A 55,852-nucleotide genomic window follows, 5' to 3' on the forward strand; every position below is an offset into this window, starting at 1 on the left:
CAGGCCGCCGGCCTGTCCCGGCACGACGACGCGGTCGACGTCTTCGCCGAGCTCGCAGCGGGAGTGCCGGCCCGGCAGTAGCGTCGCGGGCGCCCGCATCCGTCAGGACGGGAGGGTGCAGGTGGCGGAGCGGGTCGGGCGGAACGTGAACCGGTGACCGCTGTCGGGGTCGCCGAGATACTGGTAGAGGGTTGCTCCGCCGAAGTCTCCGCCGATGTAGAGCTCGTCGCCGATGCCGACGGTCCGGCGTAGCCCAGCCTGGTAGAGGGTGTTCGCGTCCATATCGACCTTGTCGTCCTCGCTCCGGGTCCAGTGGCCGCGGAGGTCGACGCGGTGGTCCCAATCGGCGACGTCGCCCAGGGCCGCCTGCAGCACCGGATCTGGGACGCCGCAGGCGCGGAAGCTGTGGTCTCGACCCACGACGAGGACGGCCCGGTGACCGTCCGGGTCCGGGTCGCTCTGCCAGGTGCCGGCGAGCAGCCTGTCGGGGACGACGACCGGAGCGCACCCACTGAGCGTCGCGATCACGGCAACGACGACGGCAGCGGCCAGCAGTCGGGAACGAGTGGGGCGCACCATCGCATGGTCCCACATCCGCATACTGCACCTCTCGTCCTGGTCTCTGTGCGCGGCCACGGTCGTCAGATGACCCGGAACGCGAACAGCGCAGCCGGCACCGCGACGATCAGTGCGGCTCCGCCGGCGATGGCGGCGCGGCGCCAGCCGGGTATCCACGGCGGCAGCGCCACCGCCAGGAACATCACGACCCCGGCGGCCGCCACCCACAGGCTGGTGCCGACGACGTCGCCGGGCGCGTAGAGGCAGGTGTTGAAGGCGCACCACCAGAACCGGCCGAACGCGGCACAGCACACGTCGATCGCCAGGGCGAGCGGGATGGACGCGAGCAGCCAGTACCCGTGGCGCGGCCGCGTGGCGGCGCTATCTGCGCTCACCTGTCCTCCCGTCTCCTCGCTGTGAGGAGTCTAGATGCGGACGGGTCCGCGGCGGCCGAGCTCGCGGCGGGTGTGCGCGCCCGGCGGTAGCGTCGCGTCCGTCGCCGCCGACGGCCACAATGGACGCGTGCAGCAGCGCCTCTCCCGGGTCACGACGGCCGACGGCTCCGCGCTCGCCGTGGCCACCGTCGGCGAGGGGCGGCCGGTGGTCTACGTCTCCGGCTGGCTCAGTCACCTGGAGCGCGGGTGGGAGCTGCCGGAAGAGCGCGCGTTCCTGGAGGGCCTCGCCGCGGGGTGCCGCCTGGTCCGGTACGACCGGGCCGGATGCGGTCTCTCGGCCCCGACCTCGCGTGCGCCGTCGCTGGAGTACGAGCTCGAGCAGCTCGCCGCCGTCGTGGCGGAGCTCGGCGACGAACCGTTCGACCTGATCGGCGCCTCCCTCGGCGCGCCGGTGGCCGTGGCATGGGCGGCCGCGCATCCCGGGACGGTCCGGCGGCTGGTGCTGTACGGCGGGTGGGCGTCGGGGCCGCTCATCTCGCCCGCGAGCGCGCGGGAGCACATCCTGGGCCTCGTCGCCTCGCACTGGGGACTGGGCTCCGACGTGCTCACCGACATCTTCGCGCCGGACGCGCCCGCATCCGCCCGCGCGGCGTTCGGGCGGTACCAGCGGGAGTCGTCTAGCGCCGCGACGGCCCGTGCACTGCTGGAGCTGAGCTATGCGCTCGACGTCACCCCGCTCCTGCCCCAGGTCGCGGCGCCGACCCTCGTGGTGCACCGGGCCGACGACCGGGCGGCGCCGCTCGCCCAGGCGGAGGCGCTCCGCGACGGGATCCCGGGCGCCCGGCTCGCCGTCCTGCCCGGGCGGTCGCACCTCCCGTGGGCCGGCGACGCGCCCGCACTGGTCGCGACCATCCGCCGCTTCCTCGGCCTCCGCGTCGCGCGGACGCCGGCCGGGACGCTCACGCCGCGGCAGCAGGAGGTCGCCGCGCTGGTGGGGGAGGGACGCACGAACCGCGAGATCGCCGAACGCCTCGGCATCGACGAGCGGTCGGCCGAGGGACACGTCGAGCGCATCCGCCTGCGGCTCGGCTTCCGCTCGCGGGCGCAGATCGCGGCCTGGTACGCGGAACGGCGCTGACTGGGGTAGTTCCCCGCCTGCCCGCGGGCCGCGCGGCGCGCAGGCTGGCGTCATCGATCCGCGACGACAGGAGCAACCGATGACCGAGACGCCGACACGCACCGAGGCGCCGACACACACCGAGGCGACGCAGGAGTTCCCGCAGCACCGCCTCCGCGGGCGCTTCAACTCCGCGTTCTTCCACGCGATGGGCCCGTACTTGGACTCCGCACTCCACCCGCACAAGGAGCGGGTGTTCGCGGACCTGCCGGGCGAGGTGGTCGAGATCGGCTCCGGAGTCGGGGCGAACCTGCCCTACCTCCCGGCCGGCGCGACGCTCATCGCCCTCGAGCCCAACCGCGCCATGCACGACCGCCTGCGGGCGGCGGCGGCCGGGCACGGCATCCGCCTCGACCTTCGCGAGCGGATGGCGGAGCGGACCGGCCTGCCGGACGGGGGCGCGGACACCGTCATCTCCTCGCTCGTGCTGTGCTCCGTGGCCGACCCGGATGCGGCGCTCGCCGAGGTCCGCCGCATCCTCCGCCCGGGCGGCACGTTCCGCTTCGTGGAGCACGTCGTCGCGCCGCAGGGCACGCCGACGCGAGCGGCCCAGCGGGCGTTCCGCCGCCCGTGGGGGTGGACCTTCGAGGGATGCTCGTGCGAGCGCGACCTTGAGGGCGCCGTGCGCCGGGCGGGATTCGCGGACGTGCAGGTCGAGCACTACCGGCTGCACACCCCGTTCCTGCCGTTCAACACGCAGATCGCGGGGATCGCCCGCGCCTGACGGGGGGCGGGTGCGCGGCTCAGTAGTCCTCGCGGCGGTCCTGCTCGGCGGCGACGACGGGCTCGGCCTCGGCGAGCTCCTGGAGGGTGGTGCGCAACTGGTGCGTCAGCCACTCCTTCGAGACCTCTTCGTCGCCGCCCGAGATCTCGTCGAGCTGGGCGAGCCGTTCGGCGGCGGAACCGTGCAGGTGGTCCATGGTGACCTCCGGGTGAGTGGATGGTGTGGAGCGGACGGCCGCAGCCTACGGGGCGCGGGTCCCCTCCGGGCGCGATTTGCGGAGATATTCGCGGGAGCGGGCGACCTGCTGCTCGAGCGCATCCACCGTCCTCGCCATGTTCTTCACGGCGCCGTCGCGGTAGGTCTCGATGCTGTCCATCGTGGCGAAGACGTTGTCGAACGCTCGCTGGAGCACCTCGACGTCGACGGCGGTGGATGTCTGCTCCTTCTGGATCTGCTCGGTCTGGCGGCGCAGGACGTCACCGGTCCGGTCGATCAGGGAGTTCGTGCTGTCGTGCAGCGCGCCGAGCTGGTCGATGACCATGCGCTGGTTCTCGAGCGCCTGTGCGACCACGACCGCCGTCCGCAGGGCGGAGACCGTCGTCGTCTTGGCGCGCTCGACGCCCTTCACCAGCTCGACGTTGTTCTTCTTGATGACGTCGAGCGCCAGGTAGGCCTGCACCGAGACGGCGATCTGGGCGGTCAGGTCCTGGCGGCGCTGGCGGATGGGGAACAGCGCCTCTTTCTCGAGCCGCGTGGCGCGGTCGGGGTCCGTGACCCGGAGCTCGGAGGCCTTGTCGACGGTCGCCCGGTCGAGCGCACCGGCGAGCACGACGTACTCGTTCAGCCGCTCGGTGGTCTTCCAGAGGGCGGCGCGCTCCTCCTCGATCTCGACGTTGTCGCGGCGCAGCCACTCCTGGCCGTGGTCCAGGGAGGCGACGATCCCGTCGAGCTGCTTCTGGGCGGACTCGAACCGCTGCACGTACTGGCGGAGGCGCCGGCCGCCCGGAACCCGGGACAGCATCCGGTAGCGTCCGGTCAGGTACTCCGGGTCGAAGTCGCTCACCGTCGCGCGCAACTCCTGCAGGGTGCGCAGCACGCCGTACTGCGGATCGGTGCGGACCGCCTTGCCGCGCGCTGCGGCGAGGGAGGCGGCCGGGCGGCTCAGCATCCGGCGGGAGGCGTCCCCCGACTCGCGCATCTCGGCGACGCCCAGGCTCGAGAACCCGGTGATCTTGCGGCGGAACGCGTCGCTGTCGGGGTCGGCGGCGGCGAGCTCGTCGATCCACTCCTTCGCGCGCGACCGGAGTTCGGCCTCGCGCTCGGACGACAGGTGGACCATGGTCACGGCCTGCTCCTCCGGGATCTCGGGTACGGCGTCCGGCGGGCGGAGGCCCTCGTCGGACGCGCTGGTGGCAGCGCTGCTCATGCCGGGATTGTGCTCCCTCGGGCTGGGATTTGTAAGGGAGAACTTCACCTCGGTGACGGGATGCTCCCAGATGGTGTGTTGCCGGGCCGTCACCCCCGGGTGCATCATGCGGGCGACAGCGCTGCACCGAGGGGGTTGGGGGAACGATGGCCGAGCCGACGTTCCTCGCGCTCTTCCTCTTCCCCGAGGAGGATCGTGATCCGTTCAGCATCCGGCTGCCGGTGATCTCCGACCGGCCGGCGGAGATGCTGCGCGCCTCGACCACGTTCGAGGGCGTGCGCGCGGTCGACGTCTTCCGCCTGGCGGACGCGAGCTCCTGGCCGGAGGCCGCCGCCTACCTGTACCAGGAGACGGTTCCCGGGACCGTGCGCGACGACGCGTCGGTCGAGCAGGTGCTCACGCCGGACGACTGACGGGCTGCCCCCGCAGGATCGACGACATCTTCTTGCCGCCCGCCACCTCGTCGACGAGCTTGTCGAGGTAGCGGATCCTCTGCATCAGTGGGTCCTCGATGTCCTCCACCCGCACGCCGCAGATCACGCCGGTGATGAGGGAGGCGTCGGGGTTCATGCGCGGGGCCTCGGCGAAGAACGTCTGCAGGTCGACCCCGCGTTCGATGGCGGCGTCGAGGCCGGCGCGATCGTACCCGGTCAGCCAGGTGATGACCGTGTCGAGGTCCTCGGTGCTGCGGCCCTTGCGCTCCACCTTCGCCACGTACAGCGGGTAGATGCGGGCGAAGCTCATGCCGAAGAGACGCTCCTGTGCCATGTCCCCACGGTAGCCGCCGGACGGCTTCGGCGCACCCGGTACTGCCTTTCGCGCCCGGCCGGCGGGGCGTAGCGTCCGGCGCCATGGAGAGCACACGGAGAGCGGGAGCGGCGGCCATCGTGGTCGCGCTGCTGATGCTGACGGGATGCACGCCGCAGCCGAGCAGCGACGTCCCGGGCAAGTGGGGGAGCACCGATCCCGGTGAGCCCAACCTGATCATCGACTCCGACGGCTCCTACACCGGGTCGGACGGATGCAACACGATGTCGGGCAAGGGCACGATCTCGGGCACGACGATCGAACTGGGCACGGTCGCGACGACCCAGAAGGCGTGCGCCGACGTCGACACGTGGATGTCGACGGCCGAGAGCGGCAAGGCCGACGGGAACACGATGGTGGTCTACGACTCGTCGGGGAAGAAGATCGGGACGCTCCAGCGGAACGACTGATCCGCGCGCCGGTGCCGGAATGCCGGGTGGGCGCGTAGCGTTCCCACCAGCGAACGGCCGGAAGGAGCACCATGACCGACACCCAGCCCGGGACCGCACAGCGGGAGTTCTTCGCGGAGGTGGCGGCGGAGTTCCTGCAGCACTACCGGCGAGGCCCGCGGTTCCTCGCGGTGACAGGCGTGCCCGAGAGCGACCCCGGCCGGGTGGCCGACGCGCTCGCCGCGGCGCTGCGCGACGCCGGCCAGGAGACCGAGCGCGCCGACGTGACCGAGGGGACGACCGCCGACGCTTTCCGCGCGGATGTCGTCGCCCCCTTCCGTGAGCGCGAAGCGGTGCTCGTCGTGGCGGGGCGGGGACTGCTCGGCCCCGACTTCCGCGGCTTCTGGAACTTCTCGCTCTGGGTCGAGCACGACCCGGAGCGCAGCCCCGACTGGTCGTTCGTCACGACCGGCCAGAAGGACCCGCTCGGCGCCCCGCGCGAAGTGGCGTCCGTCCTGCTCGACGACACCGACCCCGAGCGGCCGCGCCGGCTCTGGGCCGACTCCTGCTGACGCTCGGCCACCGCTGACGCTCGGCCACCGCTGACGCGCGACCGTCGCCGACGCGCGACCGTCGCCGATCACTCGGCGAGCGAGTCGAGCTCCTCGTGCACGAAGCGCGCGAACTGCTCGGCGGCGGCCGACTGCGAGCGGCTGCGGTTGCGGGCGAGGCCGATGATGCGGCGCGCCTCGTCGCGCAGCGGCACGGCGACGATGCCGGGCTCCACCGGGGTGTCCGGGATGAGCGCCACGCCCACCGCATCCCGCACCAGGCCGCGCAGCGTCGACAGCTCGGTGACCTCGATCACCGGGTTCATGACCACGCCGTGCGCCGAGAAGTAGGCGTCCGCGATGTGCCGCAGGCCCGAGCCGGTCCGCAGCGCCACGAGGTCGTACGGTTCGAGGTCGGGCACGCTCACGGCGTCCCGCCCCGCGAGTGGATGGCCCTCCGGCACCCCGAGCACGAGACGCTCGGCGGTGAGCGGCTTCCACTCGATCTCCGGGTCGCGCGGGTCGGGGCTGAGGAAGGCGAGGTCCGCCGCACCGTCGCGGAGCGCATCCAGCACCGTGTCCGCCGTGCCGCCGCGCAGCACGAAGCGGATGTCCGGGAACAGTCCGCGGTACTCGCTGATGACCCGGGGGATGAGCCACCCGCCGAACGAGGACACGTAGGCGAGGGAGACGGTTCCGCCGGACGGGTCGCGGAGCGCCTCGATGCGGGCGCGCGCGTTCTCGAGCTCGGACTCGGCGCGCACCGCGTGCGCGAGCAGGATCTCGCCGTACTGGTTGAGCTCCAGGTGGCCGCGGCGGCGGTCGAACAGCTCGACGCCCATCTCCTGCTCCAGCCGGGCGAGGGACCGCGTCAGCGTGGACTGCGAGACGCCGAGGGTCTCGGCGGCGAGGGCGGGATGCCCCTCCGCGGCCAAGGCCCGGAAGTGGGCGATCTCGTCGATCCGCATGCCTCTCATCATGGCGCATCCGCCGTCGCCCCCGTGCGGTGCTCAAATGAGCGGTCTACCCCTCAATGAGTTTTCTGTACGTTCACACACGAGAAACAGTCCCGTTCGACGGCTTCTCTACGTTGGCCGCGGACTCATCCCACGCACCTCACCGACCGAGGAGAACAATGTCAACCAGATTCGGCAGGCTGGCGCGCGCCACCGCCGCCGCGATCGCGGGAGCCGGCCTCGCCGCCGGTGCGCTCGTCGCCACCCCCGCCTTCGCCAGCTCCGACGGCACGGGTGTCGTCATCAACGAGGCCTACCTGTCCGGCGGCAGCGCCGGCGCGGCCTACACGAACAAGTTCGTCGAGCTCTACAACCCGGGTGCCAGCGCGGTCAGCCTGTCGGGCTGGAGCCTGCAGTACCGCCCGGCCACCGGCACGAGCGCGTCGACCGGCGTCGTGCCGCTCACCGGTTCCATCGCCGCCAAGGGCTACTACCTGGTCGGGGGCGGCTCCAACGGCGCCAACGGCCAGGCGCTGCCGACGCCCGACGCCGCAGGGAACGCCCTCAACCCGAGCGGCACCACCGGCACGCTCATCCTCGCCAAGTCGGCCTCCGCTTTGACGCTGCCGACCGGCTCGGTGACCTCCGACCCGAACGTCGCCGATCTCCTCGGCTACGGCACCCCGAACACGTTCGAGAAGGCGAAGGCGACCGCCCCGTCGGGCAACACCGACGTGAAGTCGCTCGTGCGCACGAATGCCGCCGACACCGACGACAACAGCGCCGACTTCACGCTGAGCGCGACCATCACGCCGCAGAACACGGCCTCCACTCCCGGCGACCCGGGCACCGGCGACCCCGGGACGGGAGACCCGGGAACCCCGGCCGACACGGTCGCCATCGCCGACATCCAGGGCACCGGGGACACCAGCCCGAAGGCGGGCACGACCGTCACCACCACCGGTGTCGTGACCGCGCAGTACGCGACCGGCGGGTTCAACGGCTTCTACATCCAGACCCCGGGCACCGGCGGCGCCGTCGACCTGGCGACCCACACCGCCTCCGACGCCGTCTTCGTGTACGGCTCGTCCGCCGCGGCCGGTGTCGCGCAGGGCGACTACGTGAAGGTCACCGGCGCGGTCAGCGAGTTCAACGGCCTCACGGAGATCACCGCGGGCACCGTCACCAAGCTCGACGCCTCCACGGTCACGGCCCCCGCGCCCGCGACGGTCGGCCTCCCGGCGACGGCCGCTCAGCGCGAGAGCCTCGAGGGCATGCTGGTCGCCCCGCAGGGCGCCTTCACGGTCACCGACGTCTACTCGGCGAACCAGTACGGCGAGATCGGGCTGGCTGCCGGCTCCACGACCCTCGTGCAGCCGACCGAGGCCGCCCGCCCCGGCACGGCCGAGTACGCCGCCGTCGTGGCCGACAACGCCGCCCGCGCGGTGACGCTGGACGACGGCGCGTCGACCAACTTCCTCAGCGCGGCCAACAAGTCGAAGCCGCTGCCGTACCTGTCGCTCAGCAACCCGGTCCGTGTCGGCGAGCCCGTCACGTTCACCAAGCCGGTCGTGCTCGATTACCGCAACAACGCCTGGAAGTTCCAGCCGACCTCCGAGCTCACGCCCGCAAACGCGGCGACCGTGCAGCCGGTGACCTTCGCGAACACCCGCACGGCAGCCCCGGAGAACGTCGGCGGCGACCTGCGCCTGGCGACCTTCAACGTGCTCAACTACTTCACCACCACGGGTGACCAGCTGAGCGGCTGCACGTTCTACACCGACCGCGACGGCAACCCGATCACGGTCAACAGCGGATGCGACGCGCGCGGCGCCGCGGACGCCGCCAACCTGAAGCGCCAGCAGGACAAGATCGTCGCGGCGATCAACGGCCTCGGCGCCGACGTGGTGTCCCTGGAGGAGATCGAGAACTCGGCCCGCTTCGGCGAGGACCGCGACTCCGCTCTCGCCACCCTCGTGGGTGCGCTGAACGCGGCCGCCGGCTCGGAGGTGTGGGCGTACGTGAAATCGCCGTCGCAGCTCCCGGCGACCGAGGACGTGATCCGCACCGCGTTCATCTACAAGAAGGCGAACGCCGTCCCCGTCGGCGCGTCGAAGATCCTCGACGACCCGGCGTTCTCGAACGCCCGGCAGCCGCTCGCGCAGGCCTTCAAGAAGGTCGGCACGAAGGACTCGTCGGCGTTCCTCGCGATCGTGAACCACTTCAAGTCGAAGGGTTCCGGCACGGGCGCCGACGCCGACCAGGGCGACGGCCAGGGCGCGTCGAACGCGTCGCGCGTGAAGCAGGCGAACGCGCTGGTCGCCTTCGCCGACGAGCGCAAGGCGGCGCTGAAGACCGACAAGGTGCTCCTCATCGGCGACTTCAACGCCTACCTGAAGGAGGACCCGATCAAGGTCCTCACCGACGCGGGCTACGTCGACCAGGTCAGCACACGCACCTCGAAGGCGACCTACTCCTTCGGCGGGACGACCGGCTCCCTCGACCACGTCCTCGCGTCGCCTGCGGCCAACGCGGCCATCACCGGTGCGGACGTCTGGAACATCAACTCGGGCGAGTCCGTGGCGCTGGAGTACAGCCGCTACAACTACAACGTCACGAACTTCTACGCCGCCGACCCGTACCGGTCGAGCGACCACGACCCGATCGTGGTGGGCCTCGGTCTCGCCGCGAAGCCCGTGACGCTGAACCTGCTGAACATCAACGACTTCCACGGCCGGATCGACGCCAACACCGTGAAGTTCGCCGGCACGATCGAGAAGCTGAAGGCGGAGGGCGGCGAGGCGAACTCGCTCTTCCTCTCCAGCGGCGACAACATCGGCGCCTCCCTGTTCGCCTCCGCCTCGGCGGGCGACATCCCCACGCTCGACGTCCTGAACACCCTGGGGCTCAAGACCAGCGCGGTCGGCAACCACGAGTTCGACAAGGGCTACGCGGACCTCACCGGACGCGTGAAGGATGCGGCGGACTTCTCCTACCTCGGAGCGAACGTCTACGAGAAGGGCACGAAGACCCCCGCCCTCCCCGAGTACGCCACCTTCGACGTCGACGGCCTGACCGTCGGCGTGATCGGCGCCGTGACGCAGGAGACCCCGACGCTCGTCTCGCCGGGCGGCGTCTCGTCGCTCGACTTCGGCGACCCGGTCGAGGCGGTCAACCGCGTCGCGGGTGAGCTGACCGACGGCGACCCCGCCAACGGCGAGGCCGACGTGCTGGTCGCGGAGTACCACGAGGGCGCCGGCTTCGGCACGCCCGACGGTGCAACGCTCGAGCAGGAGGTCGCGGCCGGCGGAGCGTTCGCCGACATCGTCACCAAGACGAGCGCCAAGGTCGCGGCGATCTTCACCGGCCACACGCACAAGCAGTACGCGTGGGATGCTCCGATCCCCGGAGTGGACGGCAAGACCCGCCCGATCCTCCAGACCGGCAGCTATGGCGAGAACATCGGCCAGGTCACCCTGACCGTCGACCCGGAGACGGATGCGGTCACCGCCTACACCGCGCGCAACGTCGCACGGACGACGGACGCCGACGCCGCCCTGGTCGCCGCCTACCCGCGGGTCGCCGCGGTGGAGACGATCGTCGACAAGGCGCTCGCCGACGCGGCCGTGATCGGCAACCAGAAGGTCGGCTCGGTGACGAAGGACATCACCACCGCCTACCTGAACGGCGCCCGCGACGACCGCATGAGCGAGTCCACGCTCGGCAACCTGGTCGCCGACTCGCTGCTGTCCACCCTCTCCTCGCAGGAGCTCGGCGGCGCCGAGATCGGCGTGGTGAACCCGGGTGGTCTGCGGGCGGAGCTGCTGTACGGCACCGACGGGAGCATCACGTACGCCCAGGCCAACGCGGTGCTGCCGTTCGTCAACAACCTGTGGACCACGTCCCTCACCGGGGCGCAGTTCAAGCAGGCGCTGGAGCAGCAGTGGCAGCGCAACGCCGACGGCACCGTGCCGAGCCGGCCGTTCCTCAACCTGGGACTGTCGAAGAACGTCAGCTACACCTACGACGCGACGCGTCCGGAGGGCGACCGGATCACGAGCATCCTCGTGAACGGGAAGCCCATCGACCCGGCGAAGTCGTACCGGATCGGCTCGTTCTCCTTCCTGATCCAGGGCGGTGACAACTTCCGTGCCTTCGCGGCCGGGTCGAACACGAAGGACTCCGGACTGATCGACCGCGACGCGTGGATCAGCTACATCCAGAAGAACAGCCCGCTGTCGCCCAGCTTCGAGAAGCGCGGCGTCGGCGTGAGCGGCGTGCCCACCGGGACGCTGCAGCGCGGTCAGCAGGTCACCCTCCAGGTGTCCAAGCTGAACCTCACCTCGCTCGGCAGCCCGGCCAACACGAAGCTCGACCTGTCGTGGAACGGCTCCGCAGCGCTCGGCAGCGTGCCGGTGGATGCGGCGGGCAGCGCGACGGTCGCCTTCACGGTTCCGGCGGACGCCGCGGGCGCCAGCACCCTGGTGCTGACGGCTCCGGACTCGGGCACCACCGTCCGCGTCCCGCTCACCGTGGCGGACGCGCCGTCCAACCCGAAGCCGGGGGCGGACCCGAAGGCGGCCAAGGAGTCGGCGCTCACCAAGGCGCTGAAGGACGCGGTCACCGTCGACAAGGACACCTACCGCCCGGGTGAGGCCGCGCAGGTCACGGTCGGCGCGAAGCACGCCGGCGAGTGGGTCTCGGTCTGGCTGTACTCGAAGCCGCAGAACATCAGCGGCGGCTGGGTGCAGGTGCCGGCGAGCGGTGTGGTCGCCCTGACCATCCCGAAGGACGCGGGCAACGGCGAGCACAAGCTGTCGGTGCAGAACGCCTCCAACGGAGTGATCGGCTGGACGACGCTCAAGGTCAAGGCGGACAAGCCGTCCACCGGGATCCCGGTGATCGACTGGCTGCTCGACCTGCTGGACCGCATCTTCGGCTGGTTCTAGCCCTCACCGAGTGGTGAGTGGATGCGTCAATCCTCACCGATTGGCGACATCTGCTCACCACTCGCGTGGTCTGGGGGTCACGGCTCGAAGTACAGGTGGGTGTGGAGCCGGCAGCCGGGGTTGAAGGGCGCCGCGCAGTGCGGGCAGGCGTCGACGCGGAGGTACTCGGCGATCGTCAGCTCGCTGCCGCAGACGCCGCAGAGCACGGCCTCCCTGTCCCGGCTCTCCCGGGGCCACTGCTCGGCGGGATGCCCGGCCGCCTCGGCGTGGCACAGGTGGCACGGGTAGTACTCCCCGCAGCAGGCGAACCGGATCGCGATCACGTCGAGCGGCGACCGGTAGTGGATGCAGCGGGTCTCGTCGTCGACGACCGGTCCGAGCACGCGGGGACGGTCCGTCATCGCACGCCCCGCGCGGAGAGCGCCTCGCCGAGCTGGTCGGCGTGCTTGAGGGAGAGGATGAGGAACGGCACCGCGAAGAAGCGTACGCCGGGCCGGGCGCCCCGCGCACGCTGCGCCTCCCGCACCTCGCCCGCGAGCCGCGCGAGCACGGGGACGGTCGTGAGCGTGACGGTCAGCAGCACCGCCGCGCGCCCCGAGTCGAGGTGCAGCCGCTCGAGCGGGCGGAGGCCGCGCTCGACGGCGTCGAGGAGGGCAGAGACGCGGGTCGTCAGGGCCAGCAGGCCGGCGAGCAGCACGGCGCAGGTGACGCGCGCGGTGTTCGCGACGGCGGGCTCGGGCCCCAGGAAGATCAGCTGGGCGCCGAGCGTGACGACGACCAGCCAGCGGAGCGCGATCGTCTGCCGGGCCAGCTCGCGCATCCCGAGCATCCCGTCGTCGAGACCCGCGAGGGCGTAGGCGGCCACGGTCGTCGTCGCCGCCGCACCGGCCGCCCACCACAGCGAGGGCAGGAGCGAGACGGCCAAGACGAGCACCAGCAGGAGCACCAGCTTCGGCCCCGCCGGCATCCGGTGCAGGATGCCGTTGCCGGGCCGGTAGAGGCTCAGCACGTGAGCGCCGCCTCGTACTCGGCGATGACGTCCTCCGGATGCCCGACCGCCTCCACCCGGCCCGCGGTGAACAGGACCGCCGCGTCGCAGCGCGCCGCGAGCGTCAGGTCGTGGGTCACCAGCACGAGGCGGTGGCCCGCGTCCTCCAGCAGGTGGGAGGCGACGAGGCGGGCGTTGCGCGCATCCAGGTACGTGGTCGGCTCGTCGGCGACGACCAGCCGCGGGCGCCGGACGAACGCCCCCGCGAGGGCGAGCAGCTGCTTCTGGCCGCCGGAGAGCTCGTGCGAGGAGCGGTCGCGCAGCGCGGACAGTCCGAAGCGGTCGAGCGCCTCGTCCACGCGCCGTGCGGTCTCGTCGCGCCCCAGTCGCTCGGGGCGCAGCGAGAAGGCGACGTCCTCCGCGACCGTCGGCATGACGATCTGAGCATCGGGGTTGCTGAAGACGACGGCGACCTCACGGCGCAGCTCGGCGGCCTGCCGCACCGGATCGTGGCCGAGGATGCGCACGCCGCCGTCGGTGGCCGTCACCAGCCCGGCGAGCAGGCGCGCGAACGTCGACTTGCCGGAGCCGTTCTCACCGACGACCGCGACCGTCCGGGCGTCGAGCGCGAGGCTGACGTCCCGGAGGGCGTCGACGTCGCCGAGCCGGACGCCGACGTGGTCGAGGAGGATCGCGGGGGAGTCGGTCACGGCACCCGCGGCTCGGCCGGCTGCGTCGGCTCGGCGGCCTCCGCAGCGCCGGGCGCGGTCACCGCGGTCTCCGCGGTCACGGTCGTGGTCTCCGCCGGATGGACCGCGCTGCGCGGCGCGACCCACGTGCGGCGGAACGCCCGCGGGTAAGCGCGCACCAGCGTCATCACGATGGCCGTCGCGATCACCGCCTTCACGAGGTCGCCGGGCACGAACACGAGGCTCAGCGCCGCCGTCGTGTCGAGCGGGAGGCGGGTCACCAGGCTCTGCACCGGCACGCCGAACGCGTAGACGACGAGGATGCCGCCCACGATCATCCCGAGCAGCGTGCGCCACCACACCGGGCGGCGGCCACCCGCGTGCACGATCAGGCCGATCACCAGCGCGCCGGCGATCCAGCCGAACAGGTAGCCCGCGCTCGGGCCGACGAACACGCCGATGCCGCCGCTGCCGCCGGAGAGCAGCGGCAGCCCGACCGCCACGAGGGCCAGCAGCACCGCCATCGACAGCGCGCCGAGCCACGGGCCCAGGATGGCGCCCGCCAGCATCACGCCGAGGGTCTGCGCCGTGATCGGCACCGCGCCGAAGACGCTGAGGCCGCCGGGGAGGCCGAGCACGGCCACGATGGCGGCGAAGACCGCCACGCGGGCGAGGTCGGTCGCGTCGAGCCGGCGGCGGGATGGAGTCGGGGGAGTGGAGGTGGTCACGGGCGCATCCTTACCTGAACGGTGTTCACCTGAACGGTGTTCACTATACTGACGAGGTGGCAGGGAACGAAACCGGACGGCGGCACTCACGCGACGACGTGGCCGAGGCGGCGCTCCGCATCCTCGACGACCTGGGACTGGCCGACCTCACGATGCGCCGCCTGGCGGGCGCGCTCGACGTGCAGCCCAGCGCCCTGTACTGGCACTTCCCGAACAAGCAGACGCTCCTCGCCGAGCTCGCCGACCGCATCGTCGCCGCGCGCACGGCTGAGCCGCTCGCTGAGGACGCCGCGTGGCAGGATGCGGTGCGCGCCGAGGCGGACGCGCTGCGGGATGCGCTGCTCGCCTACCGCGACGGCGCCGAGGTCGTCTCCAGCACGCTCGCCCTCGGCCTCGGCTCGCCGGGGACCGTCGACCGGCTGGCCCTGGCGGTCGCCCGCGGCGGCTTCGACGTCGAGACCTCACGCCGGTCGGCGACGGCGCTGCTCCACTTCGTGCTCGGCCATGTCTCGCACGAGCAGCAGCGCGTCCAGTACGACTCGCTCGGTGTGCTCGTGGATCACCCGGAGTCGCCGCTCGACGAGGACGACCCGGCGGCCGCCTTCGCCTTCGGCGTCGGGCTGTTCGTCGGGGGACTCGAGCTCAGTCGCTCCCGAACGTGACCTTCCAGCCGCCCACCACGTGCACGGCGAGGTTGAACAGGGCGGCGAAGATCGCGCCGAGCGCGGAGACCACGATCACCTCGAGGAGCGCGACCACCAGCGTGAACGTCATCACGTTCGGGAACGTCAGGCCGGCGACGAGGTTCGCGCCCTGCGCGCCGGCGATGTCCTCCAGGAAGTTGCTCGCGGCGCCCACCACGCCGAACCGGTCCAGCGCGTACCAGAGCAGCAGGCCGACCACCACGGTGATCGCCGCGACGATGATGCTGACCAGGAACGACATCTTCAGAGCCGACCAGAAGTCGACGTAGACCAGTCGCATCGTCGCCCGGCGCTTCTGCGCCTTGCCGCGTGACGGCATGCACTTCCTCCCCAACGAACCACGCGCACCGTCGCCGGCGCTCCCCCGTCGGGCAAGTCTACGGGACGCCTTCGCGCATGCCGGGAGGGACGGAGCGGCGGTGTTCGCCGAGTCCATACCGATCGTCCGGTTATGGCATAGAATGCATTGTGCACCTCGGCGCGGCCGCAGCGGATTGGGGGCGCTGCGGCCGGGTCGACGTCCCGGCTCAGCGGATCAGCTCGGGAAGCGCCGCCAGCGCGGTCGCCCGGTCGTCCGCCACGATGCCGGGGAGCAGCACGGTCCACAGATCGCGCACCCGCTGCAGCAGGTCGGCGCGGCCCGAGAAGGTCTCCGACACGAGCTGCACGCCGGTGTAGGAGGCGACGACCACGCTCGCGAGCATCCCCGGGTCGAGGCCCGGCCGCAGATCGCCCTCCTCGACGCCCCGGCCGAACAGCGTCTCCGCCAGCCGCTGCCAGTCGCGATACGGATCGGTGGCCGGCGTCTCGAAGAACGCGATGTCGGTGGTCAGCCGGATGCCCGCCTGCACGACCGGGTCGGTGAGCAGCTGGTGCGCGAGCACGCCGCTCAGCAGCACCATCGTCTCCAGCCCCGGCCGCTCCTGTTCCAGCACCTCGGCGGCCGCGGCCATGGTCCGCCGGTGCTGCTCGGCGATGACCGCGCGCGCCAGCTCGTCCTTCGAGGGGAAGTGGAAGTACAGCGCGCCCTTCGTGACACTCGAGGCGGTGGCGATGTCGGCGATCGACGTGAGGCCGTACCCCCGGCGACCGAACACCGAGGCGGCGCCCTCGACGATCGTGTCGCGGGTCACCTGGGCCCTCGCCTGTTTCACCATGATGCGCTCACGTTAACCCACTCTTCCTTTCCGCAGGATGAACGATTTCCGTCAGGGGCGTAGGTTTGGCCTGCCGGGAGTGCGACGCGGTCCGACCGGCGCATCCGATGCACCGATCGAGGGAGGAACGCCATGCCCACCGTCGCCGACACGACCGTCGAGATCCTGCTGGACGCGGGGGTGACCCGGGTGTACGGCATCCCCGGCGACTCCCTCAACGGCTTCACGGACGCGATCCGCCGCAATGACGCGATCACCTGGGAGCACGTGCGGCACGAGGAGGCGGCGGCGTTCGCCGCGTCGGCCGAGGCGGCCCTGACCGGCGAGCTGGCGGTCTGCGCGGGCAGCTGCGGGCCGGGCAACACCCACCTGATCAACGGGCTGTACGACGCCAACCGCAGCCGCGTGCCGGTGCTCGCCATCGCCGCCCAGATCCCCGGTGCCGAGATCGGGAGCGGATACTTCCAGGAGACGCACCCGCAGGAGCTGTTCCGCGAGGCGAGCGTCTACACGGAGCTGGTCAGCCAGGCCGACCAGATGCCGCGCATCCTCGAGATCGCGATGCGCACCGCGATCGAGCGCCGCGGGGTCGCGGTCGTCGTCGTGCCCGGCGAGATCTTCCTCGCGGACAGCGCCGGGCGCCGCAAGTCGGCCCCGATCACGTTCTCGCCGCGGGTGACGCGACCGACCGATCCCGAGCTCCAGGCGGCCGCGGACATCCTGAACGGGGCCCGGAAGGTGACCATCCTCTCGGGAGCGGGCGCCGAGGGTGCGCACGCGCAGCTCGTCGCCGTCGCGGAGGCGCTGAAGGCGCCGATCGTGCACGCCATGCGGGGCAAGGAGTTCATCGAGTACGACAACCCGTACGACGTCGGGATGACCGGCCTCCTCGGCTTCTCCTCCGGCTACCGGGCGATGGAGTCGTGCGACGCGCTGCTCATGCTCGGCACGGACTTCCCGTACCAGCAGTTCTTCCCGTCGAAGGCGAAGATCGTCCAGGTCGACATCCGCGGCGAGAACCTCGGGCGGCGCGTCCCCCTCGACCTCGGGCTCGTCGGGAGCGTGAAGGACACGGTGGAGGCGCTGCTCCCGCTGCTCAGCGAGCGCAAGGACCGCAAGCACCTCGACTCCTCGCTCGCGCACTACGCCAAGGCCCGCAAGAGCCTCGACGACCTGGCGGTGAACGACCGCAACCGCACGCCCATCCACCCGCAGTACGTCGCGCGGCTGGTCAGCGAGCTGGCCTCGGAGGACGCTGTCTTCATCCCGGACGTCGGCTCGCCGGTGGTGTGGGCCGCCCGCTACCTGCGGATGAACGGACGGCGCCGCCTGATCGGCTCGTTCACCCACGGCAGCATGGCCAACGCGCTGCCGCAGGCGATCGGCGCACAGACGGCGTTCCCCGGGCGCCAGGTGGTCGCGCTCGCCGGCGACGGCGGACTGGCGATGCTGCTCGGCGAGCTGCTCACCCTGCGTCAGAACAAGCTTCCGGTGAAGATCGTCGTCTTCAACAACTCGTCGCTGAACTTCGTCGAGGTGGAGATGAAGGCGGCGGGCTTCGTGAACTTCGGCACCGGCCTGGAGAACCCGGACTTCGCCCAGCTCGCGCAGGCCGCCGGGCTGCACGGTCAGCGCGTCGAGAAGCCGGACGAGCTGGAGAGCGCGCTGCGCACCGCGTTCGCGCACGACGGACCGGCGCTGGTGGACGTGGTCACCGCGCGGCAGGAGCTCAGCATCCCGCCGGCGATCACCACGAAGCAGGTCGCCGGCTTCACGCTCTACGCGCTGCGCACGATCATGAACGGCCGCGGCGACGAGCTCATCGACCTCGCCGACACGAACGTCTTCCGCCGCCTGTTCGACTGAGGCCGCCGCTGCGCGCAGTCCGCGTCAGTTGATGCAGACCTTGTCGCTGTAGTTGGTGGCCGGGCCGGAGGGGGTGGGGGCCGGTGCGGGGGCGGCGGGAGCGCCGCCCGCGGCGGGCGCGGCAGGCGCGGCGGGCATGATGCCGTCGTCGCCGAGCACCACGGTCACCGTGCTGACGGTGTCCGTCTGCTGCACCGCCGCGCCCGGAAGGTAGGCGGCGACGGCCTTCGCCTGCGCCTCCTGGCCGGACTTGTACTGGATGACCGTGGTCGCGCGCGTGTCCGCATCCCCCGGGGTACCGGTCTTGAAGCCCGCCGCGGCCAGGGTCTGGGTCGCGGTGGTCGCCGCGCCGTTCGCGCTGCCTCCGTTGAGCACCGTCACCGTCGTGTCCGCGGGCTTCGCGGCGGTCGCGTTGTCGTACGCCGACGGGGTGCCCATCAGGCTCTGGATGAACGCCGGCATCGCCGCGGTGTCCACCTCCACGATGGAGATGTCGTCGCCGTCGACCGTGATGGTCGGGGTGCCCGAGATCGGGATGGTCGCCGACTGGATCTTCCCCCCGGTCAGCCCCTGCAGCTGGGTCGCCAGCTGCAGGAAGTTGAGGCCCGGGTCCGTCTCGAGCGAGCCGCTCACCGCATCCAGCACCTTCGTCAGCTTCGCCGGGTTGAGGAGCGTCCCGGCGGAGAGGAATTTGTGCGCCTCGACCGACAGGAAGTACTGCTGACGGACGACGCGGTCGAGGTCGCCGCGCGGCAGGCCGTGCCGCTGGCGCACGAAGGACAGGGCCTGCTTCGCATCCAAAGTCGATACACCGGCCGGGAAGTTCGCGCCCGAGTACGGGTCGTCGACGGCGTTGTTGAGGCACACCTGCACCGGCCCGAGGGCCTGCGCGATCGTGTAGAAGCCGAGGAGGGACACGCGGACGTAGTGGTCGATGCTCAGCCCGGTCAGGTTCTGCACCGTCTGGATGAGCAACTTGGCCCCGCTCGTCGGGTCGGTTCCGCCGCCGCCGAGCGAGAAGGCGGCGTTGAGCTTGTTCATGCCGTGACCCGGCACATCCACCCAGGAGTCGCGCGGCAGCGAGATGAGGGTGGCCGACTTCCCGTTGGCCGGGATGTGCAGGACCATCATCGTGTCGGTGTTCGTGCCACCGCCGTCGTCCGTCGTGCTGAGCTGGTCGAGCTCGGCCTGCGTCGCCCCGGTGGGGCGGTGGTCGTCGCCGACGAGCAGGATGTTCTGGTCTTCGCCGTCGACGTCGCTGGCGGGCTTCGAGATGACGTCCACGTGCTTGACGCCGCCGACGAAGCGGAAGTAGCTGTACGCGGCGTACCCGCCGACCACCACGAGGATCACGGCCAGCGCGGCCGCCGTCCACGCGACGATGCGCTTGGCGCGGCGGCGGTTGCGCGGCGGCTTGCCAGGGCCGGCCGGGGTTCCGCCGGTGCCGTCGCCGCCGTCGCCGCCGCGGCCGTTGCCGTCGTCGCCGTTTCCGCCGCGGCCGTTGCCGCCGCGTCCGCCGCCGCCGCTGCCGCTCCCGCCGCGTCCGCCGCCGTCACGCCCGGCGCCCGTCCCGCCGAGCCCGGGGGCGTCGCCGCCGAGGCCGAACGGATCGAAGGGCTTCGCACCCCCGCCGGTGGGCACCCCGGCCGCGGGCCGGGTCGCGCGCACGGGGCGGCGCGGGTCGGTGGAGGGAACGCGGCCGAAGACCTCGGTCGCCGGAGGCTGCTGGTCGCTGCCGTCGGCGCCGGGTCCTGTCGCGGGGAAGTTCGGGCGTCGCACACGGAAACGCTAGGGGGCGACGCCTTGGAACCGCCTGGTTTCCGCCGGTGTTCCCGACGAATGGCCAGGAATTCCGCGACGCCCTCCCAGCGGACACGCCGCCGGAGCGGCCGGCGGTCTGCGAGAACGCTCAGTCGTCGCAGTCGTCCGGAGGGGCGCAGTCCTCGGCCGCGATCGCGGCGGTCATGGCGTGCGCGATGCCCAGCAGCTCTTCCTGCTGCTCTGCTGACAAGGCGTCGAACAGGATGCGGCGGATCGTCGCCGAGTGCTTCGGCAGAGCGCGCACCACGACGCGACGGCCCTCTCCGGTGAGGTGGATCCAGCTGGCCCGGCGGTCCTCCGCGCACTCCTGCCGCTCGACGAACCCGCGCGCGGCCATGCGCGTCACCTGGTGCGAGACCCGGCTCTTCTCCCAGCCGGTGACCTCCACGAGGTCGCGGACGCGCAGCCGGCGGCCCGGCGATCGGGTGAGCGCCATGAGCACCTCGAGCTCGGAGATCGAGATGCCGTCGTCGTGCTGCAGCTGCGCGTCGAGGGTGCGGTCGAAGCCGCGACGCATCGTGTGGAACGCCTGGAACAGCTCCAGCTCGTCGTCCGTCAGCTTGCGCGGATCGGGACGCGTGCGCACGGTGGCCATACGCCATCCTGACACGGCGGCGGGGCCGTTGCACGGCGCCGCCGCGTGCGCTCAGTGGACGAGCGCCTCCAGGAAGACGACCAGCACGCCGAGCGCCACGATCGCCAGCAGCACCGCGAGCTGGCGCCAGCCCGACAGGCCCGTGCGCGACACCGCGATCCGCGCGATCACCGCCAGGGAGATGATGAGCGCGACGATCGCGATCGTCATGCCGGTGCGGTCCTCGATGACGTCGAAGACCGCCAGCCCGACGGAGATGAGGGGCACCACCAGCACGCCGAGAGCGCGTGAGGACACGGCCACCATGTGGCGGAACTCCAGCGCGGTCGGCAGGTTGCTGTGCACGATCATGTGCGACACGAGATCCGACGCGAGGCCGGCGAGCAGCACGCCGACGACCGAGATGACCAGGGTCCACAGCACGGTGGGGGAGTCGAGCTCGCCGCCGTGGGCGTTCATCGCCATCAGGATCGCGAGCGCGGTGAACGTGACGTAGATGCGCTCGCGCAGTCGGTCGCCCGCCTGCCGCCGCTGCTCCTCGGTGGCGTCGGCCGGGAGGTGGATGTCGTCGCTGCGGTCGGTGCGCTCGTCGGACATGCGGTGAGCCTACCGGGAATGCGAGACGGCGACCCGGGGTTCACATCGATGACACGTCATCAAAAGGAAGGCTGACATGACGAAGATCGCCATCATCATCGGAAGCACGCGCCCGGGGCGCAACGGCGAGGCCGTGGCCCGCTGGGTGTACGAGAACGCCGCGAAGCGCACCGGCGTCGAGTACGAGCTCGTGGACCTGAAGGACTGGGACCTGCCGCACCTCGACGAGGCCATGCCCGCCGCGATGGGCCAGTACGCGGGTGAGCACACCAAGGCGTGGGCGGCCAAGATCGCCGAGTTCGACGGCTACGTGTTCGTCACTCCCGAGTACAACCACAGCACGTCGGGCGCGCTCAAGAACGCGATCGACTACGTCGGGGCCGAGTGGTACAACAAGGCGGCCGGCTTCGTGAGCTACGGCGTCTTCGGCGGTGCGCGCGCCGTCGAGCACCTGCGGCTGGTGCTCTCGCAGCTCCAGATCGCCACGGTCAGCGCCCACGTGGGCCTGAGCCTCGCGCACGACTTCGAGAACTGGCAGCTCAAGCCGACCGACCAGCAGACGGCCGCGCTGACCCCGCTGTTCGACCAGCTCGAGTCGTGGTCCGCAGCGCTCGCGACGGTTCGCGCCGACGCCGAGCAGGAGGAGGACGAGGCCGCGGCCTAGTCCCCCTGGTTCGTGCTTCTGCCCGGTCCGCCTACGTCTGGCAGACCGGGCAGAAGTATGTCACGCGCTCTTCGAGCTCGGTGCGCCCGAGCGATCCCGACCGGATGGGCGTCCCGCAGCGCCGGCACGGCTGGCCGCGCCGCCCGTAGACCCAGGTGTTGCGTCCGCGGCGTGTGTCGCCGGTGGTCACCCGCAGCGGCCGGTCCCGGTTCACGGTGATCAGGCGGTGGCCGAGGTCGATCGCGGCGGCCAGGTCGGTCTCGCCCGCGGGACGCGTGGGCAGCATCCCGCGCAGGAAGCACAGCTCGTTGGCGTAGACGTTCCCGAGCCCCGCGAGATTGCGCTGGTCCAGCAGCGCGACCGCGACCGGCGTCTCCGGATGCGCGGAGAGCCGGCGAAGCGCCTCCGGCGCGTCCCAGTCCGGCCCGAGCAGGTCGGGTCCCAGGTGGCCGACCACGTCGTCCTCCCGGTCGCGCGGGACCACCTCGAGGATGCCCAGCTGGAACCCCACTGCCTGCGCCTCCTCGTTCCGCAGCACGGCCCGGGCCTGGTAACCGGGATGCCGCCAGCGCCCGTCCGGCGGGTACACCTCCCACGAGCCCTCCATCTTGAGGTGGCTGTGGATGGTCTGGTCGCCCACGCGCATCAGCAGGTGCTTGCCGCGGCTCAGCACGGCATCCATCCGTCTGCCGGAGAGGTCGACCGTGGCGAAGGCCGGCACGCGGAAGTCGGTCTCGGTCAGGATGCGGCCGGTGAGCGCGCGGTCGAGGCGCTTCGCCGCCTGGTAGACGGTGTCGCCCTCAGGCATGGCGGTGTCCTGTCGTCAGCGCAGGCTCCGTCATCCGCGCAGGCTCTGTCATCCGCGGAGCCTCAGGCCGCGCGGGGTGGCGAGGAAGCCGGCCTCCGAGAGCGCGTCGCCGAGCGGTGAGCCCAGGATGAAGCCGCCGTTGACCGTCTCGACCGCGAGCTTGTCGACGCGCCGCATCGTGACGAGCGCGGCGAGGGCGCGGGCGGCGGCGCGGAGGACCAGCGCGGGGTCTCCGGCGCTCACGGAGCGTTCGGCGCCCTGTCCGGCGTCAGCTCCTGGCACTGCATCCGCCCCGGCCACGAAGCACAGCAGGCTCTTGCCGCCCCGCTCGACGTACAGCGTCAGCTCGCCGTCGACGAGCACGACCAGCGCGCCCGCCTTCCGCCCCGGTCGGTGACCGGTGCCCGACTCGCCCGGAACCGCCGGCCACGGGAGCGCGGCGCCGTACGGGTTCGCCGGGTCGGTCGCCGCGAGCGCGACCGCCTCGTACGGCCGCTCCTGGGTGTGGTCGCGCGAGAACGACCGCAGCCGGTCGACCGTGGCTCCGCTGGCGAACTGCGCGGCGCCGAGGGTCTCGATGAAGTAGCCGCGGCGCGCGCGTCCCGTCTCCTCGAACCCGCTGAGCACCTTGTAGGCAAGCGCGAAGCCGCCCGGCGTCCCCTCGTTCATGACCGAGCCGCGGGTCACCACGCCGTACCGGTCGAGCAGCGTCTCCGCCTGCCCGTGCGCGCGGACCGTGGAGTCGAGGTCGCGCTCCGGCAGCAGCGACCAGCGCCCGGCGACCGTCGGGGGACCCATCCGCGTGACCATGGCGGAGCGGGTGGGCACGCGGCCGCGGTACATGCGCGCGCGGGTCGGCTGGCGGGGGCGCTTGTGCGCGCCCGAGCCGCCCGCCGTCAGCGTGCGCAGGGGCGCGAGCGTGTCGTTGGTGATGCGGCCCGCCCAGACCAGGTCCCAGAGCGCCGTGACCAGCTCTGAATCGTCGATGGCGGATCCGCGCTCGGTGCCCAGCGCGTCCGAGAGCTGACGGAAGAAGTACCCGCCGCCGCGCCCGAGCGCCTCCAGGATGCCGCGCTGCAACTCGTCGGGCTCATGGTCCGAGGGCGGCGCGAGCGTGAGCGGGGCCGAATCGGCCAGGTGCAGGCTGATCCACCCGTCGTCGCCGGGAAGGCTCCCGTCTCCCGACCAGATGACCTCGCCCGTCGCCGTGAGCTCGTCGAGCATGGCCGGGCTGTAGTCGGAGACGCGGCTCGGCAGCACCAGAGACTCCCACGCGGAGGCCGGGATGCGCGCCCCGGCCAGCTGCTCGATCACCGAGGCCACCGCATCCACCCCGCGCAGGGTGGAGCCGACGTGCTGCCACTCCGGCAGGAATCGGCCGAAGGTCGGGGTGTCGACCGGCTCGACCTCGTGCCGGAGCGCCGCGAGCGACATGCGCCGCAGCCGGCGCAGCACCTCCGCGTCGCTCCACTCGGTGCCGTGCGCGTGCGGGCGGAACTCGCCCTCCACGACGCGCCCGTCGCGGGCGAGCCGGCGCAGCGCGTCGTGGACGATCGCGGGTCCTAGTCCCAGTCGCGTCGCGACGTCCGCCGTCTCGAACGGACCGTGCGTGCGCGCGAACCGGCTCACCAGGTCTCCGAGCGGGTCGTCCACCGGTTCGATGAACGCGAGCGGGACGCCGATGGGCAGCGGGACGCCGAGCGCATCACGCAGCCGGCTGGCGTCCTCGATCGCGGCGAAGCGCTCGACGCCGGCGATCGTCACGGCGAGGGCGCGGTGCGTGTCGACGAGGGTGGCGAGGTGGGTCGCGGCGGTCGGCGGGTCGGCGTGCGGCGCGACGAGGTCGGCGTCGGCAGCGGCCCCGTCCGCATCGGCGCCGTCAGCCTGGCCGGCCGGCGCGACGCCCTGCTCGCCCTCCAGCCGCTCCGCGACCTCCTCCACCGAGAGCGGCCCCAGCAGCCGCAGCAGGTCCGCCACCCCCTCGACACCGCGCACGCGGCGCTCGGGGGCGAGCCGCTGCAGCTGCAGTTCGACCCGCTCGATGACCTGCGGATCCAGCAGCTCGCGCAGCTCCGCACGCCCGAGCAGCTCGGCGAGCAGTCCCGCGTCGAGCGAGAGCGCCGCCGCGCGTCGCTCGGCGAGCGGGCTGTCGCCCTCGTACATGAACGCAGCGACATATCCGAACAGCAGCGAGCGGGCGAAGGGCGACGCCGTCTCCGTGGCGGCCTCGACCAGGCGGATGCTGCGCTGCTCGATCTGCTTCGCCACGTCCGTCAGCGCGCCGAGGTCGTAGACGTCCTGCAGCACCTCGCGGATGGTCTCGAGGATGATCGGGAAGGTCGGGTACTTGCGCGCCACATCCAGCAGCTGGGCCGCCTTCTGCCGCTGCTGCCAGAGCGGCGACCGCTTGCCCGGGTTGTACTTGGGCAGCAGCAGGGCGCGGGCGGCGGACTCCCGGAACCGCGACGCGAAGAGCGCGGACCCGCCCACCTCCGCCGTGACCAGCTCGTCGAGCTCGTCCGGCTCGAAGACGAACAGCTCGCCGCCCGGAGGCTGCGCCTCGGTGTCGGGGATGCGCACCACGATGCCGTCGTCGGCCGCCATCGCGCCCGCGTCGATGCCGTACCGCTCGCGGACGCGCGCCTGCACCGCCAGCGCCCACGGCGAGTGCACCTGCATGCCGAACGGGGAATGCAGCACAACGCGCCAGTCGCCGAGCTCGTCGCGGAAGCGCTCGACGACGAGGGTGCGGTCGGTCGGCACGTGCCCGGTGGCCTCCTTCTGCTCGCGCAGGAAGGAGAGCAGGTTGTTCGTGGCCCAGGCGTCGAGGCCGGCCTCCACGCAGCGGAGCTCCGCATCGGCGGGCGAGGCGCTGCTCAGCTCCCGGACGAATGCACCCACCGCCCGGCCCAGTTCCGCCGGACGCCCGATCCCGTCGCCCTTCCAGAACGGCAGACGACCGGGCTCGCCGAACGCCGGCGTGACCAGCACGCGGTCGTGCGTGATCTCCTGGATGCGCCAGCTCGTGGACCCGAGGGCGAACACGTCGCCCACGCGCGACTCGTAGACCATCTCCTCGTCGAGCTCGCCCACGCGGCTCGCCTTCTCGCCGACCATGTACACGCCGAAGAGGCCGCGATCCGGGATGGTGCCGCCGCTCGTGACAGCGAGTCGCTGGGCGCCCGGACGGCCGGTGATCGTGCCGGTGTCGCGGTCCCACACGATGCGGGGCCGCAGTTCGGCGAACTCGTCGGACGGGTAGCGGCCGGCGAGCAGGTCGAGGGTCGCGTCATACGCGCTGCGCGGGAGCGTCGAGAACGGGGCGCTGCGCCGGACGGCGTCGAACCAGTCGTCCGCGTCGATCGGTTCGAGCGCTGCGGCGGCCACGGTCTGCTGCGCCAGGATGTCGAGCGGGTTGGCCGGGACCTTGAGCGACTCGATGAGCCCGGCCGTCATCCGCTCCGTGGCCACTGCCGAATGGATGAGGTCGGCCCGGTGCTTGGGGAAGACCACGCCGCGCGAGATCTCGCCCACCTGGTGTCCCGCCCGGCCGACGCGCTGCAGGCCGCTCGCCACGGACGGCGGCGCTTCCACCTGGATGACCAGGTCGACGGCGCCCATGTCGATGCCGAGCTCGAGGCTCGAGGTGGCGACCACGCACCGCAGCCGGCCGGACTTCAGGTCGTCTTCGATGAGCGCCCGCTGCTCCTTGCTCACCGACCCGTGGTGGGCGCGGGCCAGCACCAGCGTGTCCTCGTCGGCGACCGCCTGCGAACCGCGGGTCTGCCCGGAGCCGCCCATCAGCTCCGCGGGCGCCCGGGTGGGCGCCGCGTCGGCGGCTCCGCCGAGCAGTCGCTCCTCGTAGATCTCGTTGAGCCGTGCCGTCAGGCGCTCCGCCAGGCGCCGCGAGTTCGAGAACACGATGGTCGACCGGTTCTCGAGCACACGGTCGACGATCGCCTCCTCGACGTGCGGCCAGATGGACCCGGCCTGCGGCGGCGACCCGTCGTCGGGGTTCTCGCTCGCGAACGTCGAGGTGCCGAGCTCGCTCATGTCCTCCACCGGCACGACCACGCGCAGATCGAAGCGCTTGCCCGCGGGCGGTGCCACCACCTCGACGGCCGCGCGGCCGCCGAGGAAGCGGGCGACCTCCTCCGGCGGACGGACGGTGGCCGACAGGCCGATCCGCTGCGCAGGCCGTTCGAGCAGCTGGTCGAGCCGCTCCAGCGACAGCGCGAGGTGGGCGCCGCGCTTGGTGGATGCGACCGCGTGCACCTCGTCGACGATCACGGTCTCGACGGTGGTCAGCGTCTCGCGCGCCTGCGACGTGAGCATCAGGAAGAGCGACTCGGGCGTCGTGATGAGGATGTCGGGCGGGCTGCTCAGCAGCGCCCGACGGTCCGACGCCGGTGTGTCGCCGGAGCGGACGCCCACGCTGACGTGCGGCGGCTCGGCGCCGAGGCGCTTGGCCGTCTGCGTGACGCCGACCAGCGGCGCGCGCAGGTTGCGCTCCACATCCACACCCAGCGCCTTGAGCGGGGAGATGTAGAGCACCCGGGTGCCCGGCTTCGCGTCGGCCGCGCGCGGGGCGGCGGCGAGGCGGTCGATCGCCCACAGGAACGAGGCCAAAGTCTTGCCGGATCCGGTCGGCGCGATGACGAGTGCGTGCTTACCGTGCGAGATCGCGTCCCAGGCGCCCTCCTGCGCCGCGGTGGGCGCGGCGAAGGCCCCACGGAACCACTCACGGGTCGCGGGGGAGAAACGATCGAGCACGTCGGCCATCCCTCCATCTTGCACCTGGCCACCGACAGAGTCAGGGGCTCGGAGTGCGCCTGTGGAGAACGCTCAGCGGGCGGGGAGGTGTGTGCGGATGAACGAGGAGATGTCGCCCAGTTCGAGCGGCGAGATGGCGTGCCCCATGCCCTCGTAGATGCGCGCATCCAGCGAGGAGTGGTCGGGGAGCCAGGCGCTGGTGCGCTCCAGCGAGGTCGCGGGGATGGCGTCGTCGAGCGTCCCCCGGCCCCAGAACACCGGCACCTGCGCATCGGCCAGCTCCGCATCCCGCGGCTGATCGCCCTTCACCACGAAGCCGGAGAGCTGGACCGCGTAGTCGAACCTCTCCGGCGCGAGCCGCAGGAGCTGCAGCGCCATGGCGCCGCCCTGTGAGAACCCCAGCAGTCCGGTCGGGACGTCCGGCTGCTCGTCCAGCCAGTCGAGCACGGCGCGGGCGGCCGCGTCGGCGTTGCCGGCCAGCGGATCGCCCGGCACGTTCGTGAACCGGGAGAACCAGGCGAAGCCGGGGCCCTCCGGGATCGGGGCGCGCAGCGACGCGATGACCGGCTCCAGCGGGAGGTACGCGGAGATGCCGAACAGGTCCGCCTCGTCGGACGCGTAGCCGTGCATGAGGACCAGCAGGGGACGGCCCGCGCGATCGCGCTCGGACGCCGACCACAGCACGGCGTCGCGGTCGATGCGGAGGTCGGGAGCGGGAAACGGCACCCTCCATTCTGCGCCCGGATCGGAAATCGTTCACAGCCCCCGTCGGAGTGGCGCGCATCCACAGATCCGTGCCGGCCCCGTAGGTGCCTGCTGCGGCCTTCCGTAGGATTCATGCATGAGCGTTCGCACTCCGGATCCGGACCCGACCCCCGACCCGCTTCCCGGCGACGGTCCGCAGCCCGGTCCCGCCTGGCTGTCCGACATCGAGCTGGAGCAGATCCGGCGGCGGCTCCCGCTGCTGTACGTGGAGGCGGTGCCCGTCCGGGTGGATGGCCTGGGCCAGGTGACCGAGGTCGGCATCCTGCTGCGCGCGAACGCGGTCGGGCAGATCACCCGCACGCTCGTCTCGGGTCGCGTGATGTACGGCGAGACGCTGCGCGAGGCGCTCTTCCGCCACCTTGAGAAAGACCTCGGGCCGATGGCGTTCCCGCAGCTCCCCGCGAGCCCGGTGCCGTTCCAGGTCGCCGAGTACTTCCCGATGCCCGGCGTCTCCCAGTACGTGGACGAGCGCCAGCACGCGGTGTCCCTGGCTTACGTCGTCCCGGTCACCGGCACATGCGAGCCCCGGCAGGATGCGCTGGAGCTCACCTGGATGACGCCCGAGGAGGCGACATCCCTCACCGTGACGGAAGAGCTCGAGGGCGGCCGCGGCGCCCTCGTCAAGGCCGCCATGGCCTCCCTCGGCCGCATCGCCTGACCTGTCGCTGAAACCCTCGAGACGGGCGTCATGAACCGATGCGTTCGTCGTCTCCTGTAGCGAGCGCTATTGCCGGAGCCAGCTTGGGCGAGCACGGCCGGCGCTGCCCATCGAGCGAAGTGGTCCCCTGAAGAGATCGTTGTTTGACACTGTTCTCGGCGCGGACCGGAGGCAGGAGTCCGTCTATGTCGAGTAATGCGGTGAGAACGTCGGCTCTACCGCGCATGGCGGACGGTCTGCTCAGTTGTTCCATCGCCATCGTCGCGATGGTCGCCGCCCTTCTGAGGGTCGCTGTGCCGTCCTTCCAGGGTCAGGCACCGCACCCTGATGGCGATCGTTACCTCTGTCAGCTCGGCTGGGACGCCGTCGTCCCCACCAACCGTTCAGCCCCACGTTATTGGGATTTCGCCCTCTTCGAGTGGTCGCACAACGGCTTGGCGCCGACGTATCCCTGCACTCCGTATCCGTCATCGGAAGTGTGGCTGCTCAAGGCTCTTCAGTGGTTCTCGTCAACGGTCTCGAGCAAGCCGGGAACGCTCGACTTCCACTGGCTCGTTCTCACGAACGCGGTTCTTGTCGGTGTACTCGTCGGTTTGTTCGCCTATGCGGCCACGGGCATGGCGCTGTGGGCCCGGGTCCTGCTCTCCGCCGTGATCTTCGGCGTACTGAGCGACCCGATCTTCGCGTCCTACGCAGCGGGCCCGATGGGCGAGTATGTCGGGCTCGTCGGCATCGCCCTTCTCGCCGTCGGCGTGGTGTTCTACTCGTCAAACGGTCGACGGATGCTCGGCACCATCCTGGTTGGAATCGGCGGGTTGCTGATGATCACCTCGAAGGTTCAGGCGATCACCCTCCTCATCCCGTTGGCTGCATTCCTGCTGGTCGTCCCACTTGAGCGGCGAGGCAAGGCCGCGCCGGTGAAGCCCGAGGACCGGGTCTGGTCCCGTGCAATCCGTTTCGTGGGTCGGCGGCTGGTAGGAGCGGTTCTCGTGGCCGTATTCGCGGTGGGCGGCGGATGGATGCTCGCCAACAACCCGAAAGAGTTCCAGCAGATCAACCCGTGGGAGCTGATTTCGGTCGGCGTGCTCGGTCACAGCTCCACCCCTGCGCAGGACGTGAAGGAGATGGGCTTTCCGGAGAGCATGGCAAAGTACGCGGGGAAGACCGCGGGCGACGAGAACTCCATCATGTTCACGCCGGAATGGAAGCAGTACGCGTCGCTGATGAACTACGGAACAGTCGCGACGTTCCTGCTGCACCACCCTGACCGGGTCTGGCCTCTCATCGACACGGGTGCGAGCGACTTCTTCGCTGCTCGGCCCTCATATCTCGGGGCGTTCGAGCCGGGCCGTGGAGAGGCACAGGCGAACTCGCTTTCGCTCCTTGCGCTCGCGGGATCGGGCGTCACCGGATTCTTCAGCTTCGCGTTCGCTGGGGTCATAGCCTTCGGCGGAGCGATCCTGGGCGTAAGACGATCGCAGCGAGGTACGCCCTCGCGGGGCTTCGCGAACGCTGCACTGCTGATGGCCTCGTTCACCGTCGTACAGTTCGGCACGGCCATTTTCGGTGAGGCGATCGAGAACAGCAAGCATCTGGTCTTCGCGGTACTCGCCAGTGCCCTGGTCATACCGTTCGTCGTCTCGTCCTTTGCGCTCCGCGCCGACGACAACGCGCTGCCCCCTGAGAGGCCCGTCCCCGAGCATCCCCAGCCCGAGCGTCCCGAGGTCGAGGACCCCGAGGAATCGCAGGTCCGCCCGCTACACGCTGCAGACCTTCCATAGACCCGCCCCCATCGAGTACACGAAAAGTGCACGCTCAGAAGGCTCTGAGCGTGCACTTTTCGTGTACTCGACGACGGGCGCCGAGCGGGATGAACGGGAGCGGTCAGCCCTGGGCGCGGCGGGAGCCGTTGCCCCGGCGCACGGAGGCGTCGGAGCGCGCGGCCGACGGGCGCGCGGCGCCGCCGGAGCGGGCGCCCGCGTGGTCGCGCTGCGCAGACGAGCCGTGGCCCGCGCGCGAGGGCGCAGCGCCGCCGCGCGTGCTCGCGCCCTGCTGGGCCGCACCCGGGCGCTGTCCGCGCCGGCGCGAGCCGCCGCCTGCGGCGCCCGCGGTCGCACCGGCGCCGCGTCCGCCTTCGGCGCCCTGACGGCGTCCGCCGCCCGCGCCCTGCCCGGCGGACTGGCGACCGGCCGCCTGGCCGGCGCCCGCCTGACCGGCGCCCGCCTGGCCGCCGCCGGCGCCGTTGCGCCGCGCGCGCTTCCGCTGCGCGTTCGCGCCCTGCGACGTGCCGCCGCCACCGGCGGTCCGCTGCTGCGGAGCGCTGGGCGCCACGCGCGGGGCCACATCGCCGACGAGCGACGTCACGGCCGCCGACGTCGCGGTGACGCGCTGCGGCGAGACCTGGATGGCCGCCTTGCGCAGGAGGGTCTTCACGTCGTCCGACTGCGCGGTCAGCATCACGGTGACCACGTCGCCGGCGCTGCCCGCACGGGCCGTGCGGCCGGAGCGGTGCAGGTACGCCTTGTGCTCCGCCGGCGGGTCGACGTGGACGACGAGCTCGACGTTGTCCACGTGCACGCCGCGCGCTGCGACGTCCGTCGCCACGAGCACACGCACGCTGCCCTCGCCGAAGGCGGCGAGGTTGCGGTCGCGGGCGCCCTGCGCGAGGTTGCCGTGCAGGTCGACGGCCGGGATGCCGGAGGCGGTGAGCTGCTTGGCCAGCTTCTTGGCCTGGTGCTTGGTGCGGGTGAACAGGATGCGGCGGCTGGTGCCCGACGCGAGCGCCTCGACCAGGGCCTTCTTCTCGTCCGGGGTGTCCACCTGCAGCACGTGGTGGGTCATCGCCTCGACCGGGCTGGTCTCGTCGTCGACGGAGTGCAGCACGGGGGAGTGCAGGAAGCGGGTGACCAGCTTGTCCACACCGTTGTCGAGCGTCGCCGAGAACAGCAGGCGCTGGCCGTCGGCGGGCGTCGCCGAGAGGATGCGCGTCACGACGGGCAGGAAGCCCAGGTCGGCCATGTGGTCGGCCTCGTCGAGCACGGTGATCTCGACGGCGTCGAGGTTCACGAAGCCCTGCTTCATGAGGTCTTCGAGGCGGCCGGGGCAGGCGACGAGGATGTCGACGCCGGCCTTGAGCTCGGCGACCTGCTTGTTCTGCGAGACGCCGCCGAAGACGGTGGAGACACGCAGGGAGTAGGCGTCCGCCAGCGGGCGGAACGTCGCGGCGATCTGGGTCGCCAGCTCGCGGGTCGGGGCAAGCACGAGGGCGAGCGGACGCCCCGGGCGGCGCCGGCCGCCGGCGAGCACGGTGCCGAGCCGTGCGACGAGGGGCAGCGCGAAGGCGATGGTCTTGCCGGAGCCGGTCTTTCCGCGGCCCAGCACGTCCTTGCCCGCGAGGGCGTCGGGGAGCGTGTCGGCCTGGATGGGGAAGGCGTCGGTCTTGCCGTCGGCCGCGAGGACCGCGACGAGAGGAGCGGGTACGCCGAGTTCGGCGAAGGTTGAAGTCACAGGGGTGTGCCTTTCGGGCATCGGACCCGGGCGGCGTCGTGCCGCAGCGGGTCGGGGATGGCGAGCGCACCGAGCGGCGCGATCGTTCGCCGTATGAAGAGAAGCGTGGCGGGGCATGGCCCGGCGCGACGCGAAGCGTTCTACGACGCCGCGGGCAGTTTCATCGCCCGCTGCCTCCACCCTACGGCATCCGGCCGTACGCGTGCTGGGAGCGCACTCGCATCCGGAGGTCGTAGACTGTCGGCCCGGAAACGAGAGGTGGCCATGGGCGTGCTGGAGTCTGAGCTCGATCGCGAACGCGCCGTGGTCTCGCGGCTGTATCGGCGGCTGGACGAACTGCGTGCGGAGACCGAGGAACGCCTCGCCCGCGTGCGCCGCGACAGCGTCGGCAGCAACCATCAGGCACGCAGCGAGCGGGACGCGTTCGCGCGCCTCTACGAGGACCAGCTGACGCAGCTGCGCGACGTGGATGCGCGGCTCGTCTTCGGCCGGCTGCTGCTCGACGAGGCCGTCGACGGTTCCGACCACCGCTACATCGGCCGCATCGGCCTGCGCGACGACGACCAGCGCTCGCTGCTGGTCGACTGGCGTGCGCAGCAGGCGGGCGCCTTCTACCAGGCGACGGCGAGCGAGCGGATGGGCGTCCGCGCCCGTCGGCATCTCACGATGTCGGGGCGTCAGGTGACGCGGATCGACGACGAGGTGTTCGACGAGGCGCTGCTCGACGGCGAGCGCGCCGGCGAGCAGGTGCAGGGCGAGGGCGCACTGCTGGCGGCGCTGACCGCGCAGCGGACCGGCCGGATGCACGACATCGTCGCGACGATCCAGGCGGAGCAGGACCGCATCATCCGGTCGGATCTGCGCGGCGCGCTCGTCGTCCAGGGCGGTCCCGGCACGGGGAAGACGGCCGTGGCACTGCATCGCGCCGCCTACCTGCTGTACGCGAACCGCCAGCGGCTGAGCGCATCCGGTGTGCTCGTGGTCGGCCCGTCGACCGCCTTCTTGCGCTACATCGAGGCGGTGCTGCCGTCGCTGGGCGAGACCGGTGTCGTCATGTCGAGCCTGGGAGAGCTGTTCCCGGGCGTCGAGGCGACCGCCGAGGACGCTCCGGAGGCCGCCGTGCTGAAGGGGTCCGCCCAGATGGCCCGGCTGCTGTCGCGCGCGGTCAAGTCGCGGCAGAAGGCTCCGACCGAGGCGCAGACGATCGTCGTCGACAACGAGCGGCTGGTGGTCGAGCCCGAGCTCGTGCACCGCGCGATCGCGAAGGCGCAGCGCACCGGCAAGCCGCACAACGTCGCGCGGGTCACCTTCGTGAAGCACGCGCTCGCGGAGCTGACCGACCAGCTCGCCGCGCAGCTGCGGGCGGGCGGCTCCACCATCGACGACGCCGACCTGAAGGTGCTCCGCGAAGACCTGCGCACCTCCTACGACGTGCGGGTGCTGCTCAACACCGCCTGGCTGCCGCTCACCCCGCAGAAGCTCCTGCAGGACCTCTACGCCCGTCCCGCCTGGCTCGCCGAGCTGACGCCGCGGTGGACGGACGCGCAGCGCCGCGCCCTGCAGCGCGACCGCTCCGAGCCGTTCACCGTCTCCGACGTCCCTCTGCTCGACGAGGCTGCCGAGCTGCTGGGCGACTTCCCCGGACGGCCGGACCCGGCGGACCGCGAGCGCGACCGCCAGCGCAAGCGCGACCTGGAGAATGCGCGTGCGGCGATCCGCAACATGGGCGTGCAGGGGCTGGTGAGCGCCGAGCAGCTGGCCGACGGCTTCGCCGAGCAGGCCGACCGCGGCACGACCGCCGAGCGGGCCGCCTCCGACCGCAGCTGGACCTACGGTCACGTGGTGGTGGACGAGGCCCAGGAGCTCTCGCCGATGCAGTGGCGCGTGCTGGTGCGCCGGTGCCCGATGAAGTCGTTCACGATCGTGGGCGACATCGCCCAGGTCGCGTCGGCCGCCGGGGCGTCGAGCTGGCAGGATGCGCTGAACCCGGTCTTCAAGGACGCCTGGCGGCTGGAGGAGCTGACCGTCAACTACCGCACCCCCGCGCAGATCACCCGCGAGGCGGAGCGCGTCGCGGCGGAGGCAGGACTCCCGATCACGCCGACGCGGGCCGTCCGCGAGGGCGACTGGCCGATCCGGCGGATCGCCGCCCCCACGCCGGATGCGCAGGCGCTCGCCGGTGCCGTGGCCGACGCCGTCGCGCACGACCGCGGCCTCGACGGCGCGGGCACGCTGGCCGTCATCACCACCGCCGCGGACCTCCCCACGGTCTCCGCGGCCGTCGGGGAGCGGTTCGGCGAGCAGGCGGGCCGGGGCGCCGCGGGCCTCAGCCGCCCGATCGCCGTGCTGACCGGCTACGAGGCGAAGGGACTGGAGTTCGACGCGGTCGTCCTGGCGGACCCGGACGCGCTCGCCGCGGAGTCACCGCGCGGCGCCGCATCCCTCTACGTCGCCATGACGCGCCCCACCCAGCGCCTCACCCTCGTCTCACGCTGAGCGACGCAGCCGCCGAGGTGCACGTCGTTGCGCCCGACACGCCGAGCGGATGCGCAACAAGGTGCACCTCGGCGAAGAGAGCGGCCGGGATCAGGCGCCCGCGTACCGCTCGCCGACCGGGATCTCGACCGGCAGCGTGTTGCCCGCCTGCGCGAGCGGGCACGCCCAGGCCGGGTCGTACGCGCACGACGGGTTGTAGGCGAAGTTGAAGTCGAGCACGAGCGAGGCCTCGCCGTCGTCGGCGTCGAGCCCCAGGTCGGCGCCCTTGATGGTGTCGATCAGGTAGCGTCCACCGCCATAGGTGCCGCCGGGGCGGCCGGCCAGCGCATCCTTCACCGGCACGAATAGGCCGCCGCCGTACGACGAGAGCCGCCAGACGTCGAGGGTCCCGGCGAGCGGCACCCGCACCGTTCCGAGCAGCTCGAACGGCACGACGCCGTCCGTCCCGGTCTCCACGTCCATCCGCTTCGCCTCGGTCGCGGGATGGATCGGCAGCTCGAACCGCCAGTCCGGGTCGTAGGGCACGACGGGCAGCCCGGCGAACCTGTCCCGGTCCTCGGGCAGCAGCGGTGAGGCGGGGTGGGCGGCGAAGAGGTCGTTGCGGCACGAGATCCAGTGCGCGTGCGCCTCGGCCGGGTCGTGCCCGGCGAGCCGGCGGACGGAGGCGTACAGCGCGAAGACCCGGCGCCGCCAGTCGGCGGTCTGGACGGCGGTGATCGCCCGCGCGCCGTCGGCGATCGCGCCTGGTGCGGGCTGCTCGGTGTTCGTCATCGCTGCGCTTCTCCCGTCTCGGTCGCGGCGCCCCCGATCGGCGCGCCGGGCGCGGAGCCGACCGCGTCCTCGTCCGCTCCGTGCACTTCCGGATCGTAGGCCCAGGTGGGTGCGAGGCGCCGCAGGCGCACGCCGCGCCACTGCCAGAACGCCCAGAACGCGTACCAGGCGAACGGCGTCAGCGCGCCCGCGCGCACGATGAGCTGGTCGCGGTAGAGCGTCCTCAGCCGGCCGTTCTCGTCCGGGCCTGCCGGGTCGGGCGCGATGGCCATCCGGTGGTCGAGCCGGGGGATCGCCGCCAGCATCCCACCGGTGCCGCCACCGCTGTCGCGCAGGATGCGCGTTCTCCGCTCCCGCGGATCGGTGGAGCGCAGGACGTCGAGCCGGATGGCCTGGGTGCCCACCGTGAAGGCGCCGAGCGCCCGGACGCTCACCCGGTGCTCCGACCCCCACGTGGTCGGGAAGCCGCCGGGCTCGTCCGAGCGGAAGTCCAGCCACGGCAGGGCGACCTCGCGGAACGCCGTCGGGCTCTGCAGGGCGCGCCAGGCGGCGTCCGGGTCGCAGTCGAGGATGAGCTTCAGCAGCACGCGCATGCTCCCAGTGTCGTCCTCGAGATCAGGATGCGGTGGCCGGGATGCACGACTCAGAGGCATTCCCCGGCTCGCGCCAGCAGCAGGTCCCGTTCCCGCTGGTTGCCGGTCATGGCGGCGGCCCGCTCGAACTCGATCCGCGCCTCCGCCCGGCGGCCGAGCCGCAGCAGCAGGTCCGCCCGCACCGACGGCAGCAGGTGGTACGACGCGAGCGCCCCCTCCACGGCCAGCCGGTCGACCAGCTCGAGCCCCGCCTCCGGTCCGTAGGCCATCGACAGCGCCACCGCGCGGTTCAGGTCGACGACGGCGGATGGGCGCAGCTCGGAGAGGGCGGCGTAGAGCGCGACGATCTCCTCCCAGTCGGTCGCGTCGGGGGTCGGCGCGGTCGCATGACAGGCCGCGATCGCCGCCTGCAGCGCGTACGGCCCGCGGCTCACGGGCGGCCGACGGCTCAGCCGCAGTCCGTCCGACCGGGCGAGCGCGGCCGTCCCGCGCCCGATGAGGATGCGGTCCCAGCGCGTGCGGTCCTGGTCCTGCAGCAGGATGGGCGAGCCGTCCGCCGCCGTGCGGGCGCCGAGCCGGGACGCCTGGAACTCCATCAGCGCCACCAGGCCGTGCACCTCCGGCTCCCGCGGGGTCAGCTCGGCGAGCACGCGCCCGAGCCGCAGGGCCTCGCGGCACAGGTCGGGCCGCATCCAATCGTCTCCGGCGGTCGCGGAGTAGCCCTCGTTGAAGATCAGGTAGACCACCTCGAGCACCGAGGCGAGCCGCTCCCCGAACTCGGCGCGCTCGGGGACCTCGAAGGGAACGCCGGCGGCGCTCAGCGTCCGCTTCGCTCGCACGATCCGCTGCGCCATCGTGGCCGGCGGCACGAGGAACGCCCGCGCGATCTGCTCGGTGGAGAGGCCGCCGAGCAGCTTCAGGGTCAGAGCGACGCGTGCCGGCTGGGGGAGCACGGGATGGCAGGCGACGAACACCAGCCGGAGCAGGTCGTCGCCGATCGGCTCCTGCGCGGCACGGGCCGGATCGTCTTCGCCGAGCTCCTGCTCCAGGTGGTGGGCGATCGCGGCGTACCGGTCGTCGAGCCGCTCGCGGCGCCGCCAGCCGTCGACGGCCCGCCGTTTCGCCACGGTGGTGAGCCACGCTCCGGGGTTGCGCGGGATGCCGGACTCCGGCCACTGCTCCAGCGCGGCGACCAGCGCATCCTGGGCCAGCTCCTCCGCGAGGCCGACGTCGCCGGTGGAGCGGGCGAGCCCGGCGATCAGTCGGCCCGATTCGATGCGCCACACCGACTCGACGGCGCGTCGCGCCTGCGCGGCGCGGTCGTCGCTCATCGGCCGGCCTTCGCCGTCTGAACGGAACGCATGGTCACATCTTCCTCCGCGGTCTCGCCGTCATGGTCACGTCGATCCGCGCCCGCCCGTTTCGACACGGTGCCGATCCGGCGCCGATGACGGCGGTGTGCGCTACAACGGGACCATGGCGATCCGTTACTGGCTGGGCGTTGTGCAGCTCGATCACGTGCTGCGCGGCGTCGCCGGCGGCTTCGCGCAGGTCAACCACGGCGCGCGGGCACCGCTCGAGCGGATGGGCCCGGCCGACGGCTTCGTCTACTACTCGCCGCGCGCGTCATATCCGGACGGCGAGCCCCTCAAGCAGTTCACCGCGGTCGGACGGATTGCGGACGACGCCGTCGTCCAGGTGACCCAGGGGCCGGCGATGTCGGGGCCGGCGTCCGACTTCCGGCCCTGGCGGCGCCGCGTCGAGTGGGACCACGACGCCGTCGCCACGCCCATCCGCCCCCTGCTCGGCGCCCTCGACTTCACCCGCGACCGGCCGGACTGGGGCTACCAGCTGCGGCGCGGCGTCATCGAGCTGACGCGGCACGACTTCGAGCTGATCCGCCGGCAGATGCGGCCCTCGCCCGGAGAGCACCGTCCGGCCCGTTCGGCGCGGTCGGAGGTCGCCGGGCCGCGGATTACGATGTCCCGGTGAGTTCGTCCAGCATCGCCGAGACCACCGCATCCGTCCCCGCCGCATCCGTCCACGCCGCATCCGTCACCACCGGGTCCGTCCCCGCCGCGCATCGCCAGGCAAAGTACCAGGTCCGCTTCGACACCGGCCCCGCGGGGCTCGCCGCGATCGCGAGCGACGCCGACGTGATCGTCCGGGTGGACGCGCTCCCGCCGATCGACGGCGGGGCGGCGCTGGACGCCCCCGGCGACGCGGCCGTCCTCACCGCCGGACTGACCGACGCGGAGGCCGTTGCGCGCTGGATCCTCGCCGAGCAGGTGCGGCTCGGCCGCCGGGCCATGATCGCGCTCGTCGCCGTCGGCGAGAGCGCGCACGACGGCTCCCCGCGTTTCGCCGTGGAGGACCTCCTCGCAGCAGGGGCGGTGGTGGATGCGCTCGCCGCGCTGGGCATCGACTACGCCTCCCCGGAGGCGGCCGCCGCGTGCGCCGCGTTCACCGGCCTCCGCGGCGCCGTCGCCCACCTGCTCACCGCATCCGTCACCGGCCAGGAGCGGATCGCGGCCGGGGCCTCACCGGCCGAGGTCGCCGCCGCGGGGCGCGCCGGATCCTCCGACGCTGTGACCGTGCTGCGAGCCTCCCGGAAGAGCGGTGCGCGCCCGGCGGAATGATCGCGCCCGGGCGTACGTTCGGGCACACAGGAGGTTTTACATGAAAGCCGTGCTGAACGACACCGTCATCGCCGAGGCCCCGCAGGAGGACCTGATCCGCATCGAGGGCAACTGGTACTTCCCGCCCGCGAGCGTCAAGTCCGAGTACCTGGTCGAGAGCGACACGCCGTACACCTGTCCCTGGAAGGGCGAGTGCCAGTACTTCTCCGTGAAGTCGGAGGACGGCGGCGTGCTGCAGGACCGCGCCTGGAGCTACCCGACCCCGTACCCGAGCTCGTTCGACCGGGTGGGCAAGGACTACAGCAACTACGTCGCCTTCTGGAAGGACGTCCGCGTCGTCGACTGACGACCGGAGCCGACGATGTCCCGTCCCGGCCGCCGCTCAGGGCTTCTCGCCCTGACGGCGGCCGTGTTCGTTCTGGCGGGATGCTCAGCGCCGCAGACGCCCGATCCGACGGTCACCCGAACACCGACCTCGACGCCGCGGCCGACCGGCACCTCGGCCGCGGTCGCGGCGATCCCCTGGCAGCCGAGCGGCGCATCCACGGTGCTCGAGACCGGGTTGGAGGCGCCCTGGTCGGTCCTCCGCCTCCCGAGCGGTTCGGCCCTGATCAGCGAGCGCGACTCCGGCGCCGTGCTCGAACGGCTGCCGGCGGGCGGCCTGCGACCGGTGGGCACCGTCCCGGGGGTGGTGCACCAGGGCGAGGCAGGTCTCCTCGGCCTCGCGGTGCAGGCGGACTCGGCCCCCGCGTCCCTGTACGCCTACCTGACGACCGGCGAGGACAACCGGGTGGTGCGGATGCCGCTGAGCGGCGTCCCGGGGAGCTACGCGCTCGGCGCGCCCGAGCCCGTGCTGACCGGCCTGCCCAAGGCGTCCAACCACGACGGCGGCCGGATCGCGTTCGGGCCGGACGGCATGCTCTACGTCACCGTCGGCGACGCCTCCGACCCCCAGCGTGCGCAGGACGTGGCGTATCTCGGCGGCAAGATCCTGCGGCTGACCCCCGACGGCGACGCCCCCGCGGACAACCCGTTCCCCGGCTCGCCGGTGTGGAGCTACGGCCACCGCAACCCGCAGGGCATCGGCTGGGACTCCCGCGGCACGATGTGGGCCGCCGAGTTCGGCCAGAACACGTGGGACGAGCTCAACATCATCCACCCGGGCAACAATTACGGCTGGCCGGTCGTCGAGGGCGTCGGGGGCGATCCGCGGTTCGTCGATCCCGTCCACCAGTGGCCGACGGACGAGGCGAGCCCGAGCGGTCTCGCGGTCGTCGGCGACACGATCTTCCTGGCCGCGCTGCGCGGGGAGCGGCTCTGGACGGTGTGGCCGACCGACGGGGGAGCACCCGTCTCCGTCGCCCCGTTCTTCGCCGGCGAGTTCGGACGGATCCGGGATGCGGTGGCCGTCGGTGACCGCATCTGGCTGCTGACGAACAACACCGACGGCCGCGGATCCCCGCGCTCCGGCGACGACAGGCTCATCGAGGTGCCGCTCACTCCCGCGCAGGCTGTCAAGCGCCCGGGCTGAGCGCCCGCTGCGGGTAGTCTTGTGAGCGAGACACCGATCGGGAGCAGAACCCTGAGCATCATCCTCGGATACGATCCGACCACCCTGCGCGAACGCGTCGATCTGCGCGCTGCCGGCGAGCGGCTCGAGGAGCTCGGCAGCCTGCGCAGCCTGAGCGCGCTCAACGAGAAGGCCGTGCTGCTGCGTCTGCTGGGCCGGCTCGACGAGGCCATAGACATCGCCAACGAGGCGGTGCGCCAGGCACGGTTCACCGGTGACCGGGAGCAGCTGCTCGGCGCGCGCATCCGTCACGCCCAGGTGCTGCAGTACCAGGGCAAGGCCGACGAGGCGATCATCGAGCTGACCGGATGCGTCGACGAGGCCCGGGGCCGGGAGTGGACGGCACTGGAGGCGTTCGCGATCCAGAACCGCGGCAAGGTGTGGTTCGACACGGGCGACTACGAGAACGCCCTGGCCGACATGACGGCTGCGGTGTTCCTGCGCGAGAAGCTGGGCGCCTCCCCGGCCGAGATCCAGGCGGCGCTCACCGCGGTCGCCGTCGTGCAGTCCGCCCTCGACGCGCAGCGCGGCACCGCCGGTGGTGCCGGTTCACCGGACGGCCAGGGCGGCACCGATCACGCGTAGGATGCTCGACATGGAGGAGTGGAGCGCTCCGGGCGGGGACCGTCGCTGATGGCCGAGCTCGACCGCGTGCGGCGCTGGGCGGATGCCCTGATCGCCCTGCACCTGGATCCGTCCGTCTGGAGTTTCGGTTTCGACAACGCCAAGACCCGCGCGGGGCTGTGCAACTACACCACCAAGCGGATCACCGTCTCGCGCTACCTGGCGGCGCGCTATGAGGACGACGAGATCCACCAGATCCTGCTGCACGAGGTCGCGCACGCCCTCGCCGGCTCCCGGGCCGGTCATGGTCCGCGCTGGCGCGCGATCGCGCTCGACCTCGGCTACGAGGGCAAGCGCCTGCACGGGGGTGCGATCGCCGACGACCTGGCCCCGTGGGTGGGCACCTGCCCGAACGGACACACGCACTACCGCTACCGCAAGCCCGCCCGCGCCCTGGCGTGCGGGGCGTGCAGCCGGCGGTTCGACGCCGCGAACCTGATCGCCTGGCAGCACCGCGAGGTCTCCTCGGCGCAGCGCCGGGTCGCCGCGGCGGCCGCGACGGAGTAGCGCCCGGCGTCGAGCCTCCCGGGCTCAGGCGTGCGCGACCCCGAGCCGCTCGTCAAGACCATCCCGCACCGCCGGCCACTCGTCGCTCAGGATGGAGTACACGGCCGTGTCCCGCCAGGTGCCGTCCGCGCGGCGCTGGGTGTGCCGGAGGACGCCCTCGAATGTCGCCCCGAGCCGCACGATCGCGGCCCGTGAGCGTTCGTTGAGCACGTCGGCCTGCAGCTTCACGCGCTCGAAGCCGTGGTCGAAAGCGGTGCCGAGCAGCAGGCGCTTCGTCTCGGCGTTCACGCGACCGCCCCACGCCTCGGGCGCGTACGCCGTCCAGCCGATGTGTGCGGACTCGTTGACCAGGTCGAAGTCGCCGAGGGTCGTGGTGCCGACCAGGCGGTCGCCATCACGGAGCACCACGGCGGTCACGTTGCTGCGCTCCCAGTCGAGGTAGCGCAGGATGAACTCCCGCCACTCCTCGTAGGTGTCGCGGAACGCCGCGGGACCGCCGCCCCACCCGCCGGCGAACACCTCGGGACGGCCGATCGCGTCGAAGAGGTCCGGGAGGTCGTCCAGCGTGAGCGCGCGGAGACGCACCGTCGCGCCCTCCAGCGTCGCGGTCGGGTCGGGGCGGGTCGCGGTCATCCGCCCAGTATGCCAAAGCGGGTCGACGCTCGTGCCGGGGCGCGGTGCCGCCGGTCCGGTACAGTATCGGGGGCCCTCCGGCCTCGTTGCGGCTGCCGCATCCGCTAACCGACTATGTTGGTTACATGGCGATGGAAGCGATACTCACCCGCGGGACCGGCCAGTGGATGGAGCCCGCCGACGGGCAGCGCTGGTGGTTCGACTCCGGGTCGCTCGCCCTCGACTTCGCCTACACCGGCGGCCTCGACTCCGAGGCGGAGGAGGACACGACCGTCCGTGACGCGGCAGCGCTCAACGACTGGCTGATCGAGCGGTTCCCCGAGGTCGCGCCGACCGCGGGGGAGCGCGAGTTCCGCGACGCCGGCGCCCTGCGCGCGGCGATCGGCCGCCTGGCGCGCCAGGCGAGCGTCGGCGACCCGCTGTCGCCCGACGACGTGGACGTCGTGAACCTGTTCGCCGCGACCCCGGACATCCCGCCGGTGCTGGCCGGCGGCGGCCGCCAGGCGGGTCGCACGAACGCGCGCCCGCACCAGGCCCTCGGCTCGATCGCGCGCGACGCCGTGCGCCTGTTCGGACCGGACGTGGACGGCCGGATCCGCGAGTGCTCCGCCGAGGACTGCCGCCTCGTCTACCTGGACACCTCGCGCAGCGGCACCCGCCGCTGGTGCTCGATGCAGCGCTGCGGCAACCGTGCAAAGGTCCGGGCGCACCGGGCGCGGGCGGCGCGCGCGCGGCAGTAGCGCCGAGGGAGCGTGCGACCGAGGTTGGCACAATAGGGACATGACGCGTCCCATCGACCTCAACAGCGACCTCGGCGAGTCCTTCGGCGCCTGGTCGATGGGCGACGACGCCGCCCTGTTGCGGCTCGTGTCGAGCGCCAACGTGGCCTGCGGCTTCCACGCCGGCGACGCGTCCACCATGCTCGCGACCTGCCGGGAGGCGGCGGCGAACGGCGTCACCGTCGGTGCTCACGTCTCGTACCGCGACCTGGCCGGGTTCGGCCGCCGGTCGATGGACGTCCCGCCGGGCGAGCTCCGCGACGAGGTGCTGTACCAGCTGTCGGCGCTGCACGGCCTGGCGCGGGTGGCCGGCACGGCCGTCCGCTACGTGAAGCCGCACGGCGCCCTGTACAACCGCATCGTCCGCGACGACGCCCAGGCGCGGGCGGTGGTGGATGCGGTGCTCGCTTTCGACCCGTCGCTCGCCCTGCTCGGTCTCGCCGGCTCGGCGGTCGAGCATGCGGCGGAGGACGCCGGCCTCAGGTTCGTGCGCGAGGCCTTCGTGGACCGCGGCTACCGCGCCGACGGCACCCTCGTGCCGCGCACCGAGCCGGGCGCGCTGCTGACGGACGACGCGGCCATCGCCGCCCGTGCCGTCCGCATGGTCGGAGAGGGACGCGTCACAGCGGCCGACGGCACCGACATCCCGGTCGAGGTCGACTCGCTGTGCGTGCACGGCGACACCCCGGGCGCCGTGACCATGGCCCGCGCCGTGCGCGACGCGCTCGCCGGGGCAGGCGTCACCGTGGAGCCGTTCGCGTGACCCGCCGCATCCTCCCGTACGGGGATCACGCGCTGCTGATCGAGCTGGACGGGCTGGATGCCGTGCTCGCCCTGTTCCGCGGCCTCGAGTCCACGCGCCCCAACGGGGTCGTGGACCTGATCCCCGCCGCCCGCACCATCGCGGTGGAGGTCGAGCCGCGCATCCTGCCGCTCAGCGCCGCAGCCGCGTGGGTGGAGCGCACCCCTCCCCGGGAGCCGGAGGAGGGCGAGGAGCGGATGGTCGACGTGGCCGTGAGCTACGACGGCGAGGACCTCTCCGAAGTCGCGCGGATCACCGGGCTGACCGAGCGCGACGTGGTCACGGCGCACACCGGCACGCCGTGGCGGGTGGCGTTCGGCGGCTTCGCGCCCGGGTTCGCGTACCTCGTCGCCGATGCCCCCGCCGCGCCGCTCGAGGTGCCGCGGCGCAGCACGCCCCGCACCTCCGTCCCCTCCGGATCCGTCGGGCTGGCCGGAGTCTTCAGCGGCGTCTACCCCCGCTCCAGCCCGGGCGGCTGGCAGCTGATCGGCCGCACGCATGCGGTGCTCTGGGACGAGGCCGCCGACCCTCCCGCACTGCTCCGGCCGGGCACCGTCGTGCGCTTCCGGGAGGCGTCGTGAGCCTTCGCATCCTGGACCCCGGTCCGCTGGCCCTGCTGCAGGATCTGGGCCGGCCGGGCCTCGCCGCCGTCGGGGTCGGCCGCTCCGGCGCGCTCGACCGCGGCGCCCTGCGCCTCGCCAACCGGCTGCTCGGCAACGACGAAAGCGACGCCGGGGTGGAGGCCCTGCTCGGCGGCCTCGCGGTGGAGTTCGAGCGCGACACGTGGTTCGCGGTGACCGGCGCGACCGGCCCGCTGCTGCTCGACGACCGCCTGGTGGATGCGCACCAGGCGGTCCGCGCCCCCGCCGGCCAGACGCTTCGCATCGGCACGGCCGTCGCAGGAGCCCGCCGCTACCTCGCCGTCCTCGGCGGCATCGACGTGCCTCCCGTTCTCGGCTCCCGGTCGCGCGACACCCTGGCGGGTCTCGGGCCGGCGCCGCTCGCAGCGGGCGACGTGCTGCCGCTCGGCGAGCATCCCGGCACCGACCTTCCGCTGCTGGACTTCGTCCCGGTCGCCGAGCCGACGACCGACGCGGTCGAGGTGCGCGCCTACCGGGGCCCGCGCGCGGACTGGTTCACGGAGGCGGCTCTCGACGACTTCTTCACGCTCGACTGGCGTGCCGCCGACCGCAGCGACCGCATCGGCGTGCGGCTCGACCCTCCCCCCACCGGCCGCCACACCGCACCCGCCGTGCCGGAGGTCCCGGTGCTCGAACGTGCGGTCGTGAGCGAGCTGCCGAGCGAGCCCATGGTCGCAGGCTGTGTGCAGGTGTCGCCGGACGGCCGTCCCACCGTGCTGCTCGCCGACCACCCGGTGACCGGCGGCTACCCGGTGATCGCTGTCGTCGCCGACGCATCGCTGGACGCGTTCGGGCAGCTGCGGCCGGGCCAGCCGGTGCGGTTCCGGCACGCCTGACGCGCGTCGGCCCGCGCGCGGGCGGGGTTCAGTCCCGCCGCGTCCCGGTCTGGAAGATGCTGCGCGCCGGCGTCGGCGACGGCACGCTGGTCGCATCCGTCACGATCGGAGCACCCGCGGCGAACGTCCGCAGTTCCGCGCCCGCGACGGCCTTGGCGGGATGCGGACCGCTCGCCAGCAGCCGCGGCAGCCACTCCAGCGGCAGCGGCGAGTTGGAGCCGACCAGCACCACATTGCCGAACCGTCGGCCCTTCAGCACCTGCGTCTCGGCGAGCGCCGCGACGTTCTCGACGACCGCGCCCAGCGTCGACACCTGGCTGCGCGCGAAGGTGAGCGGCGGTCCGTCGGCGACGTTGACGAGCACGATGCCGTCCGGTTTCAGGAGGGACACCGCCGAGCGGTAGAACTCCACGCTGGTCACGTGCGCAGGCGTGCGGGAGCCGCTGAAGATGTCCACCACGAGCAGGTCGACCTGGCCGCGCAGCCCGGCGGGCAGCTTGCCGACGACCTCGCGGGCATCCCCGTGCCGGATGCGGATCTGCGCGTAGCGGGGGAGCGGCAGGTGCTCGCGCACCAGGTCCACCAGACGGCTCTCCAGCTCCACCACCTGCTGCCGCGAGCCCGGCCGGGTGTACGCGATGTAGCGCGGGAGGGTGAGCGCTCCGGCGCCGAGGTGGACCGCGGTGATCGGCTCGCCGGGCTCGCCGATGAGGTCGATGACGTTGCCCATCCGCTGCACGTATTCGAAGAACAGCTGCGTCGGGTCGTCGAGGTTCACGTGCGACTGCGGTGTGCCGTCCACCACCAGCTGGTACGCGCCGGGGACGAACCGGTCCGGCTCGACCGTCGCCAGGTATCCGCTCTCCGAGAGCGTGACCGAGGGATGCTGCGACGCCGGGTTCTGAGGCACACCGGCAGCCTAGTCGCGGCATCAGCCCCGATCCTCCGGCCCGCTCCTCCACCCGGATCTCCACCCGCATCTCCACCCGTCGGCTGTGCCGGCCGGAGGCTCGCGGCGCGACGCTGGAGGAGTGCCGGATGCTCCGGCCGGAAAGGCTCCCATGACTGTCCAGACGCTCGGAAACGCGATCCTCATCCTCCTGCTGATCGGGTGGGTCGGCTACCGGCAGCTCACGTGGCGGCCCGTCGTCGTCTCGCGGATGTGGCGAGGGCCGGCCGTCTTCGCGGTCGTCGGTGCGGTCCTGCTCGTGCAGCAGTCGCACCCGGCGACCATCACCGCGCTCGACCTGGCCGTCATCTCCGGCGAGATCGTGCTGTCGCTCGCCATCGGCGCCTGGATGGGCGCGATCGCCCGGTTCCGCCGCCTCCCGGAGCCCGTGGTCGCGGGCAAGAACCCGACCGACATCGCGGTGTACGAGTCGCGCACCGGTGTGCTCGGGCTCATGCTGTGGGTGGCCGTGATCGCCGTCCGCGTCGTGATCGACGTGCTGGCGTCTCAGGCCGGGGCCCACCTGGTGGCATCGACCGGCATCATCCTCCTCGTGTTCGCGGCGAACCGCGCCGCGCGCACGGCGGTCTTCGCCGCACGGCTCGACCGTCACGCCGCGGTGGCGGCGTGACGGCGCGCCCGTGCGCCCTGGCTGCATGATGGTCGAGTGAACTCCGTCCGTCCCAGTTGGCTGTCCCTCGCGCTGACCGCGGTCGGCGCGGCGGCGGTCGGCTACGGGCTCCTCACCACGCACTCGTCGGTGCGCCCGGCGTGGGCGCTCACCCTCGGACTCGTGACCGTCGCCCTCTGGATCGTGCGCGGGCTGCTCGCCCGGGCGGGGCTCGGCCGCATGGCGGCCGTCTGCTCGGTCGTGATCGTCCTGATCGCCGCTCCGATCGCCGCCGTGACCGACGGACTGACGATCGTGCCGGCCGCCGTCGCCGTGGTCGCCCTCCTCGGCGACCCGCGGGAGCCGCTGTGGGAGGGCCTCCTCCTCGGCGGGGTGGGTGCCGCCCTGGTCGCCGTCGGGGCGGTGCCGGTCGGAGCGCCGGTGCTGGCCGTCCTCGCGATGATGGGCGGGATGCTGCTGGGCGTCTTCGGCGGCCTGAGCCGGCGGCAGTTCCGTGTGGCGGAGGAGCAGGCGGCCCTCCTGCGCGAGCGGGAGGTGGAGAGGCGGGAGGAGGCGTCCCGCGTCGCGATCGCCCGCGATCTGCATGACGTGCTCGCGCACAGCCTCGGCGGTCTCGTGATCCAGCTGGACGCGGTGGATGCGCTGCTCGAAGCGGGCGACGCAGCCTCGGCCCGCTCCCGGGTCGTCGCCGCCCGCGGCCTCGCGGCGGAGGGACTGGGGGAGGCGCGGCGCGCGGTCGCGGCGCTCCGCGACCCGGCCGTCGCGGGGGAGGCGACCGTTGCTCCCGCGCTCGAGGATGCCGTCGCCGACGCCGTGGCGACGCACCGCTCCCTGGGCGGGAGCGCCGAACTCTCGGTGACGGGCACACCGCGATCCGTCACGGCCGCGCAGACCGCCGCCTTCCAGCGGGCGGCGCAGGAGGCGCTGAGCAACGCCAGGAAGCACGCGCCCGGTCAGCCCGTGCGGCTGGACCTCGCCTGGCAGGATGACCGCGTGCGCCTCACGATCTCCAACCCGCTCGCCGCCGCATCCGCCGGGGACGCCGCGGCCGCGGTATCCGCCGCGGAAGCTGCGGCCTCGGCGCTCACCGCGACCGGCGGCGGCCACGGACTGCAGGGCATGCGCGAGCGCTTCGCGGCGCTGTCCGCGGGCGGGTCCGTCGAGGTCGCCGAGACGGCGGACAGTTTCACCGTCACGGTCACGGCGGTCCTGCCGTGACCGCGCCGGGCCGCATCCGCGTCGCCGTGGCCGACGACCAGGCGATCATCCGCGACGGCCTGGTCACCGTGCTCGGACTGCTGCCCGACATGGAGGTCGTCGGCGAAGCAGCCGACGGGGAGGCGGCGGTGGCGCTCGCCGTCGCCGAGCGACCCGACGTGCTGCTGATGGACCTGCGCATGCCCGTGCTCGACGGCGCCGCCGCGACCGCCCGGGTGCGCGACGAGGCGCCGGGGACCGCGGTGCTCATCCTGACCACCTACGCGGACGACGCATCCATCATGGGTGCGCTGCGCGCCGGAGCCCGCGGCTACCTCACCAAGGACGCCGGCCGGTCCGAGCTGGCCGCCGCCGTCCGCGCGGTCGCGAGCGGCCAGACCACGCTCGCCCCCGAGGTCGGCGCGCGCGTGATCGGCGCCTTCAGCGCCGGCGCCCCGGCGACGCCCGCCGACGCCGGCCCCGCGGACGCGGCCGCCGCACTCACGCACCGCTTCCCCGCACTGACCCGCCGAGAGGCGGAGGTGCTGGCCCTGGTCGGCGACGGCCTGAGCAACGCCGAGATCGCCGCGACCCTCTTCGTCAGCGTCGCCACCGTCAAGACCCACATCAACGCGATCTTCGCCAAGCTCGCCGTCCGCGACCGCGCCCAGGCCATCGCCCTCGTCCGCTCCTGACCCGCCCCCGCCCCACCTCCGCCCTCCGCCCGCTTCCCGCGACTGCCGCATCTCGTAACGTCTGCGCCCCGTCGCGCACCCGCGCACGTCCCGTACCACCGCAGTCGCCCGGGGCGGTAGCGCCGCCGCGCAACCGGGAGAAGGATGGAACCGTGAGCGATCCGAGCACCACCCCCGACCGCGTCCTCGTCACCGGCGGCTCCGGCTTCCTCGGCGCCCACTGCGTCCTCGCCCTGCTGAACGCCGGGTACCGCGTGCGCACCACCATCCGGACGCCCGCGCGCGCCGCCGACGTCCGCTCGCAGCTCGCGGCCGGCGGCCTCGACGACCCCGGCGACCGCCTGGAGTTCGCCATCGCCGACCTGACGTCCGACGAGGGCTGGGCGGAGGCGGTGGCCGGCTGCCGCTTCGTGCTGCACGTCGCCTCCCCGTTCCCGTCGACGCAGCCCAAGGACCCCGACGAGCTGATCCGCCCCGCCCGCGACGGGGCCCTACGCGTGCTCCGCGCCGCGCGCGACGCCGGGGTCGAGCGCGTGGTGCTCACCTCCTCCTTCGCGGCCGTCGGCTACGGCCACGCCCCGACCGACCGGCCCTTCACCGAGGAGGACTGGACGGAGCTGGACAGCGGCCGCCCGGTGAGCCCCTACGTGCAGTCGAAGACGATCGCCGAGCGCGCGGCGTGGGACTTCGTCGCCGAGCACGGCGCCCGCCCCGACGGTGCACCGCTCGAGCTCGCCACGGTCAACCCGGTCGGAATCCTCGGTCCGGTGCTCGGCCCCGACGTCTCCACTTCAGTCGAGCTGATCCGCCTGGTGAAGGAGGGACGCCTCCCGCGACTGCCCGACGTCCGGTTCGGCATCGTCGACGTCCGCGACGTCGCCGAGCTGCACCTTCTCGCCATGACCCGGCCCGAGGCCGCCGGGCAGCGCTTCCTCGCGATCGCCGGCGACGTGATGAGCGCCCAGGAGGTCGCCCTCCTCATCCGCGGGCACCTCGGCGAGGCCGCCGGCCGGCGCATCGGCACGAAGCTCATGCCGATGTGGATGCTCAAAGCCGCCGCGCCGTTCAGCCGCCGTGTGCGCGGATCGCTCTCCGACCTCGGCTCGGTGCGCCGGGCGACCTCCGCCAAGGCGCAGACAGTGCTCGGCTGGTCGCCGCGCACCCGCGAGGAGGCCGTCATCGCGACCGTCGACACGCTCCCGACGTACCGCTCGCACCGGTCCTGACCGGGCCACGAGCGGCCCGCAGCGACCGGGAATATCCGGGCGTTCGCCGGGTTATACCCCAGTACGCGCCTCCGGTCAAGAAAAGACTGGACACGGCGCGCCTGATTGACATATAGTTGTTCTTTGCGCTCCCAGTCAAACTTCTGCCTTCATATTGCGGTCGGCTCTGACTTCTCCGCGTGTGCCTGGGCCCGTCCTTTCGGGTCATATACGGCAGCGCGATGCGACTGGGAGTTCTCGTCCAGACAACTACACGACCGACAGTAACTGGGCCGACCGGGCCCACGGAGGTTATTTCCTTGGCTGCTGCGCGCAACGCAACCAACACCGACAAGACACCCAAGAACGGACGAGCCGCATCTCGTCTTTCGTTCGCAAAGATCACGGACACCCTCACCGTTCCCGATCTGCTCGCACTGCAGACGGAGAGCTTCGACTGGCTGGTCGGAAACGACGCGTGGAAGGCGCGCGTCGCGGAGGCCGAGGCCCAGGGTCGTCAGGATCTGCCCGCCAACACGGGCCTCGAGGAGATCTTCGAGGAGATCTCTCCCATCGAGGACCTCGGCGAGACCATGCAGCTCTCGTTCACGAACCCCTTCCTCGAAGAGAAGAAGTACTCGATCGACGAGTGCAAGGAGAAGGGCAAGACCTACGCGGCCCCGCTCTACGTCGAGGCCGAGTTCATGAACCACCTCACCGGTGAGATCAAGACGCAGACGGTCTTCATGGGCGACTTCCCGCTCATGACCGAGCGCGGCACGTTCATCATCAACGGCACCGAGCGCGTCGTCGTCTCGCAGCTCGTCCGCTCGCCGGGCGTGTACTTCGAGGCCACCCCCGACAAGACGTCCGACAAGGACATCTTCTCGGCCCGCGTGATCCCGAGCCGTGGAGCGTGGCTCGAGTTCGAGATCGACAAGCGCGACCAGGTCGGCGTCCGCATCGACCGCAAGCGCAAGCAGTCGGTCACCGTGTTCCTCAAGGCCCTCGGCCTCACGAGCGAGGAGATCCTCTCCGAGTTCGCCGGGTACCAGTCGATCGAACTGACCCTCGAGAAGGACGCCATCCTCACCAAGGAGGAGGCGCTCAAGGACATCTACCGCAAGCTGCGTCCGGGCGAGCAGGTCGCCGCCGAGGCCGCGCGTGCGCTGCTCGACAACTTCTACTTCAACCCGAAGCGATACGACCTCGCGAAGGTCGGCCGTTACAAGATCAACCGCAAGCTCGGCCTCGAGGCCCCGCTGTCGGACTCGGTGCTGACCGTCCAGGACATCATCGCCACGATCAAGTACCTGGTCGCCCTGCACGACGGCCAGACCACGTTCAAGGGCCTCCGCAACGGCGTCGAGACGGACATCCGCCTCGACATCGACGACATCGACCACTTCGGCAACCGTCGTATCCGCGCCGTCGGCGAGCTCATTCAGAACCAGGTCCGCACCGGTCTGTCCCGCATGGAGCGCGTCGTCCGCGAGCGCATGACCACGCAGGACATCGAGGCGATCACCCCGCAGACCCTGATCAACGTGCGACCCGTCGTCGCCGCGATCAAGGAGTTCTTCGGAACGTCGCAGCTGTCGCAGTTCATGGACCAGAACAACCCGCTCGCGGGTCTGACCCACAAGCGCCGCCTCTCCGCGCTCGGCCCCGGTGGTCTGAGCCGTGAGCGCGCCGGCGTCGAGGTCCGTGACGTCCACCCGTCGCACTACGGCCGCATGTGCCCGATCGAGACGCCGGAAGGCCCGAACATCGGTCTGATCGGCTCGCTCGCGTCCTTCGCGCGCATCAACTCCTTCGGCTTCATCGAGACGCCGTACCGCAAGGTCGTCGAGGGCCGGGTCACCGACCAGATCGACTACCTGACCGCTTCGGAGGAGGACGACTTCGTCGTCGCGCAGGCCAACGCCCCGCTCGACGCGAACGGCCACTTCGTCGAGGAGCGCGTGCTCGCCCGTCAGAAGGGCGGCGAGGTCGACCTGATCCCCGCCGACGAGATCGGCTACATGGACGTCTCCCCGCGCCAGATGGTGTCGGTCGGTACGTCGCTGATCCCGTTCCTCGAGCACGACGACGCCAACCGAGCCCTCATGGGTGCGAACATGCAGCGCCAGGCGGTGCCGCTGCTCCGCTCGGAGAGCCCGGTCGTCGGTACCGGTATGGAGGGCTACGCGGCCATCGACGCGGGTGACGTGGTCACCGCGGAGAAGTCCGGTGTGGTCAGCGAGGTCTCGGCCGACGCGGTCACCGTGATGGCGGACGACGGCACGTACCAGACCTACTACCTGCGCAAGTTCGACCGCTCGAACCAGGGCACCTCGTACAACCACCGCGTGGTCGTCGACGAGGGTGACCGCATCGAGCAGGGCGAGGTCGTCGCCGACGGTCCCGCGACCGAGAACGGCGAGCTCGCGCTCGGCAAGAACCTGCTCGTCGCGTTCATGCCGTGGGAGGGTCACAACTTCGAGGACGCGATCATCCTCAGCCAGAACCTGGTGAAGGACGACACCCTCTCCTCGATCCACATCGAGGAGTACGAGGTCGACGCCCGCGACACCAAGCTGGGCAAGGAGGAGATCACCCGCGACCTGCCGAACGTCAGCCCGGACCTCCTGGCCGACCTCGACGAGCGCGGCATCATCCGCATCGGCGCCGAGGTGCGCCCCGGCGACATCCTCGTCGGCAAGGTCACGCCGAAGGGCGAGACCGAGCTGTCGGCCGAGGAGCGCCTGCTCCGCGCGATCTTCAACGAGAAGAGCCGCGAGGTGCGCGACACCTCCCTCAAGGTCCCGCACGGCGAGGAGGGCACCGTCATCGGTGTCAAGGTCTTCGACGCGCAGGACGGCGACGACGAGCTCGGCTCCGGCGTGAACCAGCGCGTGGTGGTCTACATCGCCCAGAAGCGCAAGATCACCGCGGGTGACAAGCTCGCCGGCCGTCACGGCAACAAGGGCGTCATCTCCAAGATCCTTCCGGTCGAGGACATGCCGTTCCTCGCCGACGGGACGCCGGTCGACGTCATCCTGAACCCGCTGGGTGTCCCCGGTCGAATGAACTTCGGTCAGGTCCTGGAGATCCACCTCGGGTGGATCGCCAAGAACGGCTGGGAGATCAAGGGCAAGCCGAAGTGGGCCGCCGAGCTTCCGGAGCAGGCCTTCTCGGCCGCGCCGAACACGAAGGTCGCGACCCCGGTGTTCGACGGTGCGAAGGAGGAGGAGATCGCTGGTCTGCTCGACTCGACGCTCCCGACGCGCGACGGCGACCGCCTGATCGGCTCCTCCGGCAAGACGCAGCTGTTCGACGGCCGCTCCGGCGAGCCGTACCCGGACCCCGTTTCGGTCGGCTACATGTACATCCTGAAGCTGCACCACCTGGTCGACGACAAGATCCACGCGCGTTCGACCGGCCCGTACTCGATGATCACCCAGCAGCCGCTCGGTGGTAAGGCGCAGTTCGGTGGTCAGCGCTTCGGTGAGATGGAGGTGTGGGCCCTCGAGGCCTACGGTGCCGCGTACGCGCTGCAGGAGCTCCTGACCATCAAGTCGGATGACATCCTCGGCCGCGTCAAGGTCTACGAGGCCATCGTCAAGGGTGAGAACATCCAGGAGCCGGGCATCCCGGAGTCCTTCAAGGTCCTCATCAAGGAGATGCAGTCCCTCTGCCTGAACGTGGAGGTGCTCTCGGCCGACGGCCAGGCGGTCAGCCTGCGCGACTCGGACGACGAGGCCTTCCGCGCGGCGGAAGAGCTCGGCATCAACATCTCCTCGCGCTTCGAGTCCTCGTCGATCGACGAGATCTAAGCGGCAGCCAGACCTACTGACGAATCTCAAACAGGAGAGAGTGAACACATTGCTCGACGCAACAACTTTTGACGAGCTGCGTATCGGCCTGGCCACCGCTGACGACATCCGTCGTTGGAGCTACGGCGAGGTCAAGAAGCCGGAGACCATCAACTACCGGACCCTGAAGCCGGAGAAGGATGGACTCTTCGGCGAGCAGATCTTCGGACCGTCCCGCGACTGGGAGTGCTCGTGCGGCAAGTACAAGCGCGTCCGGTTCAAGGGCATCGTCTGCGAGCGCTGCGGCGTGGAGGTCACCAAGTCCTCCGTCCGTCGTGAGCGCATGGGCCACATCGAGCTCGCCGCCCCGGTCACGCACATCTGGTACTTCAAGGGTGTGCCCAGCCGCCTCGGCTACCTGCTCGACATGGCGCCCAAGGACCTCGAGAAGGTCATCTACTTCGCCGCCTACATGGTGATCGAGGTCGACGAGGAGGGTCGCCACGCCGACCTTCCCGGCCTCGAGAACGAGCTCCGCCTCGAGATCAAGACGCTGTCCGACCAGCGCGACGCCCGCGTCGCCGAGCGTCTGCAGCGCCTGGAGACCGACCTCGCGGCGCTCGAGGAGGAGGGTGCCAAGGCCGACCAGAAGCGCCGTGTCAAGGACACGGCCGAGAAGGAGATGGGCCAGCTCCGCAAGTCGTTCGACGAGGACATCGCCCGCCTCGAGCGCGTGTGGGAGTCGTTCCGCACCCTCAAGGTCGGCGACCTCAAGCCGGAGGACGCGGACTTCAACGAGCTCCTCGACCGCTACGGCCTGTACTTCGAGGCCTACATGGGCGCCGAGGCGATCAAGCGCCGCCTGCAGGCCTTCGACCTGAACGCCGAGGCCGAGCTGCTCCGCGAGCAGATCGCCACCGGCAAGGGCCAGAAGAAGATCCGCGCGATCAAGCGTCTGCGCGTGGTGTCGTCGTTCCTGGCGACCGGCAACTCGCCGGCCGCGATGGTCCTCGACGTCGTCCCGGTCATCCCGCCGGAGCTGCGCCCGATGGTCCAGCTCGACGGTGGCCGCTTCGCCACCAGCGACCTGAACGACCTGTACCGCCGCGTGATCAACCGCAACAACCGCCTCCGTCGTCTGCTCGATCTCGGCGCCCCCGAGATCATCGTGAACAACGAGAAGCGCATGCTGCAGGAGGCCGTCGACGCGCTGTTCGACAACGGCCGCCGCGGTCGTCCCGTCACGGGTACCGGCAACCGCGCCCTCAAGTCCCTCAGCGACATGCTGAAGGGCAAGCAGGGTCGTTTCCGCCAGAACCTGCTCGGAAAGCGCGTGGACTACTCGGGCCGTTCGGTCATCATCGTGGGTCCGCAGCTCAAGCTGCACCAGTGCGGTCTGCCCAAGCAGATGGCTCTGGAGCTGTTCAAGCCGTTCGTCATCAAGCGCCTGATCGACCTGAGCCACGCTCAGAACATCAAGGCCGCGAAGCGGATGGTGGAGCGCTCGCGCCCGCAGGTCTGGGACGTGCTCGAGGAGATCATCCGCGAGCGCCCCGTGCTGCTGAACCGTGCACCCACCCTGCACCGTCTGGGCATCCAGGCGTTCGAGCCGCAGCTCGTCGAGGGCAAGGCCATCCAGCTCCACCCGCTCGTCTGCGCCGCGTTCAACGCGGACTTCGACGGCGACCAGATGGCGGTGCACCTGCCGCTGTCGGTGGAGGCCCAGGCCGAGGCCCGCATCCTGATGCTCGCCTCGAACAACATCCTGAAGCCGTCGGACGGCCGCCCGGTCACCCTGCCCTCGCAGGACATGATCATCGGTCTGCACCACCTCACCACCGTCCGCGAGGGCGCCGTGGGCGAGGGTCGCGCGTTCTCCTCGGTCTCCGAGGCGATCCTCGCGAAGGACCAGGGCACGCTGCACCTGAACGCCAAGGTCAAGATCCGTCTCGACAACTACGTGCCGTCGGACGCCGCCGACACCGGGGCCACCCCGATCACCGCGATCGTGGAGACCACCCTGGGCCGCGCTCTCTTCAACGAGACGCTGCCGGCGGACTACCCCTACGTGGAGGATGTCGCCGACAAGGGCACGATCTCGTCGATCGTGAACGCCCTGGCCGAGCGGTACCCGAAGGTGGAGGTCGCCGCGGCGCTCGACCGGATCAAGGACGCCGGCTTCTACTGGGGCACCCGCTCGGGCGTCACGGTGTCGCTGAGCGACATCCTGACCCC

Annotated in this window: 53 protein-coding genes (2 of these 53 running past the window's edge); 29 read left to right on the forward strand and 24 right to left on the reverse strand. The window is 71.9% G+C overall.

Annotated features, from left to right (window positions below):
* Window positions 1–81, forward strand: partial view of an NAD(P)H-dependent flavin oxidoreductase gene (locus ACTJI1_RS02230; RefSeq protein ID WP_440741396.1) — the 3' portion only. 990 nt of this gene lie to the left of the window's left edge; 81 of the gene's 1,071 nt are visible here — the last part of the coding sequence; the start codon falls outside the window, past its left edge; its stop codon occupies window positions 79–81.
* Window positions 82–102: 21 nt separating this feature from the next.
* On the opposite strand, the gene ACTJI1_RS02235 is transcribed toward ACTJI1_RS02230, so the two are convergent.
* Both ACTJI1_RS02235 and ACTJI1_RS02240 read right to left on the reverse strand, forming a co-directional pair.
* Entirely contained in the window at window positions 103–579 is a 477-nt protein-coding gene (locus ACTJI1_RS02235) for a hypothetical protein (protein WP_440741397.1), read from the reverse strand.
* Between the two features lie 62 nt (window positions 580–641).
* Complete coding sequence (locus ACTJI1_RS02240) at window positions 642–953, reverse strand: hypothetical protein (RefSeq protein WP_440741398.1); 312 nt, start codon at window positions 951–953, stop codon at window positions 642–644.
* Window positions 954–987: 34 nt separating this feature from the next.
* On the opposite strand from ACTJI1_RS02240, the gene ACTJI1_RS02245 reads away from it, so the two are divergent.
* Window positions 988–2,091 carry an alpha/beta fold hydrolase gene (locus ACTJI1_RS02245; RefSeq protein ID WP_440741399.1) on the forward strand — a complete coding sequence of 368 codons (1,104 nt, stop codon included), beginning with the start codon at window positions 988–990 and terminating at the stop codon, window positions 2,089–2,091.
* Between the two features lie 79 nt (window positions 2,092–2,170).
* Window positions 2,171–2,854 carry a class I SAM-dependent methyltransferase gene (locus ACTJI1_RS02250; protein WP_440741400.1) on the forward strand — a complete coding sequence of 228 codons (684 nt, stop codon included), beginning with the start codon at window positions 2,171–2,173 and terminating at the stop codon, window positions 2,852–2,854.
* Window positions 2,855–2,873: 19 nt separating this feature from the next.
* On the opposite strand, the gene ACTJI1_RS02255 is transcribed toward ACTJI1_RS02250, so the two are convergent.
* Window positions 2,874–3,050, reverse strand: coding sequence for a hypothetical protein (locus tag ACTJI1_RS02255; RefSeq protein ID WP_310131110.1), 177 nt, complete (start codon window positions 3,048–3,050; stop codon window positions 2,874–2,876).
* Between the two features lie 45 nt (window positions 3,051–3,095).
* On the reverse strand, window positions 3,096–4,280 hold the full coding sequence (locus tag ACTJI1_RS02260) for a toxic anion resistance protein (protein WP_310131107.1): 1,185 nt from the start codon (window positions 4,278–4,280) through the stop codon (window positions 3,096–3,098).
* Window positions 4,281–4,426: 146 nt separating this feature from the next.
* Here ACTJI1_RS02260 and ACTJI1_RS02265 point away from each other — a divergent pair, with 146 nt between their 5' ends.
* Window positions 4,427–4,693 (forward strand): hypothetical protein, encoded by a 267-nt coding sequence (locus tag ACTJI1_RS02265; protein ID WP_310131104.1) that lies wholly within the window; start codon window positions 4,427–4,429, stop codon window positions 4,691–4,693.
* Here ACTJI1_RS02265 and ACTJI1_RS02270 read toward each other — a convergent pair.
* Window positions 4,677–5,048: a DUF2200 domain-containing protein gene (locus tag ACTJI1_RS02270; protein WP_440741401.1), complete on the reverse strand. Its 372-nt coding sequence runs from the start codon at window positions 5,046–5,048 to the stop codon at window positions 4,677–4,679. The genes ACTJI1_RS02265 and ACTJI1_RS02270 overlap by 17 nt on opposite strands.
* 83 nt (window positions 5,049–5,131) lie before the next feature.
* On the opposite strand from ACTJI1_RS02270, the gene ACTJI1_RS02275 reads away from it, so the two are divergent.
* Both ACTJI1_RS02275 and ACTJI1_RS02280 read left to right on the forward strand, forming a co-directional pair.
* Window positions 5,132–5,497 carry an META domain-containing protein gene (locus tag ACTJI1_RS02275; RefSeq protein WP_440741402.1) on the forward strand — a complete coding sequence of 122 codons (366 nt, stop codon included), beginning with the start codon at window positions 5,132–5,134 and terminating at the stop codon, window positions 5,495–5,497.
* Window positions 5,498–5,568: 71 nt separating this feature from the next.
* On the forward strand, window positions 5,569–6,048 hold the full coding sequence (locus ACTJI1_RS02280; RefSeq protein WP_440741403.1) for a hypothetical protein: 480 nt from the start codon (window positions 5,569–5,571) through the stop codon (window positions 6,046–6,048).
* Window positions 6,049–6,116: 68 nt separating this feature from the next.
* Here ACTJI1_RS02280 and ACTJI1_RS02285 read toward each other — a convergent pair whose 3' ends face one another.
* Window positions 6,117–6,995, reverse strand: coding sequence for a LysR family transcriptional regulator (locus ACTJI1_RS02285; protein WP_310131094.1), 879 nt, complete (start codon window positions 6,993–6,995; stop codon window positions 6,117–6,119).
* A 167-nt stretch (window positions 6,996–7,162) separates the two neighbouring features.
* Between ACTJI1_RS02285 and ACTJI1_RS02290 the strand changes: the two genes are divergently transcribed.
* The gene (locus ACTJI1_RS02290; protein ID WP_440741404.1) at window positions 7,163–11,932 is read left to right on the forward strand and encodes an ExeM/NucH family extracellular endonuclease; all 4,770 of its coding nucleotides are present in this window, start codon (window positions 7,163–7,165) and stop codon (window positions 11,930–11,932) included.
* 77 nt (window positions 11,933–12,009) lie between these two features.
* On the opposite strand, the gene ACTJI1_RS02295 is transcribed toward ACTJI1_RS02290, so the two are convergent.
* From ACTJI1_RS02295 to ACTJI1_RS02310, 4 genes are read right to left on the reverse strand one after another with little or no spacing between them, the layout of a single operon-like run.
* Window positions 12,010–12,333: a CHY zinc finger protein gene (locus ACTJI1_RS02295; protein ID WP_310131090.1), complete on the reverse strand. Its 324-nt coding sequence runs from the start codon at window positions 12,331–12,333 to the stop codon at window positions 12,010–12,012.
* A complete protein-coding gene (locus ACTJI1_RS02300; protein WP_440741405.1) occupies window positions 12,330–12,941 on the reverse strand; it encodes a CbiQ family ECF transporter T component in 612 nt (203 codons plus the stop codon). The genes ACTJI1_RS02295 and ACTJI1_RS02300 overlap by 4 nt, the downstream gene beginning before the upstream one ends.
* Window positions 12,935–13,630 carry an energy-coupling factor ABC transporter ATP-binding protein gene (locus tag ACTJI1_RS02305; protein ID WP_440741406.1) on the reverse strand — a complete coding sequence of 232 codons (696 nt, stop codon included), beginning with the start codon at window positions 13,628–13,630 and terminating at the stop codon, window positions 12,935–12,937. The genes ACTJI1_RS02300 and ACTJI1_RS02305 overlap by 7 nt, the downstream gene beginning before the upstream one ends.
* Window positions 13,627–14,337, reverse strand: coding sequence for a biotin transporter BioY (locus ACTJI1_RS02310; protein WP_440741407.1), 711 nt, complete (start codon window positions 14,335–14,337; stop codon window positions 13,627–13,629). The genes ACTJI1_RS02305 and ACTJI1_RS02310 overlap by 4 nt, the downstream gene beginning before the upstream one ends.
* Before the next feature lie 152 nt (window positions 14,338–14,489).
* Between ACTJI1_RS02310 and ACTJI1_RS02315 the strand changes: the two genes are divergently transcribed.
* Window positions 14,490–14,999, forward strand: a complete 510-nt coding sequence (locus tag ACTJI1_RS02315) for a TetR/AcrR family transcriptional regulator C-terminal domain-containing protein (protein ID WP_440742167.1) — start codon at window positions 14,490–14,492, stop codon at window positions 14,997–14,999.
* Here ACTJI1_RS02315 and ACTJI1_RS02320 read toward each other — a convergent pair.
* Together ACTJI1_RS02320 and ACTJI1_RS02325 are read right to left on the reverse strand one after the other, a co-directional pair.
* A complete protein-coding gene (locus ACTJI1_RS02320) occupies window positions 14,980–15,360 on the reverse strand; it encodes a DUF3566 domain-containing protein (RefSeq protein WP_310131078.1) in 381 nt (126 codons plus the stop codon). The genes ACTJI1_RS02315 and ACTJI1_RS02320 overlap by 20 nt on opposite strands.
* A 208-nt stretch (window positions 15,361–15,568) precedes the next feature.
* On the reverse strand, window positions 15,569–16,198 hold the full coding sequence (locus ACTJI1_RS02325) for a ScbR family autoregulator-binding transcription factor (protein WP_440741408.1): 630 nt from the start codon (window positions 16,196–16,198) through the stop codon (window positions 15,569–15,571).
* 132 nt (window positions 16,199–16,330) lie between these two features.
* Between ACTJI1_RS02325 and poxB the strand changes: the two genes are divergently transcribed.
* Window positions 16,331–18,064, forward strand: coding sequence for a ubiquinone-dependent pyruvate dehydrogenase (gene poxB / locus ACTJI1_RS02330; protein WP_440741409.1), 1,734 nt, complete (start codon window positions 16,331–16,333; stop codon window positions 18,062–18,064).
* A 24-nt stretch (window positions 18,065–18,088) separates the two neighbouring features.
* Here poxB and ACTJI1_RS02335 read toward each other — a convergent pair whose 3' ends face one another.
* The 3 genes from ACTJI1_RS02335 to ACTJI1_RS02345 all read right to left on the reverse strand — a co-directional run bounded on the left by ACTJI1_RS02335 (window position 18,089) and on the right by ACTJI1_RS02345 (window position 21,077).
* A complete protein-coding gene (locus tag ACTJI1_RS02335; protein WP_440741410.1) occupies window positions 18,089–19,843 on the reverse strand; it encodes an LCP family protein in 1,755 nt (584 codons plus the stop codon).
* Window positions 19,844–19,973: 130 nt separating this feature from the next.
* Window positions 19,974–20,480 carry a MarR family winged helix-turn-helix transcriptional regulator gene (locus tag ACTJI1_RS02340; RefSeq protein WP_310131071.1) on the reverse strand — a complete coding sequence of 169 codons (507 nt, stop codon included), beginning with the start codon at window positions 20,478–20,480 and terminating at the stop codon, window positions 19,974–19,976.
* 51 nt (window positions 20,481–20,531) lie between these two features.
* Entirely contained in the window at window positions 20,532–21,077 is a 546-nt protein-coding gene (locus tag ACTJI1_RS02345) for a hypothetical protein (RefSeq protein ID WP_310131069.1), read from the reverse strand.
* Window positions 21,078–21,153: 76 nt separating this feature from the next.
* On the opposite strand from ACTJI1_RS02345, the gene ACTJI1_RS02350 reads away from it, so the two are divergent.
* Entirely contained in the window at window positions 21,154–21,741 is a 588-nt protein-coding gene (locus tag ACTJI1_RS02350) for an NADPH-dependent FMN reductase (RefSeq protein ID WP_440741411.1), read from the forward strand.
* Window positions 21,742–21,772: 31 nt separating this feature from the next.
* Here the strand turns inward: ACTJI1_RS02350 and ACTJI1_RS02355 are convergent, their stop codons facing one another.
* From ACTJI1_RS02355 to ACTJI1_RS02365, 3 genes are all read right to left on the reverse strand, one after another.
* A complete protein-coding gene (locus ACTJI1_RS02355; protein WP_440741412.1) occupies window positions 21,773–22,549 on the reverse strand; it encodes a DNA-formamidopyrimidine glycosylase family protein in 777 nt (258 codons plus the stop codon).
* A 48-nt stretch (window positions 22,550–22,597) separates the two neighbouring features.
* On the reverse strand, window positions 22,598–27,331 hold the full coding sequence (locus ACTJI1_RS02360; RefSeq protein WP_440741413.1) for an Lhr family ATP-dependent helicase: 4,734 nt from the start codon (window positions 27,329–27,331) through the stop codon (window positions 22,598–22,600).
* A gap of 63 nt (window positions 27,332–27,394) precedes the next feature.
* Entirely contained in the window at window positions 27,395–28,048 is a 654-nt protein-coding gene (locus ACTJI1_RS02365) for an alpha/beta hydrolase (RefSeq protein ID WP_310131061.1), read from the reverse strand.
* Window positions 28,049–28,163: 115 nt separating this feature from the next.
* Between ACTJI1_RS02365 and ACTJI1_RS02370 the strand changes: the two genes are divergently transcribed.
* Window positions 28,164–28,745 carry an NUDIX hydrolase family protein gene (locus ACTJI1_RS02370; protein WP_310131060.1) on the forward strand — a complete coding sequence of 194 codons (582 nt, stop codon included), beginning with the start codon at window positions 28,164–28,166 and terminating at the stop codon, window positions 28,743–28,745.
* 224 nt (window positions 28,746–28,969) lie between these two features.
* The gene (gene wsfD, locus ACTJI1_RS02375) at window positions 28,970–30,526 is read left to right on the forward strand and encodes a glycan biosynthesis hexose transferase WsfD (protein ID WP_440741414.1); all 1,557 of its coding nucleotides are present in this window, start codon (window positions 28,970–28,972) and stop codon (window positions 30,524–30,526) included.
* A gap of 103 nt (window positions 30,527–30,629) precedes the next feature.
* Here the strand turns inward: wsfD and ACTJI1_RS02380 are convergent, their stop codons facing one another.
* Window positions 30,630–32,273, reverse strand: coding sequence for a DEAD/DEAH box helicase (locus ACTJI1_RS02380; RefSeq protein WP_440741415.1), 1,644 nt, complete (start codon window positions 32,271–32,273; stop codon window positions 30,630–30,632).
* 243 nt (window positions 32,274–32,516) lie between these two features.
* Between ACTJI1_RS02380 and ACTJI1_RS02385 the strand changes: the two genes are divergently transcribed.
* Window positions 32,517–34,748, forward strand: a complete 2,232-nt coding sequence (locus ACTJI1_RS02385; RefSeq protein WP_440741416.1) for a HelD family protein — start codon at window positions 32,517–32,519, stop codon at window positions 34,746–34,748.
* Between the two features lie 90 nt (window positions 34,749–34,838).
* Here the strand turns inward: ACTJI1_RS02385 and ACTJI1_RS02390 are convergent, their stop codons facing one another.
* From ACTJI1_RS02390 to ACTJI1_RS02400, 3 genes are read right to left on the reverse strand one after another with little or no spacing between them, the layout of a single operon-like run.
* Entirely contained in the window at window positions 34,839–35,519 is a 681-nt protein-coding gene (locus ACTJI1_RS02390) for a DUF1684 domain-containing protein (protein ID WP_310131056.1), read from the reverse strand.
* Entirely contained in the window at window positions 35,516–36,112 is a 597-nt protein-coding gene (locus ACTJI1_RS02395; RefSeq protein WP_440741417.1) for a hypothetical protein, read from the reverse strand. The genes ACTJI1_RS02390 and ACTJI1_RS02395 overlap by 4 nt, the downstream gene beginning before the upstream one ends.
* 50 nt (window positions 36,113–36,162) lie before the next feature.
* Window positions 36,163–37,443 (reverse strand): RNA polymerase sigma factor, encoded by a 1,281-nt coding sequence (locus ACTJI1_RS02400; RefSeq protein WP_440741418.1) that lies wholly within the window; start codon window positions 37,441–37,443, stop codon window positions 36,163–36,165.
* Window positions 37,444–37,588: 145 nt separating this feature from the next.
* Here ACTJI1_RS02400 and ACTJI1_RS02405 point away from each other — a divergent pair, with 145 nt between their 5' ends.
* From ACTJI1_RS02405 to ACTJI1_RS02430, 6 genes are read left to right on the forward strand one after another with little or no spacing between them, the layout of a single operon-like run.
* On the forward strand, window positions 37,589–38,104 hold the full coding sequence (locus tag ACTJI1_RS02405) for an EVE domain-containing protein (RefSeq protein WP_440741419.1): 516 nt from the start codon (window positions 37,589–37,591) through the stop codon (window positions 38,102–38,104).
* Window positions 38,101–38,751 carry a 2-phosphosulfolactate phosphatase gene (locus tag ACTJI1_RS02410; protein WP_440741420.1) on the forward strand — a complete coding sequence of 217 codons (651 nt, stop codon included), beginning with the start codon at window positions 38,101–38,103 and terminating at the stop codon, window positions 38,749–38,751. The genes ACTJI1_RS02405 and ACTJI1_RS02410 overlap by 4 nt, the downstream gene beginning before the upstream one ends.
* Window positions 38,752–38,791: 40 nt before the next feature.
* Entirely contained in the window at window positions 38,792–39,097 is a 306-nt protein-coding gene (locus ACTJI1_RS02415; RefSeq protein ID WP_440741421.1) for a DUF427 domain-containing protein, read from the forward strand.
* Between the two features lie 15 nt (window positions 39,098–39,112).
* Entirely contained in the window at window positions 39,113–40,282 is a 1,170-nt protein-coding gene (locus ACTJI1_RS02420; RefSeq protein ID WP_440741422.1) for a PQQ-dependent sugar dehydrogenase, read from the forward strand.
* Window positions 40,283–40,303: 21 nt separating this feature from the next.
* Window positions 40,304–40,906: a tetratricopeptide repeat protein gene (locus tag ACTJI1_RS02425; protein WP_440741423.1), complete on the forward strand. Its 603-nt coding sequence runs from the start codon at window positions 40,304–40,306 to the stop codon at window positions 40,904–40,906.
* A 48-nt stretch (window positions 40,907–40,954) separates the two neighbouring features.
* On the forward strand, window positions 40,955–41,452 hold the full coding sequence (locus tag ACTJI1_RS02430; RefSeq protein WP_440741424.1) for a SprT-like domain-containing protein: 498 nt from the start codon (window positions 40,955–40,957) through the stop codon (window positions 41,450–41,452).
* A gap of 24 nt (window positions 41,453–41,476) precedes the next feature.
* On the opposite strand, the gene ACTJI1_RS02435 is transcribed toward ACTJI1_RS02430, so the two are convergent.
* Window positions 41,477–42,085, reverse strand: coding sequence for a GNAT family N-acetyltransferase (locus tag ACTJI1_RS02435; RefSeq protein ID WP_440741425.1), 609 nt, complete (start codon window positions 42,083–42,085; stop codon window positions 41,477–41,479).
* 125 nt (window positions 42,086–42,210) lie between these two features.
* Here ACTJI1_RS02435 and ACTJI1_RS02440 point away from each other — a divergent pair, with 125 nt between their 5' ends.
* Genes ACTJI1_RS02440 through ACTJI1_RS02455 form a run of 4 tightly spaced genes read left to right on the forward strand, consistent with a single transcriptional unit; the run spans window position 42,211 to window position 45,143 of the window.
* Entirely contained in the window at window positions 42,211–42,825 is a 615-nt protein-coding gene (locus ACTJI1_RS02440) for a CGNR zinc finger domain-containing protein (RefSeq protein WP_440741426.1), read from the forward strand.
* Window positions 42,826–42,865: 40 nt separating this feature from the next.
* Window positions 42,866–43,627 (forward strand): LamB/YcsF family protein, encoded by a 762-nt coding sequence (locus tag ACTJI1_RS02445; protein ID WP_440741427.1) that lies wholly within the window; start codon window positions 42,866–42,868, stop codon window positions 43,625–43,627.
* A complete protein-coding gene (locus ACTJI1_RS02450; RefSeq protein ID WP_440741428.1) occupies window positions 43,624–44,247 on the forward strand; it encodes a 5-oxoprolinase subunit B family protein in 624 nt (207 codons plus the stop codon). Before ACTJI1_RS02445 ends, ACTJI1_RS02450 begins: the two co-directional genes overlap by 4 nt.
* Window positions 44,244–45,143 carry a biotin-dependent carboxyltransferase family protein gene (locus ACTJI1_RS02455; RefSeq protein ID WP_440741429.1) on the forward strand — a complete coding sequence of 300 codons (900 nt, stop codon included), beginning with the start codon at window positions 44,244–44,246 and terminating at the stop codon, window positions 45,141–45,143. The genes ACTJI1_RS02450 and ACTJI1_RS02455 overlap by 4 nt, the downstream gene beginning before the upstream one ends.
* Before the next feature lie 28 nt (window positions 45,144–45,171).
* Here ACTJI1_RS02455 and ACTJI1_RS02460 read toward each other — a convergent pair whose 3' ends face one another.
* On the reverse strand, window positions 45,172–46,053 hold the full coding sequence (locus ACTJI1_RS02460) for a spermidine synthase (protein WP_440741430.1): 882 nt from the start codon (window positions 46,051–46,053) through the stop codon (window positions 45,172–45,174).
* A gap of 151 nt (window positions 46,054–46,204) precedes the next feature.
* Between ACTJI1_RS02460 and ACTJI1_RS02465 the strand changes: the two genes are divergently transcribed.
* From ACTJI1_RS02465 to rpoC, 6 genes are all read left to right on the forward strand, one after another.
* Complete coding sequence (locus ACTJI1_RS02465; RefSeq protein ID WP_440741431.1) at window positions 46,205–46,723, forward strand: hypothetical protein; 519 nt, start codon at window positions 46,205–46,207, stop codon at window positions 46,721–46,723.
* Between the two features lie 36 nt (window positions 46,724–46,759).
* The gene (locus ACTJI1_RS02470) at window positions 46,760–47,941 is read left to right on the forward strand and encodes a sensor histidine kinase (RefSeq protein ID WP_440741432.1); all 1,182 of its coding nucleotides are present in this window, start codon (window positions 46,760–46,762) and stop codon (window positions 47,939–47,941) included.
* Window positions 47,938–48,615, forward strand: coding sequence for a response regulator transcription factor (locus ACTJI1_RS02475; RefSeq protein ID WP_440741433.1), 678 nt, complete (start codon window positions 47,938–47,940; stop codon window positions 48,613–48,615). Before ACTJI1_RS02470 ends, ACTJI1_RS02475 begins: the two co-directional genes overlap by 4 nt.
* Window positions 48,616–48,767: 152 nt before the next feature.
* Window positions 48,768–49,841, forward strand: coding sequence for an SDR family oxidoreductase (locus tag ACTJI1_RS02480; RefSeq protein ID WP_440741434.1), 1,074 nt, complete (start codon window positions 48,768–48,770; stop codon window positions 49,839–49,841).
* Between the two features lie 299 nt (window positions 49,842–50,140).
* On the forward strand, window positions 50,141–53,638 hold the full coding sequence (gene rpoB / locus ACTJI1_RS02485; RefSeq protein ID WP_310131019.1) for a DNA-directed RNA polymerase subunit beta: 3,498 nt from the start codon (window positions 50,141–50,143) through the stop codon (window positions 53,636–53,638).
* Between the two features lie 49 nt (window positions 53,639–53,687).
* Window positions 53,688–55,852 carry the 5' portion of a DNA-directed RNA polymerase subunit beta' gene (gene rpoC / locus ACTJI1_RS02490; protein ID WP_310134997.1) on the forward strand. The gene runs 1,711 nt beyond the window's last position, so only the first 2,165 of its 3,876 coding nucleotides appear in the window; it begins with the start codon at window positions 53,688–53,690; the stop codon falls past the right edge of the window.

The organism is Leifsonia sp. 22587, assembly GCF_052044215.1.
In the GTDB taxonomy this organism is placed as follows: domain Bacteria; phylum Actinomycetota; class Actinomycetes; order Actinomycetales; family Microbacteriaceae; genus Leifsonia; species Leifsonia shinshuensis_C.

Excerpts from the sequence above, each read along its gene's own strand:
- ACTJI1_RS02235 (WP_440741397.1), bottom strand. The coding sequence starts at position 579 with ATGGTGCGCCCCACTCGTTCCCGACTGCTGGCCGCTGCCGTCGTCGTT.
- ACTJI1_RS02245 (WP_440741399.1), top strand. The coding sequence starts at position 988 with ATGCGGACGGGTCCGCGGCGGCCGAGCTCGCGGCGGGTGTGCGCGCCC.
- ACTJI1_RS02250 (WP_440741400.1), top strand. The coding sequence starts at position 2,171 with ATGACCGAGACGCCGACACGCACCGAGGCGCCGACACACACCGAGGCG.
- ACTJI1_RS02255 (WP_310131110.1), bottom strand. The coding sequence starts at position 3,050 with ATGGACCACCTGCACGGTTCCGCCGCCGAACGGCTCGCCCAGCTCGAC.
- ACTJI1_RS02260 (WP_310131107.1), bottom strand. The coding sequence starts at position 4,280 with ATGAGCAGCGCTGCCACCAGCGCGTCCGACGAGGGCCTCCGCCCGCCG.
- ACTJI1_RS02265 (WP_310131104.1), top strand. The coding sequence starts at position 4,427 with ATGGCCGAGCCGACGTTCCTCGCGCTCTTCCTCTTCCCCGAGGAGGAT.
- ACTJI1_RS02270 (WP_440741401.1), bottom strand. The coding sequence starts at position 5,048 with ATGGCACAGGAGCGTCTCTTCGGCATGAGCTTCGCCCGCATCTACCCG.
- ACTJI1_RS02275 (WP_440741402.1), top strand. The coding sequence starts at position 5,132 with ATGGAGAGCACACGGAGAGCGGGAGCGGCGGCCATCGTGGTCGCGCTG.
- ACTJI1_RS02280 (WP_440741403.1), top strand. The coding sequence starts at position 5,569 with ATGACCGACACCCAGCCCGGGACCGCACAGCGGGAGTTCTTCGCGGAG.
- ACTJI1_RS02285 (WP_310131094.1), bottom strand. The coding sequence starts at position 6,995 with ATGCGGATCGACGAGATCGCCCACTTCCGGGCCTTGGCCGCGGAGGGG.
- ACTJI1_RS02290 (WP_440741404.1), top strand. The coding sequence starts at position 7,163 with ATGTCAACCAGATTCGGCAGGCTGGCGCGCGCCACCGCCGCCGCGATC.
- ACTJI1_RS02295 (WP_310131090.1), bottom strand. The coding sequence starts at position 12,333 with ATGACGGACCGTCCCCGCGTGCTCGGACCGGTCGTCGACGACGAGACC.
- ACTJI1_RS02315 (WP_440742167.1), top strand. The coding sequence starts at position 14,490 with ATGCGCCGCCTGGCGGGCGCGCTCGACGTGCAGCCCAGCGCCCTGTAC.
- ACTJI1_RS02320 (WP_310131078.1), bottom strand. The coding sequence starts at position 15,360 with ATGCCGTCACGCGGCAAGGCGCAGAAGCGCCGGGCGACGATGCGACTG.
- ACTJI1_RS02325 (WP_440741408.1), bottom strand. The coding sequence starts at position 16,198 with ATGGTGAAACAGGCGAGGGCCCAGGTGACCCGCGACACGATCGTCGAG.
- poxB (WP_440741409.1), top strand. The coding sequence starts at position 16,331 with ATGCCCACCGTCGCCGACACGACCGTCGAGATCCTGCTGGACGCGGGG.
- ACTJI1_RS02340 (WP_310131071.1), bottom strand. The coding sequence starts at position 20,480 with ATGGCCACCGTGCGCACGCGTCCCGATCCGCGCAAGCTGACGGACGAC.
- ACTJI1_RS02345 (WP_310131069.1), bottom strand. The coding sequence starts at position 21,077 with ATGTCCGACGAGCGCACCGACCGCAGCGACGACATCCACCTCCCGGCC.
- ACTJI1_RS02350 (WP_440741411.1), top strand. The coding sequence starts at position 21,154 with ATGACGAAGATCGCCATCATCATCGGAAGCACGCGCCCGGGGCGCAAC.
- ACTJI1_RS02355 (WP_440741412.1), bottom strand. The coding sequence starts at position 22,549 with ATGCCTGAGGGCGACACCGTCTACCAGGCGGCGAAGCGCCTCGACCGC.
- ACTJI1_RS02360 (WP_440741413.1), bottom strand. The coding sequence starts at position 27,331 with ATGGCCGACGTGCTCGATCGTTTCTCCCCCGCGACCCGTGAGTGGTTC.
- ACTJI1_RS02370 (WP_310131060.1), top strand. The coding sequence starts at position 28,164 with ATGAGCGTTCGCACTCCGGATCCGGACCCGACCCCCGACCCGCTTCCC.
- wsfD (WP_440741414.1), top strand. The coding sequence starts at position 28,970 with ATGGCGGACGGTCTGCTCAGTTGTTCCATCGCCATCGTCGCGATGGTC.
- ACTJI1_RS02380 (WP_440741415.1), bottom strand. The coding sequence starts at position 32,273 with ATGCCCGAAAGGCACACCCCTGTGACTTCAACCTTCGCCGAACTCGGC.
- ACTJI1_RS02385 (WP_440741416.1), top strand. The coding sequence starts at position 32,517 with ATGGGCGTGCTGGAGTCTGAGCTCGATCGCGAACGCGCCGTGGTCTCG.
- ACTJI1_RS02390 (WP_310131056.1), bottom strand. The coding sequence starts at position 35,519 with ATGACGAACACCGAGCAGCCCGCACCAGGCGCGATCGCCGACGGCGCG.
- ACTJI1_RS02395 (WP_440741417.1), bottom strand. The coding sequence starts at position 36,112 with ATGCGCGTGCTGCTGAAGCTCATCCTCGACTGCGACCCGGACGCCGCC.
- ACTJI1_RS02400 (WP_440741418.1), bottom strand. The coding sequence starts at position 37,443 with ATGAGCGACGACCGCGCCGCGCAGGCGCGACGCGCCGTCGAGTCGGTG.
- ACTJI1_RS02405 (WP_440741419.1), top strand. The coding sequence starts at position 37,589 with ATGGCGATCCGTTACTGGCTGGGCGTTGTGCAGCTCGATCACGTGCTG.
- ACTJI1_RS02415 (WP_440741421.1), top strand. The coding sequence starts at position 38,792 with ATGAAAGCCGTGCTGAACGACACCGTCATCGCCGAGGCCCCGCAGGAG.
- ACTJI1_RS02420 (WP_440741422.1), top strand. The coding sequence starts at position 39,113 with ATGTCCCGTCCCGGCCGCCGCTCAGGGCTTCTCGCCCTGACGGCGGCC.
- ACTJI1_RS02430 (WP_440741424.1), top strand. The coding sequence starts at position 40,955 with ATGGCCGAGCTCGACCGCGTGCGGCGCTGGGCGGATGCCCTGATCGCC.
- ACTJI1_RS02435 (WP_440741425.1), bottom strand. The coding sequence starts at position 42,085 with ATGACCGCGACCCGCCCCGACCCGACCGCGACGCTGGAGGGCGCGACG.
- ACTJI1_RS02440 (WP_440741426.1), top strand. The coding sequence starts at position 42,211 with ATGGCGATGGAAGCGATACTCACCCGCGGGACCGGCCAGTGGATGGAG.
- ACTJI1_RS02445 (WP_440741427.1), top strand. The coding sequence starts at position 42,866 with ATGACGCGTCCCATCGACCTCAACAGCGACCTCGGCGAGTCCTTCGGC.
- ACTJI1_RS02465 (WP_440741431.1), top strand. The coding sequence starts at position 46,205 with ATGACTGTCCAGACGCTCGGAAACGCGATCCTCATCCTCCTGCTGATC.